This window comes from Streptomyces sp. NPDC026246, assembly GCF_055567995.1.
Map to the genome: position 1 here is coordinate 1 of NZ_JBVHPJ010000009.1, position 56367 is coordinate 56367.

The following is a 56367-nucleotide window of genomic DNA, read 5'->3' on the forward strand; positions in this document are numbered from 1 at the left end:
AGGTAGGCCGCGGGGGACCGCGGACGCCTGCCCTCCGGTGGTGGGCCGGTGGGTGGCGTGGCGTGCGGTCCCCGCTTCGTCCTGCCGGGCGGGTGTACCGGGCGGGTGTCTCGGGGGGCGGGCCCGGATCCGTGGCGAGATTCCGTCCGGTCGGCGAGGTGTGCTCGGGGGGTGGGCCGCTGGGGACCGCGGACGCCTGCCCTCCGGTGGTGGGCCGGTGGGTGGCGTGGCGTGCGGTCCCCGCGGCGTCCTGCCGGGCGGGTGTACCGGGCGGGCCTACCAGGCGAAGGCCTCCGGGGACGGACCCGGACCCGGGAAGATCTCGTCCAGCCCGGCCAGCAGTTCCTCCGACAGCTCCAGCTCGACCGCGCGGATCGCGGAGGCGAGCTGCTCGGCGGTCCGCGGGCCGACGATCGGGCCGGTCACGCCCGGCCGGGTGAGCAGCCAGGCCAGGGCGGCCTCACCGGGCTCTACACCGTGCTTGTCGAGCAGGTCCTCGTAGGCCTGGATGCGGGCCCGCTGCGCGGGGTCGGCGAGCGCGTCGGCGGCGCGGCCCGAGGCGCGGCGGCCGCCCTGGACCTCCTTCTTCAGCACACCGCCCAGCAGCCCGCCGTGCAGCGGTGACCAGGGGATGACCCCGAGGCCGTAGTCCTGCGCGGCCGGGACGACCTCCATCTCGGCGCGCCGCTCGGCGAGGTTGTACAGGCACTGCTCGCTGACAAGGCCGATGGTCCCGCCGCGCCGGGCGGCGATCTCGTTGGCCTGGGCGATCTTGTAGCCGGGGAAGTTGGACGAGCCGACGTAGAGGATCTTGCCCTGCTGGATCAGGACGTCGATCGCCTGCCAGATCTCCTCGAACGGGGTGTCCCGGTCGACGTGGTGGAACTGGTAGAGGTCGATGTAGTCGGTTCGGAGCCGCTTGAGGCTGGCGTCCACGGCCCGGCGGATGTTGACGGCGGAGAGCTTGTCGTGGTTCGGCCAGGCGGGCCCGTCGGCGCCCATGTTGCCGTAGACCTTCGTGGCGAGGACGACCTTGTCGCGCCGTCCCCCGCCCTGGTCCAACCAGGTGCCGATGATGCTTTCGGTACGGCCCTTGTTCTCGCCCCAGCCGTACACGTTGGCGGTGTCGAAGAAGTTGATGCCGGCGTCGAGTGCCGCGTCCATGATGGCGTGGCTGTCGGCCTCGTCGGTCTGCGGACCGAAGTTCATGGTGCCGAGGACGAGCCGGCTGACCTTGAGTCCCGTGCGTCCGAGCTGCGTGTACTCCATGGTGCCCAAGCCAACGTCCTGGAGTGCGCTCCAGGCAAGCACCGCACGGAGCTACGGCTGGTACGGCCCGCCCAGGCCCCAGCCCTGGTGCATGGCCTCCGCGAAGGCGGCCGCGATCTTGTGCTCGCCGCTCGCGTTGAGGTGCGTGCCGTCGTAGGTGTCGGCGGAGACGTCGTACGAGGGCGGGGAGGAGGCCAGGAGGATGGGGGAGCCGGGCTCGTCGAGGTCGGCCGCCGTCTTGGCGAGGAGTTCGTTGAAGCGGGCGACCTCGGTGGCGAAGGCCGCGTCCGTCCGCGCCCGGATGTTCGGGGTGACCGGCAGCCACACCATCCGCACCCGCCGGTTGGCCGCCCGTGCCTCGCGGACGAAGGCCCGGACGTTCTCGGAGGTCTGCTCGGCGTTCGTGTAGAAGCCGAGGTCGATGAGGCCGAGGGAGACCAGCAGGACGTCCGCGCGGCCGGCCCGCACCGCCTCGCCGATCAGGGGCGCCATGTGCAGCCAGCCCTCGCCCCAGCCGGCCAGGTGGGCGCGCGGGAAGCCGGGCTCGGCGTACGCGTGCGAGGTCGGGGCGCCGGCGAGCTTGTCGTGGAGTGTCTCGCGGGGGCCGACGAGGGTGAACGGGCCGCCGTGGGAGCGGCACAGGTGCTGCCACATGCGGTAGCGCCACGTGTGTTCGCCCGCGCTCCCGATCGTCATGGAGTCACCGACGGGCATGAACCTGAGCATCCGCTCATCATGGACGATCGGCCCGCCCGGCGGGATGTGAGTCGGGCCACGCGCTCCGGCCCCGGAACCCTCTCCGGCCGCCCCGGCTTCCGGTCCCGGGCCGCTGAACGGCCGGGCGGGATGGCAGGCTTGGGGCATGCGCAGATCTCTCGCCCTCGTCGCCGCGGCCCTCGTCACGGGCGCGCTCGCCGCGCCCGCCTCCGCCGCCGGCGGGGACGGGAACGAGAAGTTCACGATCAAGGATCCGCGCATCACCGAGTCCAGCGGCCTGGCCGCCTCGCACCGGCACCCCGGCATCTACTGGACGCACAACGACAGCGACGACGGGGCGTACCTGTACGCCGTGGACGGCTCCACGGGCGAGACGGTGGCGACGATCACGATGTCCGGCGTGGGCAGCCCGCGCGACGTGGAGGCCGTCTCCCTCGGGCCGGACGGCCAGATCTACGTGGGCGACATCGGCGACAACCTCGGCGGCACCTGGCCGTACGTCTGGATCTATCGGCTGCCCGAGCCGAAGGAGCTGAAGGACCGGACGATCCGGGCCACGCAGTTCGTCGTGAAGTACTCCGATGGTCCGCGCGACGCCGAGTCCCTGGTCGTGCACCCGAAGACCGGCCGGGTCTACATCGTCGACAAGAACGAGAAGGGCGGCCACCTCTACGAGGGCCCGGCCCGGCTCTCCGCCTCCGGGTCCAACACCTTCCGCCCCGTCGCCGCCGTCCCGGACCTGGAGGCCACCGACGCCACGCTGTCCCCGGACGGCGAACACCTCGTCGTGCGCAGCTACTTCGGGTCGATCGCGTACGACTGGAACGGCGGGCGGATCAAGCGCAAGGAGCGGCTCGGGGTGCCGTTCCTCGGGCAGGGGGAGTCGGTCACCTACACCGCCGACGGCACGAAGCTCATGTACGGGGCCGAGGGCGCCGACAGCCCGGTGGAACCGCAGGACGCACCTGGGGGCGGGGGCTCCGGCTCCCCCTCGGACAAGGGGGGTTCCGCCGCGTCCGACGGCGGTGAGGGGCTGAACGGCACCCTCAGGACGGGCGCGATCGCCGCGGGCGCGGCCCTGGTCGTGGTGCTCGCCCTGCGGAAACTGAGGCGCCGCTCCTAGGAGTCGTGCCGGAGCCGAGCCGGTGACGGACGAGGGCGCCCCGCGCGTGCGGGGCGCCCTCGCTCACGTACGCGCGGCGGTCAGAGCTTGTCGATCACGTAGTCGACGCACTTGGTGAGCGCCTCGACGTCCGCCGGGTCGATCGCCGGGAACATCGCGACCCGCAGCTGGTTGCGGCCGAGCTTGCGGTACGGCTCGGTGTCGACGATGCCGTTGGCGCGCAGCACCTTGGCGACGGCGGCGGCGTCGACCTCGTCGGTGAAGTCGATCGTGCCGATGACCTGCGAGCGCTTGGCCGGGTCGGTGACGAACGGGTTCGCGAACTTCACGTCCTCGGCCCAGCCGTACAGCGTCCGCGCCGAGGTGGCCGTGCGGCGCACCGCCCAGTCCAGGCCGCCCTGGCCGTTGATCCACTCCAGCTGCTGGTTCAGCAGGAAGAGCGTGGACAGCGCCGGGGTGTTGTACGTCTGGTTCTTGCGGGAGTTGTCGATCGCCGTGGGAAGGCTGAAGAACTCCGGGACGTGGCGGCCGGAGGCGTGGATCCGCTCGGCGCGCTCGATCGCGGCCGGGGAGAACACGCCGATCCACAGGCCGCCGTCGGAGGCGAAGGACTTCTGCGGGGCGAAGTAGTAGACGTCCGTCTCGCTGACGTCGACGGGCAGGCCGCCGGCGCCGGAGGTGGCGTCCACGAGCACCAGGGCGCCCTCGTCGGCGCCCGCCACGCGCTTGATGGGCATGGCGACACCGGTGGAGGTCTCGTTGTGGGTGAACGCGTAGACGTCCACGCCGGCCCGGGCGACCGCCTCGGGGTGCGTGCCCGGGTCGGCGGAGATGACGTCCGGCTCGGCCAGCCAGGGGGCGAGCTTGGCGGCCTTGGCGAACTTGGAGGAGAACTCGCCGAAGCTGAGGTGCTGCGACGTGTTCTCGATCAGGCCGTGCGTCGCGATGTCCCAGAACGCGGTGGAGCCGCCGTTGCCGAGGACCACCTCGTAGCCGTCGGGGAGCTGGAACAGCTCGCTGATGCCCTCGCGGACCTGGCCGACCAGGTTCTTGACGGGGGCCTGGCGGTGGGAGGTGCCCAAGAGGGAGGTGCCGGTTGCGGCGAGGGCGTCCAGCGCCTCCGTCCGCACCTTGGAGGGTCCCGCGCCGAAACGTCCGTCCGCGGGCTTGATGTCAGAGGGAATCTGGATCTCAGCCACGGAGGGGAGCGTAGCCGTTTCCCCAAACGCGGGCGAAACGTCGTCCGTCGGGTGAGACGGCCGGGGGGCAACTTCCGGGGGTGCTGCCCCGCCTGCCGCCGGTCGCCTGCCGCACGTCGCCTGCCGGGTGCCGTCCCGCCGGGTGACCGGTGCTCGCGCCCCCGCCCGCAACCCGCCCCCCGCCGGACGGCGGGCCGTGCATGCTGGAGGAATGAAGGATCTTCTGCGCGGTGTCGATCCGGCGGCCGTGGAGGGCGGGTTGCGGGCGGCCGTCCGGGGCGAGGTCGCCTTCGGCGCCGGGGCCAGGGCGCTGGTGACCATGGACGCCTCCAACTACCGGCGGGTGCCGCTGGGGGTGGTGGCCCCGGTGGACGCCGAGGACGTGGCCGCCGCGCTGGCGGTCTGCCGGGAGCACGGGGTGCCCGTCGTCGCCCGGGGCGGGGGAACGTCGATCGCCGGGCAGGCCACCGGGACCGGTGTCGTCCTGGACTTCACCCGGCACATGAACCGGCTGGTCGCCCTGGACCCCGAGGGGCGCACGGCCGTCGTGCAGCCGGGGCTGGTCCTGGACCGGCTCCAGGAGGCGGCCGCCCCGCACGGGCTGCGCTTCGGCCCCGACCCCTCCACGCACAGCCGCTGCACGCTCGGCGGCATGATCGGCAACAACTCGTGCGGCTCCCACTCGGTGGCGTGGGGGACGACCGCCGACAGCGTGGCGGAGCTGGACGTCCTCACCGCGCGCGGGGAGCGGCTGCGGCTCGGGCGGCAGTGGGCCGGCGCACCGGAGGGCCTGCGCGCCCTGGCGGAGGGGGAACTGGCCCTGCTGCGCACCGGTTTCCCGGATCTGCCCCGCCGTATCTCCGGGTACGCGCTGGACGCCCTGCTGCCCGAGAGGGGCGCCGGCGTGGCCCGCTCCTTCTGCGGCAGCGAGGGCACCCTGGGCGTCCTCACCGAGGCGGTGGTGCGGCTGGTCGAGGCGCCACGCGCGCGTGCGCTGGCGGTGCTGGCGTACGCCGACGAGAGCGCGGCGGCCGAGGCGGCCGCCGGGCTGCTGCCGTACCGCCCGCTGACGGTCGAGGGCATGGCGGCGGACCTGGTGCCGTCGGCGGCGGAGCTGCCGCGGGGCGGGGCCTGGCTGTTCGTGGAGACCGGCGGGGAGTCGGAGGCGGAGGCACGCGCGCGTGCGCGGACGATCGTGCGGGCGGCCGACGTCCTGGACGCGCTGGTCGTCACCGACCCGGCCGGGCAGCGGGCGCTGTGGCGGATCCGGGAGGACGCGAGCGGCACGGCGACCCGGATGCCGGACGGCACCGAGGCCTGGCCCGGCTGGGAGGACTGCGCCGTGCCGCCCGAACGGCTGGGCGCCTACCTGCGGGACTTCCGGGCGCTGATGGCGGCGCACGGCCTGCGCGGCACTCCCTACGGGCACTTCGGGGACGGCTGCATCCACGTCCGCATCGACTTCGACCTGCTCACCCGGCCCGGAGTCGCCCGTTTCCGCCGCTTCTCGGAGGGACTCGCGGAGCTGGTGGTGGCGCACGGCGGGTCGCTGTCCGGCGAGCACGGCGACGGGCAGGCGCGCGCCGAGCTGCTGCCGGCGATGTACGGGTCGCGGATGGTCGGCCTGTTCGAGCGGGTGAAGGGGGTGTGGGACCCCGACGACCTGCTGAACCCGGGGATGCTGGTGCGGCCCGCGCCCCTGGACTCCGGCCTGCGCTTCGCCGTCCTGCCCCGCGAGCCCGTCGACGTCGCCTTCGGCTACCCGGCGGACGGCGGTGACTTCACGGCCGCGGTGCGCCGCTGCGTGGGCGTCGCCAAGTGCCGTACGGAGTCGGTGTCCGGCCCGGCCGTGATGTGCCCGTCCTTCCGGGTGACCGGCGCGGAGGAGCACTCCACGCGCGGGCGGGCCCGGCTGCTGCACGAGATGCTCGCCGGTGAGGTGGTCACCGGCGGCTGGCGTTCGCCCGAGGTGCGCGAGGCGCTCGACCTGTGCCTGTCCTGCAAGGGCTGCCGTTCGGACTGCCCGGTCGGCGTCGACATGGCCACGTACAAGGCGGAGTTCCTGCACCACCACTACGCGGGGCGCCGGCGCCCCGCCGCGCACCACTCGATGGGCCGGCTGCCGTTGTGGCTGCGGGTGGTGTCACGCACCCGCACGGCCCGGCTGGTCAACGCGCTCGCCGGGATCCGGCCGCTCGCCCGGGCGGCCAGACGGCTGGGCGGGATCGCACCCGAGCGGCCGCTGCCGCGGCTGGCCCGGCGGACGTTCAGCGGCTGGTGGGAGCGGCGGCGTCCGCACCGCCCCGCCGGGCACGGGGACCTCGTCCTGCTGTGGCCCGACACCTTCACCGAGCACCTCTCACCCGCCGTGGGGCAGGCCGCCGTACGGGTGCTGGAGGCGGCCGGGCTGCGGGTGGCGCTGCCGCCGACCGTCCACCTGGCGCGACCCCCGGTGGGCGACGGCCGGACGGTCGCCCTCGACCCGCTGTCGCTGCTGCGCGGGCGGGGCCGGGTGTGCTGCGGGCTGACGTACGTCTCCACGGGGCAGCTGGACCGCGCCCGTGCCGTCCTGCGCCGCACGCTCGACCTGATGGAACCGGTACTGGAGACGGACGCGCCGGTCGTGGTCCTGGAGCCGAGCTGCGCCGCCGCCCTGCGCGCCGACCTCCCGGAGCTGCTGCACGACGACCCGCGCGCCGCCCGCCTCGCCGCCCGGGTCCTCACCTTCGCCGAGACGCTGGAGCGGCACGCCCCCGGCTGGAACCCGCCGCGCGTCGACCGCCCGGTGACGGGGCAGACCCACTGCCACCAGCACGCGGTCCTGGGTGACGCCGCCGACCGCCGGCTGCGCCGAAAGGCCGGACTCACCGGGGAACCGAGCGGCGGCTGCTGCGGGCTCGCCGGCGACTTCGGCTTCACCCGCGGTCACTACGACGTCTCGGCGGCCGTCGCGGAGGAACAGCTCCTGCCCGCGGTGCGGGAGGCCCCGGACGGCGCGGTGGTCCTGGCGGACGGCTTCTCCTGCCGCACCCAGCTGCAGCACCTGGCCGGCGTCCGGGGCAGGCACCTGGCCGAGGTGCTGGCGCAGGCGCTGGACGAGGACGGAGCGCCACAGGGGGAGCGGGCAGGGGAGTGAGGCGGCGGGGGTCTGTGGGGCGTTCGGGCCACGGGAGGGTGGACCCGAGTGTCTGAGCCGGGGGAGGGCCCGGGCCGCTCCTACGCTCGCGGGACCAGTCACTGCCCGTCGAGGGCCGCTGCTCGAAGGAGCCCGCGCATGAGCGTCCGCGTCCAGCCGATCACCCGCGACGAGCACCTCGCGTTCGTCGCGGGCCGCCCCTCCGCCAGCCACACCCAGATGCCGTCCTGGGGTGAGGTGAAGCCCGACTGGGAGGCGGAGAGCCTCGGCTGGTTCGACGGCGCCGGACAGCTCGTCGGTGCGGGCCTGGTGCTGTTGCGGCCCCTGCCCGGTCCGCGGCTGCCCGGCCTGCCGCGCCACTTCGCCTACCTGCCCGAGGGCCCCCTCCTGGACTGGCACGAACCGGGCCTGGAACGCCTGCTGGAGCCGATGCTGACGTACCTGAAGCGCCGGGGCGCCTTCGCCGTGCGCATGGGCCCCCCGGTCGTGGTGCGCCGCTGGAGCGCGGAGACGGTCAAGGCGGCCATCACCGACCCGGCCGCCCGGCGGCTGCGCGACGTACGGGCCACGTCGTACGAGACCCGGGCCGGACGGGTCGCGGACGTCCTGCGGCACATGGGCTGGCGGCAGACCCCGGCCGGCGAGGACGGCTTCGCCGCGGGCCAGCCCCGCCACGTCTTCCAGGTGCCGTTCGCCGGGCGGTCGCTGGAGGAGATCCACGACGGCCTCAACCAGCAGTGGCGGCGCAACATCAAGAAGGCGGACAAGGCCGGGGTGAAGGTCGTCCGCGGTGACCTGTCGGACCTGCCGGTCTTCCACGAGCTGTACACCGAGACCGCCGAACGGGACGGCTTCCTGCCGCGCCCGCTGCCCTACTTCGAGCGCATGTGGAACGCGCTCACCGCCGAACACCCCGACCGCATGCGGCTCTACCTCGCGTACCACGACGGGGAGGTGCTCGCCGCGGCCACCATGCTGACCGTCGGCGACCACGTCTGGTACTCCTACGGCGCCTCCACCGCCCGCCGCCGCGAGGTCCAGCCCAGCAGCGCCGTCCAGTGGCGCATGATGAGCGACGCGCACGAACTCGGCGCCGCCGTCTACGACCTGCGCGGCATCACCGACACCCTGGAGGAGTCCAGCCCGCTGCTGGGGCTGCTCCGCTTCAAGGTGGGCACCGGCGGCGAGGCCGTCGAGTACCTCGGCGAGTGGGACCACCCCCTCAACCGGCTGCTCTACAAGGCGTTCAGCCTGTATCTCGCCCGCCGCTGACGTCTCACAGCACAAGACAGAGGCAAAAAGGGTTCACGCACCTGACCCAGTCCATTACCCTGGACTGGACAGTGCATCGGGTTGTACGTTGAGTGCATCAGGGTGTACGCACCGCACACGAGCAGCACCCCGGCCCCCGCCCCCTCGAGCACAGGACCCGCCCGTGACCACCCCGGAGACCACCGCCCCACCCCAGTCCACGACCGGTGCCGCCGGCTCCCCGCCGGCCGGCCAGGGCCGCTTCGGCTCGCTCGGCCCCGTGGGCCTGGTGCTCGCGGGCGGGGTCTCCGTGCAGTTCGGCGCGGCGGTCGCCGTGACGCTGATGCCGAGGGCCGGGGCCCTCGGGGTGGTGGCACTGCGGCTGCTGGTGGCGGCGGTCGTCCTGCTGGTGGTCTGCCGGCCGCGGCTGCGCGGCCACTCCCGTGCCGACTGGGGCACGGTCGTCGTCTTCGGCGTCACCATGGCCGCGATGAACGGCCTCTTCTACCAGGCCGTCGACCGCATCCCGCTGGGCCCCGCCGTGACCCTGGAGGTCCTCGGTCCGCTCGCCCTGTCGGTCGTGGCCTCCCGCCGCGTGATCAATCTCGTCTGGGCGGCCCTCGCGCTCGCCGGCGTCTTCCTCCTCGGCGGGGGCGGCTTCAGCAGCCTCGACCCCACAGGTGCGGCCTTCGCCTTGGGCGCGGGTGCCATGTGGGCCGCCTACATAGTCTTCAGCGCCCGCACGGGCCGCCGCTTCCCCCAGGCCGACGGACTCGCCCTGGCCATGGCGGTCGGAGCGGTGCTGTTCCTGCCGCTCGGTCTCGCCGAGTCCGGTACGAAGCTGTTCGACCCGGTGACCCTGGGCCTGGGCGCGGCGGTCGCCCTGCTCTCCTCCGTCCTGCCCTACACCCTGGAGTTGCTGGCCCTGCGCCGCCTGCCCGCCTCCACCTTCGCGATCCTGATGAGCCTCGAACCGGCACTCGCCGCCGCGGCCGGCTTCCTCATCCTCGACCAGGCCCTCGCCGCCACCGAGGCCGCCGCGATCGCCCTCGTGATCGCCGCGAGCATGGGCGCGGTCCGCACCCAGGTGGGCCGCGGCCGCAAGAAGAGGGCGGCGCTGGAGAGCACGGCACTGGAGGGCTAGGCCCGCCCTCCCTCCCTCCGTCCGTCCGTCCGGCGTCCCGGTCGGCGGGCCCGCAGGGGTGGCATGCCCGACAGGGCCCGGCGCCCGGTGTGCCGGGCCGGGCAGATTTTCATGCAAGCACGCTTGATTGTTTCTCGCGCCGCTGCCATGCTCCTCAGCACGCCGCACCACCCCGCACACCGCCGTGCCCCGAGGGAGCGCCCGTGTCCGATCCGACGTCGGTGATCGACGCCCTGCGCGAGGAGAGCGAGGAGCTGGACGCGCTCGTCGCCGGGCTGAGCGCCCGGCGCTGGTCGCTCGCGACGCCCGCCCCCGGCTGGACCGTGGCCCACCAGATCGCCCACCTGGCCTGGACCGACCACTCGGCCCTGCTCGCGGTCACGGACCCCGGCGCCTTCCACACCCTGGTCGAGAAGGCGCTCACGGCCCCCGGCTCCTTCGTCGACGAGGGCGCCGAGGAAGGCGCCTCGCTCCCGCCCGCCGAGCTGCTCACCCGCTGGCGGGAGGGCCGCACGGCACTGGAGCAGGCCCTGCGGGCGGCCCCGGCCAAGACGCGGTTCCCCTGGTACGGCCCACCCATGTCGGCCGCCTCCATGGCGACGGCCCGGCTCATGGAGACCTGGGCCCACGGGCAGGACGTTGCCGACACCCTCGGTGTGGTGCGCCCACCCACAGACCGGCTGCGGCATGTGGCCTGGCTCGGGGTGCGGACCCGGGACTTCGCCTACGGCGCGCACGGACTGACCCCGCCCGCGGCACCCTTCCGCGTCGAACTCCTCGCGCCGTCGGGCGAGGTGTGGGCGTACGGCCCCGAGGACGCCCCGCAGCGCGTCACCGGACCCGCCGTCGACTTCTGCCTGCTGGTCACCCAGCGCGCCCACCGGGCCGCCCTGGCCCTGCGCGCCGACGGCCCCGACGCCGACCGCTGGCTGGACATCGCGCAGGCGTTCGCGGGACCACCGGGGGGCGGACGCCCGGCGCAGGAGGCCGGAGCGTGACGGGCGCCGGCACCGCAGCGCACCGGCGCGCCGGGCAGGGGGCGGCGCCATGACGGTCCTGCGCATCGGCAACGCCTCCGGGTTCTACGGCGACCGCTTCGACGCCGTGCGCGAGATGCTCACCGGCGGTGAACTGGACGTCCTCACCGGCGACTACCTCGCCGAGCTGACCATGCTGATCCTCGGCCGGGACCGGCTGAGGGACCCGGCCGCGGGATACGCCCGCACGTTCCTGAGGCAGTTGGAGGAGTGCCTCGGACTGGCCCTGGAACGGGGCGTCCGGATCGTCGCCAACGCGGGCGGTCTCAACCCGGCCGGGCTCGCCGACGATGTACGGGCCCTGGCGGACCGGCTGGGTCTGCCTGTGCGTGTCGCACATGTGGAGGGCGACGACCTCACCGCGGCCCACCCCGGGAGCCTCGCCGCCCACGCCTACCTCGGCGGCTTCGGCATCGCGGCCTGCCTGCGGGAGGGCGCCGACGTCGTGGTCACCGGGCGGGTCACGGACGCGGCCCTGGTCACCGGGCCCGCCGCCGCCCACTTCGGCTGGCGGCCCGGCGCGTACGACCGGCTCGCCGGCGCCGTGGTCGCCGGGCACGTGCTGGAGTGCGGCGCCCAGGCCACCGGCGGCAACTACGCCTTCTTCCGGGACGGCGACGTCCGCCGCCCCGGCTTCCCGCTCGCCGAACTCCACGAGGACGGCGGCTGCGTCATCACCAAGCACCCCGGCACCGGCGGCTTCGTCGACGTCGGCACCGTCACGGCCCAGCTGCTCTACGAGACGGCCGGCGCCCGGTACGCGGGGCCGGACGTCACCGCCCGGCTGGACACGGTCCGGCTCACGCCCGACGGGCCCGACCGGGTGCGGATCGAGGGCGTGCGCGGGGAGGCGCCGCCGCCCACCCTCAAGGTGGGGCGCAACCGGCTCGGCGGCTTCCGCAACGAGGTCGTCTTCGTGCTCACCGGACTGGACGTCGAGGCCAAGGCCGCCCTGGTCCTCGAGCAGCTGGAACCCGCCCTCGGCAAGGTCGCCGAGGCGCGCTGGGAACTCGCCCGCACCGACCGGCCCGACGCCGGCACGGAGGAGACGGCCAGCGCCCTGCTGCGGCTCGTCGTCCGGGACCCGGACCAGCAGGCCGTGGGGCGTGCCCTCAGCGGGGCCGCGGTGGAGCTGGCCCTGGCCAGCTACCCCGGCTTCCATGTGCTGGCCCCACCCTCCAAGGGCTCGCCCTATGGGGTGTTCGAGGATGTGTACGTCCCCCATGGGGCCGTCGACCATGTGGCCGTCCTCCATGACGGGCGCCGGATCAGCGTGCCGCCCCCGGAGGACACCCGGGCCCTCGAACCCGTACCGGAACCCGCGCTGCCCGAGCCGCTGCCGCCCGGGCCGCGCCGCCGGGCCCCGCTGGGGCTGCTCGCCGGGGCCCGCAGCGGAGACAAGGGCGGCAACGCCAACGTCGGCGTGTGGGTCCGCAGCGACGAGGCCTGGCGCTGGCTCGCGCACGAACTGACCACCGACCGGTTCCGGGAGCTGATCCCCGAGAGCCGCGAACTGACCGTCCGACGGCACGTGCTGCCGGCCCTGCGCGCCCTGAACTTCGTCGTCGAGGGGATCCTCGGCGCCGGCGTCGCCGCGCAGCACCGCTTCGACCCGCAGGCCAAGGCCCTCGGCGAATGGCTGCGCTCCCGCCACCTGGACATACCGGAGGCCCTGCTGTGACCGTCCTGACCTCCGCGCTCGACCCCCACGGGCCGGACTTCCGGGCCAACCGCGAGGCGATGCTCGACAAGCTCGCCGCTCTGGACGCCGAGCACGCCAAGGCCCTCGCGGGCGGCGGCGAGAAGTACGTCGCACGGCACCGGGCGCGCGGCAAGCTCCTCGCCCGCGAGCGCGTCGAACTGCTCCTGGACCCGGACACGCCCTTCCTGGAGCTGTCCCCGCTGGCGGCCTGGGGCAGCGACCACACCGTCGGTGCCTCCCTGGTCACCGGCATCGGCGTCGTCGAGGGCGTCGAGTGCCTCATCACCGCCAACGACCCGACCGTGCGCGGCGGGGCGAGCAACCCCTGGTCGCTGAGGAAGGCCCTGCGCGCCAACGACATCGCCCTGGCCAACCGGCTGCCCGTGATCAGCCTGGTGGAGTCCGGCGGCGCCGACCTGCCGTCCCAGAAGGAGATCTTCATCCCCGGCGGCGCCATCTTCCGCGACCTCACACGGCTGTCCGCCGCCGGCATCCCGACCGTCGCGGTCGTCTTCGGCAACTCCACCGCGGGCGGCGCCTACGTCCCCGGCATGTCCGACCACGTGATCATGGTCGAGGAGCGCGCGAAGGTGTTCCTCGGCGGCCCGCCCCTGGTGAAGATGGCGACCGGCGAGGAGAGCGACGACGAGTCCCTCGGCGGTGCCGCCATGCACGCGCGCGTGTCGGGCCTGGCCGACCACTTCGCCGTCGACGAGCCCGACGCCCTGCGCCAGGCCCGGCGCGTGGTCGCGCGCCTCAACCACCGCAAGGCGTACGGCGATCCGGGCCCGGCCGAACCGCCCGCCCACGACGCCGAGGAACTCCTCGGCATCGTCCCCGGCGACCTGAAGAGCCCCTTCGACCCGCGCGAGGTCATCGCCCGCATCGTCGACGCCTCCGACTTCGACGAGTTCAAGCCGCTGTACGGCACCAGCCTGACCACCGGCTGGGCCGCCCTGCACGGCTACCCGCTCGGCATCCTCGCCAACGCCCGGGGCGTGCTGTTCAGCGAGGAGTCGCAGAAGGCCGCCCAGTTCATCCAGCTCGCCAACCAGCGCGACATCCCCCTGCTCTTCCTGCACAACACCACCGGCTACATGGTCGGCAAGGAGTACGAGCAGGGCGGCATCATCAAGCACGGCGCCATGATGATCAACGCCGTCAGCAACTCGAAGGTCCCCCACCTGTCCGTGCTGATGGGCGCCTCCTACGGCGCCGGGCACTACGGCATGTGCGGCCGCGCCTACGACCCGCGCTTCCTGTTCGCCTGGCCCAGCGCCAAGTCGGCCGTCATGGGCCCGCAGCAGCTCGCGGGCGTCCTGTCGATCGTCGCCCGCCAGTCCGCCGCCGCCAAGGGACGGCCCTACGACGAGGAGGCCGACGCCGCGCTGCGCGCCATGGTCGAGCAGCAGATCGAGTCCGAGTCGCTGCCGATGTTCCTGTCCGGGCGGCTCTACGACGACGGCGTCATCGACCCGCGCGACACCCGCACCGTCCTCGGCCTGTGCCTCTCCGCGATCCACACCGCGCCCTACGAGGGCGCACGCGGCGGCTTCGGCGTCTTCCGGATGTGAGGAACCCCCAGTGATCACTTCTGTGCTCGTCGCCAACCGGGGCGAGATCGCCTGCCGTGTCTTCCGCACCTGCCGCGACCTGGGCATCCGCACGGTCGCCGTGCACTCGGACGCCGACGCGCGGGCCCTGCACACGCGCGTGGCCGACACGAGCGTACGGCTGCCGGGGGAGACACCCGCCGACACCTATCTGCGCGGCGACCTGATCGTGAAGGCGGCCCTCGCGGCCGGCGCCGACGCCGTGCACCCCGGCTACGGCTTCCTCTCCGAGAACGCCGCCTTCGCCCGGGCCGTGCGGGAGGCGGGCCTGATCTGGATCGGGCCGCCCCCCGAGGCCATCGAGGCCATGGCGTCCAAGACCCGCGCCAAGCAGCTCATGGGCATCGCACCGCTCACCGACGTCGCCGAGGACGACCTGCCCGTACTGGTCAAGGCCGCGGCGGGCGGCGGGGGCCGCGGCATGCGCGTCGTACGGCACCTCGCGGACCTGGACGCCGAACTCGCCGCCGCCCGGGCCGAAGCGGCCGCCGCCTTCGGCGACGGGGAGGTGTTCGTCGAGCCGTACCTCGAGAACGGCCGGCACGTCGAGGTGCAGATCCTCGCCGACACCCACGGCACCGTCCACGCGCTCGGCACCCGCGACTGCTCCCTCCAGCGCCGCCACCAGAAGGTCGTCGAGGAGGCCCCCGCCCCGGGCCTGTCCGACGCGCTCCGCCAGGAACTCGCCGACCTCGCCGTACGGGCCGCCCGAGCCGTCGACTACGCGGGAGCCGGCACGGTCGAGTTCCTCGTCGCGGGCGAACGCGCCCACTTCCTGGAGATGAACACCCGTCTCCAGGTCGAACACCCCGTCACCGAGGCCGTGTTCGGCATCGACCTGGTCGCCGAGCAGATCCGCGTCGCCGAGGGCCGTCCCCTGGCGGCCGATCCGCCCCGCGCTTCCGGCCACGCCGTCGAGGCCCGCCTGTACGCCGAGGACCCGGCGCGCGACTGGTCCCCGCAGACGGGCCGCCTGCACCGGCTCGCCGTGCCGGAGGGCGTCCGCCTGGACACCGGATACACCGACGGCGACGACATCGGCGTCCACTACGACCCGATGATCGCCAAGGTCGTGGCGCACGCCCCCACTCGCCCCGAGGCCCTGCGCCGGCTCGCCTCCGCCCTCGAACGCGCGGTGATCCACGGCCCCGTCACCAACCGCGACCTCCTGGTCGGCTCCCTGCGCCACCCCGAGTTCACCGCCGCCCGCATGGACACCGGCTTCTACGACCGCCACCTCACGGCCCTGACCGAACCGGCCCCGGACCCTTACGCCCCCCTGGCCGCCGCCCTCGCCGACGCCCACGGCCGCTCCCGCATCGGCGGCTGGCGCAACGTCCCCTCCCAGCCGCAGACCAAGCGCTACCTGATGGCCGGCGAGGAGCACGAGGTGCGCTACCGGTACGGCAGGCGGGGCCCGGAGGCGGACGGGGTGCGCGTGGTGCACGCCGACGCGAGACTGGTGATCCTCGAAGTGGACGGCGTGCGACGCCGGTTCGAGGTCTCCCGCCACGGCGACCGGGTGTACGTCGGCGCCACCGCCCTGACCGCCCTGCCCCGCTTCCCCGACCCCACCGCCCGGCACGCCCCGGGCTCCCTCCTGGCGCCCATGCCGGGCACGGTCGTCCGGGTCGCCGACGGCCTCACGGCCGGGACACCCGTGCAGGCCGGCGAACCCCTGCTCTGGCTGGAGGCGATGAAGATGCAGCACAAGATCACCGCCCCGGTGACGGGAACGCTGGCCGACCTGTGCGTCGCACCAGGGCAACAGGTCGAGCCGGGCGCTCTGCTGGCTGTGGTGAAGGAAGCCGGTTAGGGGCGCGGGGCTGTATCGATATGCGGCTCCGCCGCGTGAGCGCGACAAGCCACATCCGGCCCGCACCGAAAGGACTCCCCATGGACACCGAAGACCACAAGGCGCTCCGAGAAGCCGTCGCCGCCCTCGGCAAGCGCCACGGCCCCGGAGGCGAACCCGACCGACTCTGGTCCGACGCAGGCAAACTCGGCTACCTCGGAGTCAACCTCCCCGAGGAGTACGGAGGCGGCGGGAGAGGAATCTCCGAACTCTCCATCGTCCTGGAAGAACTGGGCGCCGCCGGCTGCCCCCTCCTCATGCTGGTGGTCTCACCCGCCATCTGCGGCACGGTCATCGCCCGCTTCGGCACCGACGCCCAGAAGCGGGAGTGGCTGCCCGGCCTGTCCGACGGCACCCGCCGCATGGCCTTCGGCATCACCGAACCCGACGCCGGCTCCAACAGCCACCGCATCACCACCACCGCACGCCGCGACCGGGACACCGGCGGCTGGATCCTCACCGGCCGCAAGGTCTTCATCTCCGGCGTCGACATCGCCGACGCCACCCTGATCGTCGGCCGCACCGAGGACGCCCGCACCGGCCGCCTCAAGCCCTGCCTGTTCATCGTGGAGCGCGACACCCCCGGCTTCACCCGCCGCCCCATCGATATGGAACTCCACGCGGCGGAGAAGCAGTTCGAACTCGTCCTGGACGACGTACGCCTGCCCGCCGACGCCCTCGTCGGTGGGGGCCCCTCCCACGCCTTCGGCAGTGGGGGAGAGGACACGGGCCTGCTCCAGCTGTTCGCCGGCCTCAACCCCGAACGCATCATGACGGCCGCCTTCGCGATCGGCATGGGCCGCCACGCCCTCGACACGGCCGTCCGCTACGCCCGCGACCGCACCGTCTGGAACGCGCCCATCGGCGCCCACCAGGCCATCGCCCACCCCCTCGCCCAGGCGCACATCGACCTCGAACTGGCCCGCCTGATGATGCAGAAGGCCGCCCACCTCTACGACACCGGCGACGACATCGGCGCCGGAGAGGCCGCCAACATGGCCAAGTACGCCGCCGGGGAAGCCTGCGTCAAGGCCGTCGACCAGGCCGTCCACACCCTCGGCGGCAACGGCCTCACCCGCGAGTACGGCCTGGCCCGGCTGATAACGGCCGCGCGCGTGGCTCGTATCGCACCGGTGAGCCGGGAGATGATTCTCAACTACGTCTCCCACCAGACCCTGGGCCTGCCCAAGTCGTACTGAGACGGCCCGCGCCGCGAGGAGGAACCCGCCATGTTCCGCAGCGAGTACGCAGACGTCCCGCCCGTCGACCAGCCCATCCACGACGCCGTCCTGGCCCGGGCCGCCGAGTTCGGCGCCACCCCCGCCCTGATCGACGGCACCGACGGCACCACCCTCACGTACGAGCAGGTGGACCGGTTCCACCGGCGCGTCGCCGCCGCCCTCGCCGAGACCGGGGTCCGCAAGGGCGACGTCCTCGCCCTGCACAGCCCCAACACCATCGCCTTCCCGACCGCCTTCTACGCCGCCACCCGCGCCGGCGCCACCGTCACCACCGTGCACCCGCTCGCCACCGCCGAGGAGTTCGCCAAACAGCTCACGGACTGCGCCGCCCGCTGGATCATCACCGTCTCACCGCTGCTCGGCACCGCCCGGCGCGCCGCCGAACTCGCGGGCGGCGTACGGGAGATCTTCGTGTGCGACAGCGCCACCGGCCACCGCTCCCTGATCGACATGCTGGCCTCCACGGCCCCCGAACCGCACGTCCCCATCGACCCCGGCGAGGACGTCGCCGCCCTGCCCTACTCCTCCGGCACCACCGGCACACCCAAGGGCGTCATGCTCACCCACCGGCAGATCGCCACCAACCTCGCCCAGCTCCACCCCGCGATCCCCGCCGGCCCCGGCGAACGCGTCCTCGCCGTCCTGCCGTTCTTCCACATCTACGGCCTCACCGCCCTGATGAACGCCCCCCTGCGGCAAGGCGCCACGGTCGTCGTCCTGCCCCGCTTCGACCTCGAACAGTTCCTCGCGGCCATCCAGAACCACCGCATCACCGCGCTCTACGTCGCCCCGCCCATCGTCCTGGCCCTGGCCAAACACCCGGCCGTCGCCCAGTACGACCTGTCGTCGCTGCGCTACATCATCAGCGCCGCCGCCCCCCTGGACGCCCGCCTGGCCGCCGCCTGCTCCGCCCGCCTCGGCCTGCCGCCCGTCGGCCAGGCCTACGGCATGACCGAACTCTCGCCCGGCACCCACGTCGTCCCCCTGGACGCCATGCGCGACGCCCCGCCCGGCACCGTCGGCAAGCTCGTCGCCGGCACCGAGATGCGCATCGTCTCCCTCGACGACCCCGCTAAGGACCTCCCCGCCGGCGCATCCGGCGAGATCCTCATCCGCGGACCACAGATCATGAAGGGCTACCTCGACCGCCCCGACGCCACCGCCGCCATGATCGACCCCGACGGCTGGCTGCACACCGGCGACGTCGGCCACGTCGACGACGAGGGCTGGCTGTTCGTCGTCGACCGCGTCAAGGAACTCATCAAGTACAAAGGCTTCCAGGTGGCCCCCGCCGAACTCGAAGCCCTCCTCCTCACCCACCCGGGCGTCGCCGACGCCGCCGTCATCGGCACCTACGACGACGACGGCAACGAGACCCCGCACGCCTACGTCGTCCGCCAGCCCACCGCCGCCCTCACCGAGGCGGACATCATGCTGTACGTCGCCGAACGCGTCGCCCCCTACAAGCGGGTCCGCCGCGTCACCTTCACCGCCGGCATCCCCCGCGCCGCCTCCGGCAAGATCCTGCGACGACAGCTCAGGGAGCGCACATGAGCCTCGTGACCCGCACACGCACCCGCGCCGTGGACACCCTCACCCTCGACTCACCGGCCAACCGCAACGCCCTGTCCGCCGCCCTCGTCACCGAACTGGCCGACGCCCTCACCGACGCCGGCGAGGACGACGCCGTCCGCGCCGTCGTCCTCACCCACACCGGCAACACCTTCAGCGCCGGCGCCGACCTGAAGGACCCCCCGCGCCCCGAGGCCCTCGTCGCCCTCCTGCGCCAGATCGTCGAACTGCCCACACCCGTGATCGCCCGCGTCACCGGACACGTCCGCGCGGGCGGCCTCGGCCTCCTGGCCGCCTGCGACATCGCCGTCGCCGCCACCACCGCCACCTTCGCCTTCACCGAGGTCCGCATCGGCGTCGCCCCCGCCGTCATCTCCCTGCCGCTCCTGCCCCGCGCCGACCCGCGCGCCCTGGCCCGCCACTACCTCACCGGCGAACCCTTCGACGCCGCCGAAGCGACCGCGGCCGGCCTGCTCACCACCCACGCCGACGACGTCGACACGGCCCTCACCCCCATGCTCGACGGCCTGCGCAGATCCGCCCCCGACGCCCTGACCGAGACGAAACGGCTGCTCACGGCTAGGGTGCTGGAAGCCTTCGACCGGGACGCGGAACACCTCACCGCGCTCTCGGCCCGGCTGTTCTCCTCCGCACCGGCACGCGAGGGGATGACGGCCTTCCTCGAACGACGGGATCCGGCATGGGTGGTGTGAGCGCGGTCGACCGTGCGGAGAGAGTCCCCAAGCAGGACCGCAGCCGGGCCACCCGGCAGCGGCTCCTGGAGGCCGCCGTGGCCTGCCTCGCCGAACACGGCTGGGCCGGATCCACCGTCTCCGTGGTCGCCGAACGCGCCGGCGTCTCCCGCGGCGCCGCCCAGCACCACTTCCCCACCCGCGAGGACCTCTTCACGGCCGCCGTCGAGTACGTCGCCGAGGAACGCTCCACCGCCCTGCGCGCCCTCTTCCCCGACGGCGCGACGGGCGACCGCCGCGCCGTCGTCGCCGCCCTGGTCGACCTCTACACCGGCCCCCTGTTCCGCGCGGCCCTCCACCTGTGGGTCGCCGCCTCCAACGAGGACCAGCTGCGCCCGCGCGTCACCGAACTCGAATCCCGGGTCGGCCGCGAGACCCACCGCATAGCCGTCGACCTCCTCCGCGCCGACGAAACCGTCCCCGGAGTCCGCGAGACCGTCCAGGGCCTGCTCGACATGGCCCGGGGCCTCGGCCTCGCCAACCTCCTCACCGACGACGCCCCCCGCCGGGAACGCGTGGTCACCCAATGGGCCGGCGTCCTGGAGGAGGCGCTGGGCTGAGCGGGGCCGACAGCACGCACCCCCACCCTCACGGGCTCAGGCGTTCCACCCGCCAGCTGCCGTCCGGCTGCCCCACGTAGCGCAGGCGGTCGTGCAGGCGGTTCTCGCGCCCCTGCCAGAACTCCACCGTCTGCGGCGCCACCCGGAAACCGCCCCAGCGCGGGGGCACCGGCACCTGCTCGCCCTCCGGGTAGCGCGCGGCCAGCTCCGCGTACGCCGCGTCGATGTCCGCCCGCGTGGAGACCACCGACGACTGGGCGCTGGCCCACGCCCCCAGCTGGGAACCGTGCGGCCGGCTCCGGAAGTACGCCGCCGTCTCGTCCCGCCCGGTCCGCCGCGCCACCCCCGACACGATCACCTGCCGCGCCATCGGATGCCAGGGGAACAGCAGCGAGACGTACGGGTTCTGCGCCAGGTCACGCGCCTTGCGGGAGTCGTAGTTCGTGTAGAAGACGAAACCCTGCTCGTCGAAGTGCTTCAGCAGGACCGTGCGGGAACCGGGCCGCCCCTCGGCGTCGGCCGTCGAGACCACCATCGCGTTCGGCTCGAACAGCCCGCCCTCGGTCGCGGCCTGCCGGAACCAGCGCGCGAACTGCTCCACGGGGTTCGCGGCCAGCTCGCTCTCGGCGAGCCCGTCGGCCCGGTACTGCTTGCGCATCGAGGCCAGATCGAAAGGGGCGGCGTCACGGTCGGTCACCCGGTCATCTTGCCGTACGGACGGTGTCCTTCGTCACTGCATGGCACTCAGTGCCGCGACCCCTCCCCAATCGTGACACCCGGGGATATCGTTTCCGTGCCGTTGCGGTTGGATGACCGCCGACCGCACGGGGCATCACAGGGGGACCGGCCGGGACCGCGAGTCGCCGCACACGGACCGCGTATCCCTCGGACGGTCAACCGCCCGCCAGCCGACCGACTCGGTGTGTTCGGCCCACCCCGCAGCGCACCATCTGTCACTCACACACCAGGAGCCGCCTGATGTCCGACTTCGTACCCGGGCTCGAAGGAGTCGTCGCGTTCGAGACGGAGATCGCCGAACCGGACAAGGAGGGCGGCGCCCTCCGCTACCGGGGCGTCGACATCGAGGACCTCGTCGGCCACGTCTCCTTCGGCAACGTCTGGGGCCTGCTCGTCGACGGAGCCTTCAACCCCGGCCTGCCGCCCGCGGAACCCTTCCCCATCCCCGTCCACTCCGGGGACATCCGCGTCGACGTCCAGTCCGCGCTGGCCATGCTCGCCCCCGTCTGGGGCCTCAAACCCCTCCTCGACATCGACGCCGAGCAGGCCCGGGCGGACCTCGCCCGCGCCGCCGTCATGGCCCTGTCCTACGTCGCCCAGTCCGCGCGCGGCCAGGGCCTGCCCATGGTCCCGCAGCGCGAGATCGACAAGGCCCAGTCCGTCGTCGAACGCTTCATGATCCGCTGGCGCGGCGAGCCCGACCCCAAGCACGTCGCGGCCGTCGACGCCTACTGGACCAGCGCCGCCGAACACGGCATGAACGCCTCCACCTTCACCGCCCGGGTCATCGCCTCCACCGGCGCCGACGTCGCCGCCGCCCTGTCCGGCGCCGTGGGCGCCATGTCCGGCCCCCTCCACGGCGGCGCCCCCTCCCGCGTCCTCGGCATGATCGAGGAGATCGAACGCACCGGCGACGCCGAGGCCTACGTCAAGAACGCCCTCGACAAGGGCGAACGCCTCATGGGCTTCGGCCACCGCGTCTACCGCGCCGAGGACCCCCGCGCCCGCGTCCTGCGCCGCACCGCCCGCGAACTGGGCGCCCCCCGCTTCGAGGTCGCCGAGGCCCTGGAGAAGGCGGCCCTGGCCGAACTCCACGCCCGCCGCCCCGACCGCGTCCTCGCCACCAACGTCGAGTTCTGGGCGGCCATCGTCCTGGACTTCGCCGAGGTCCCGGCGCACATGTTCACGTCGATGTTCACCTGCGCCCGCACGGCCGGCTGGTCCGCCCACATCCTGGAGCAGAAGCGCACCGGCCGCCTGGTCCGCCCCTCGGCCCGCTACGTCGGCCCGGGCAGCCGCAACCCCCGCGAGATCGAGGGCTACGGCGACATCGCCCACTGACCCCGGCCCGTCTCCCTCCTACGGCCCCATCCGCTCCCCGGGTGGGGCCGCACCCGTGCCGCCCCCCGCCAGCAGGTCGAGCTCCTCACCGACAGCGGCCCGCAGCGCGTCGTGCCGCTCCCCGAGCGCGTACCGCTCCTCGTGCCACATCCGCCGCGGATAGAGCCACACGGGCCGCCGTACGAGGGCCGCCGGCTCCCAGTCGTAGCGCGGCCACACATGGGCGTGCAGGAACGGGTCGGTGTTCCCCAGGATCTCCAGATTCACCCGCCGGAACCCCGGCTCCAGCCGCCGGCAGGCCCGCTCGACGGCCTCCCCGAGCCGGTCCATGCCCTCCAGGAACGCCAGGCGCCTGCCGCGCGGCAGCTCCGACAGCCGCTGCACCGCGGGATCGTCGGTCAGCAGCACCGAGTAGCCCGGCAGGAACTGCACGTCCCCGATCACCGCGAACCCCGCCTCCAGCCTGCGCAGCACCGTGGGGTTCCCACCCCGCAGAGCACTGCCGACCCGATCGGAACGCCACGCACCGGTCACGATCACACCCCCCGAGAACGCCGGGAACACCGAGAACGCAGACGACCCGCGAGTCTGGTTCCTCCAGCGGAGGAGCCGGCCGGACGTACCGGCGACTCGCGGGTCGGGTGACTGCCTGAGATTGGGCCGGCTGCGCGCTTCGATCACACGCTGGTCCGGCACCGCACTGAGTGTGGTGACGAGCCGCTAGCCCGCAGCCACCTCACGCGTCCGGGATTCATACATTCTCCGGATCACCTCCTTTCGGTGTGAGCCACACACTAGGAACCGCTCGGCCACCGATCAACCCATTTTCCGAGAGATTGACCCGACCGCTTCGCACCGCATGCCCCATGTGTATCCGTCGCCCCGTTGCAGGAGGCGAAGGCGCAGGTGGGAGACGTCGATCGGTCCTGCGGACGTACTGACCCTGTGTTGCCCCCTGGCTCGGACCGAGACCCTCCCGCTCCAGGTCCCGGCCCGGGTGCCGGTGGGCAGGACCGCCCGTACGAGGTCACCCGTGGCGTACCCGAAGTGTTGTTTGGCGCGCGTCCGCAGCAGACGCGGGAAACCGTGTCTGTCCGGCGTCGTACGGGCGTAGGAGCCGCGCCCGGTAGCCGAGGCCGTGAGCGTCTGCCGCGGAACCCTCACGATCCGATCGCCGGACGCGTGATCCAGGGGTCCCACACAGAGCGCGTCCAGGGTGTGCGTCTTGTCCAGGCCCATGGCGACGCGGTTGGCGCTGGTGAGCCTGCCGGTCCACGTCCGGACGGGTCTACCGAGGGTGACCAGGGCAGTGGCGAGCTGCCGCTGGGTGGCGTTCATGGCGGCGGCGTCATCCAGCGGTGCACCGAGCTGGGGGAGGAGCAGCGCGAGACGGTCGGGACGGTGCGCCAGGAAAAGCCGCACAGGCAGCGCGCCCTTGGCCCGGTTGCACGGAACGCAGGCCGCGACCAGGTTGGACCACCGGTGTGAGCCCCCTCGGCTACGGGGCCGGACGTGTTCGACGTTCAGCGGCACACCGGACGTACCGCAGTAGGCGCAAGCCCCGCTCCACGCCGCCCGCAGGCGGCCGCGCACCGTGTTCCCTGCCTGGGGACCGCGCCCATGCCCGGGGTCGTGTGGAGAGCCGCTGGTGCTGAGCGCGCGGGTGTCGAACGCGGCGCGCTCCATGTGGATCTCCCTGATGGGCGCCCAGTCGCACAGCCGACCGGCCAGCGAGAAAGTCGTCTCGACCCGGTGGCGCAGCGAGGGGGGCAGCAGGCCCGCCCGTCGAGCGCGGTTGCCCGACCGGGGCGAGCGGTACCGGAGATTGGCCCTGCGTCTGCGGCGCCGGTATCCCGCGCGCTGCCTCATGCTTGCGCGGATCCGGTCACCCCGGTGCCGTAGCTCGACGGCCAGCAGACCGCGCCGGACGGTGACGTTGCCGCCGTGATCACCCCGCTCCGTCTTCTCGTCGGTGAGTGCGAGGCCGGTGCCCTTGGAACCGGGGTCGACGCGCAGCTGCACTCCTTCGACCACCGACGCGTCACGGGTGCGATCCCGCAGACGGATCACGAAGGGAACGTGGCGCACGACGGCCGCCCGCCCTCTGTGCAGCAGTTCACGCGCGCGAGCGGGGTGGCAGGGCATGAGCGGTCGGCCCTCCCGGGACAACACGAGGACCCTGCTCGCACCGGCGCCGCCCGGGTAGGGTCGCGCGACGTGGTCCGCAGGGGGAGCGTCACCGCTCCCGGTCTCTGCCGCACGCGCTGCCGGAACAGCGCTCTCGGCGTGACGCCGGCGGACTGCGGTGCCGCGTCCGCCGGTCTCCCCTCGCCCAGGTTCCCTGCCGGTGCCCCGCCCGCCGGCGGGGAGTCCGTGAGCCGTTTCGTCCCTGCTCCCGGGGGTGTCTGCTCTCACGGATTCCAGAGCAGGCTGCTGAGGAAGCACAGCCTGGTGGGTCGGCTCGCCCACAGGAAACGTAGTCATCGGTCGCACCTGCCTGATCCGCCGGATCGTGATGACTGGGGCTGGTCACCCGCGGCCGCACGGCCTGGGAGCGAGTGACCTCCCTTCTCGAGTACGCCACCGAACGTAGCCGCCCAGGCTGCTCGGACGGGCCCGGGAAGCCGTGAAATCGCCCGTTGGTGCGAAGGAAGGGCTTTCGTCGTCTTCGTGGCCGGTCCTCTGCTACTCGTACGCGGCGCTTCCCGGGGCGCCGGGCCGCCGTACGCCATGGACGCATGGCTCATCCCCGCCCTAGCGTTCGGGACATGACGCAGCGGTGGGCGATCGGCAGTGGGTCCGTGTTCGAGGAGCGGATCGGGTATGCCCGGGCCGTGGTGGACGGGGACCGGGTGCATGTGTCGGGGACGACCGGGTTCGACTACGCGGACATGACGATCTCGGACGACGTCGTCGAGCAGGCGGAGCAGTGTCTGCGGAACATCGGGGCGGCCCTCGCGGAGGCCGGGGCCTGCTTCGCGGACGTCGTGCGGGTGCGGTACCTGCTGCCCGTCCGGGAGGACTTCGAGCCCTGCTGGCCGGTGCTGCGCAGGTACTTCGGGGAGGTGCGGCCGGCGGCGACGATGCTCGTGTGCGGGCTGGCCGATCCGCGGATGCGGATCGAGATCGAGGTGGAGGCCCGGCGCGGCAGCGGCTGCGGGGTCCCGCCGTCGATCGGCTGACGGCCGAGGCGGTCCGCGGGGGCGGTGCCCGGGGCGTTGACGTGGGGATTGCCGCCGTACAACGATTCCCTCAATGTTGTGGGAACTCGATGTGCGCCCGGTCACGTTCCAGTTGAATGATTGCAAGGAGCGAACCGACGTGCCGTGCGTGCGGACGCAGCCTGCAGGGGGTCCAGGTGAGTGCTTCCCGGCGTAGTGGGACCACCGACGAGCTGGGGCCCGACGAGCCCGGGCGGGACGGTTCGGACGGGTCCGATCTGCTCGCCGCGCTGCTGGACGGGATGGACGCGGCGCTGTGCGCGTTCGACGCCGACGGGGTCGTGACGCACTGGAACCGCGAGGCCGAGCGGATCCTCGGCTGGAGCGCGGAGGAGGCCGTCGGGCGGCGTGGGCTGGCCGGCTGGGCGGTGCGCAGCGCGGACGCCGAGGAGGTCGAGAGCCGGCTGCTGTCGGTCATGCACGCGCCGGGGCGGCAGGTGCACGAGTTCGCGCTGCTGACGAAGGACGGCGGCCGGGTGCTGGTGCGCACGCAGTCGGCGGCGGTGCGGGGGCCGGACGGGAAGCCGGCGGGGGTGTACTGCGCGTTCAGCGAGGTGCACACGCAGATCGACCTGGAGCGGTCGATCGCGCTGAGCGAGGCGCTGTTCGAGGACGCCGGCTGGGGTGTGGTGCTGGTCGACGCCGATCTGCGGCCGGCCGTGGTGAACGCGCACGCGGCCCGGGCGCTGGGCAGGGGCCGTACGTCGGTGCTGGGCCGGCCGCTCGGGGAGCTGCTGGCGCAGGGTGTGGAGGAGCTGGAGAGCGCGCTGCAGCACGTGCTGGCCCAGGGGGCGCCGCCCGAGCCGGCCGAGGTGTGGGTGAGTGTGCGGTCGCCGGAGGGCGAGCGGCGGCGGTGCTGGCGCAGCGGTTTCCTGCGGCTGGCGTCGCCGTTGGCGGAGGAGCCGGTGCCGTTGGGTGTGGGCTGGCTGTTCCAGGACGTGACGGAGTCCAAGCAGGCGGAGCAGGAGGCGTCGCTGCTGAGGTTCCGCGCGCAGCAGCTGCACCGGGCGTCGCGGGCTGCGGCGGAGTGCGAGGACCCGGGGGAGGCGGCCACGGTGCATCTGGACTTCGCCCTGGCCGGGTTCGCCGACCACGCGTTGATCGACCGGGTCGCGGACGACGGGTCGTCGGCCGGTGCGCGGAGCGGCGTGCAGGACGAGGGGCCGGTGCGGCTGGTGCGGGTGGCGGCCACGCCCTCCGGGGCGCCGGGTCCGAGCAGGCTCTCCGGCCGTGCGGGGATGCCCGTGCGGTATGCCGAGGGGCATCCGGCGTTGCAGTGTGTGGAGCGGATGGGTGCGCTGCGCGCGAGTGCGGGGGCCGTGGGGCCGGAGGAGGCGCGGGCGTGGGCGGTGTCCCGGCAGTGGCCGCCGGACGCGGTGCACGCGCTGTGCGCGGTGCTGCGCAGCCGGGGGCGGACGCTGGGGGTGGTGACGTTCCTGCGGGGCGCGGGCCGCAGCGCCTTCGAGCGTGCGGACGCGATGTACGCGGAGGATGTGGCGGTACGGATCGCCACGGCCCTGGACCTGGCGGAACTGACGGGCCGGGGCTGAGCCGGCCCCTGCCCCGAAGCCCGGGCCGGGCCTCACGGCTCAGTGGCGGTAGAAGATCCGGTCGGCGTACTGCTCCATGACGCGGGCGTTCCAGTCGTGGCCCCCGTCGACGTTGCCGGAGCGGAGCAGCGGGGGTTCGATGCCGCGGTCGGCGAGGGCGGTGGCGGTGGTGGCCATGACGGCCTGGAGGAGGGCCGAGGTGACGACCGTGGAGGCGGGGGCGAAGGGCGCGGGGATGGCGTCGTGGGTGAGTTCGGCGTCCCCGACGGGGATCCGCGAGTCGAGGACCAGGTCGCAGTGGTCCTTGAGGTACGTGCCCGAGCTGTGCCGGGAGGTGGTCTGGGAGGCGTAGGCCACCGAGGTCACGCCGATGACCGTCACGCCGAGGGTGCGGGCGTGCTGGGCCATCTCGACGGGGAGGGCGTTGCGGCCGGACAGCGAGATGATCAGCAGGGCGTCGCCCGCGCGGAGCGGGGAGCTGTCGAGGACGGCGGTGGCGAGGCCGTCGACGCGTTCGAGGGCGGAGCCGAGCGGAGCGGGCATGACGTCGACGCCGACGGCGCCCGGCACGACGAGCAGGTTCATCAGGGCGAGGCCGCCGGCGCGGTAGACGAGGTCCTGTGCGGCGAGGGAGGAGTGCCCGGCGCCGAAGGCGAAGAGCCGGCCGCCGCTCGCGACGGTGTCGGCGAGGAGGGTTCCTGCGGCGGTGATGCCGTCGGCCTCCTCGTCGCGGATCGTGCGCAGCAGGTCGATCGCGGCGTCGAGGAACTGGTCGGCCGGCGCGCGGTCGCTCATGAAGGGTCCCTTCCGGCTGGCCCGTCGGTTGTGTCGCGCATCACGGTGCGGTCTGGACCAGTGCGGTGTCAATACGGCCGGGTGCGGGGTGCGGGGTGCGGGGTGCCGAGGGCCCGGCGCGGGTCGTGGTGGGCGGCCGAGCGGTGGGAGCGGGGCCGTACCCTGCCGAGGGGGTGGGTAACCGCGTGTAACCCCTGGCTTCTTCCGGCTTTGCCTCCCGCGGCACGGTTGTCGGTGGTATCCGGCAGAATTGGAGGCAGGGCCAGCGCACACGCCGGTGAGCTGTCCAGCCTCCGGCAGATCTCATTCGAGGGGCACGTATGTCCGGACTGATCGACACCACGGAGATGTATCTCCGCACCATCCTCGAGCTGGAGGAAGAGGGTGTGGTCCCCATGCGCGCCCGTATCGCCGAGCGGCTCGACCAGAGCGGGCCGACGGTGAGCCAGACCGTGGCGCGGATGGAGCGGGACGGTCTGGTGTCCGTGGCGAGCGACCGGCATCTGGAGCTCACGGACGAGGGGCGCCGGCTGGCCACGCGCGTGATGCGCAAGCACCGCCTGGCCGAGTGCCTGCTCGTGGACGTGATCGGTCTGGAGTGGGAGCAGGTCCACGCGGAGGCGTGCCGCTGGGAGCACGTGATGAGCGAGGCGGTGGAGCGCCGCGTGCTGGAGCTGCTGCGGCACCCGACGGAGTCGCCGTACGGCAACCCCATCCCGGGCCTGGAGGAGCTGGGCGAGAAGGACGGCGCGGATCCGTTCCTGGACGAGGGCATGGTGTCGCTGGCCAGCCTGGACCCGGGCGCGGAGGGCAAGACGGTCGTGGTGCGGCGGATCGGTGAGCCGATCCAGACGGACGCGCAGCTGATGTACACGCTGCGGCGGGCGGGCGTGCAGCCCGGCTCGGTGGTGAGCGTGACGGAGTCGGCGGGCGGGGTGCTGGTCGGCAGCGGTGGTGAGGCGGCCGAGCTGGAGTCGGACGTGGCCTCGCACGTGTTCGTGGCGAAGCCCTGAGCGGTCGCGGGCCGGCCCGGGCCCACTGAGCGGCGGGCCCCCGGGGGATGCCCGCGGCTCACCCCGACCGCGCTGGCGGCACCCGTGGCGGCCCCGGCGTGGGGTCGGAGCACAGGCGTGGTGGCATGGCCACGGCGGCTCCGCCAGATCGGCGTGGTCCATGACCACGGCGGCTCGGTACGCCGGGCGTGGGGGCCCGGCCCGGTCCCCTACGCCGGGCGTGGTCGCCCGGCCCGGTCCCCACGCGCTGGGTGGCTGCCCCTCCGTCGCCCCTGGGGGCGCCGTGGCGTGGCGCGATCTTTGCCCGTTCTCGTCCGTAGTCCGTCGAAGGGCAGCGCTCGCCCGCTTCCCGTGCGACGCTGTGGCGTGAGGCATATGACCTGAGGGCTCTTGGCCGCGGTCTGACAGCGATGTCGCCCGGCCGGGGAGGGGGCGGGAGGATGTGCCGGCGGAACGTGGAGAGCCCCGGCGCCGTGCGGCGCCGGGGCTTGTCCTCCCCTGGTCTGACCCGGAGCCCCGAGCTCTCAGGGTCATTCCCTCGGACCGTTTTTCCCCGAGCGGTCCGCCCCCCGCTGAAGATCTCCCCTGGAAGACGGCGATCAATCCCCGGGGACGGTCACTCGATTGAGGGGTGTTGGCCGCCGGACGGCCATTCTCGAAAGCGCATTCGATAGTCTGCGGACGGCGCGCGGCACGGGTGCAGGGGCAGTGGCGTGGGGCGCCGTGCGGGGCAGAAGGCACAGCAGGCAGAACACGGTTCACAGGATCGAACCGGCCGATCGGGCCGGGGTCCGAGCGAGGCTTGGGGGGTGCCAGGACATGGCGCGACGCATCGACGTGACCGGGACGGGTGGCGTACGCCTCGCGGCCTGGGAGTTCGGCGACCCGCCCAAGCCGGATCCGGCCGGCGCGGCCCCGGACGCGCAGGGCGCGCATCCCGTCCAGGACGGTTCCCCGGGCGTGCTGTTACTGCACGGTCTGATGGGCCGTGCCTCGCACTGGGCGGCCACCGCCCGCTGGCTCTCCGAGCGTCACCGCGCGGTCGCCCTCGACCAGCGTGGCCACGGCCGCAGCGACAAGCCCCCGCAGGGGTCGTTCACCCGCGACGCCTACGTCGACGACGCCGAGGCCGCCCTGGAGCAGCTCGGGCTCGCCCCGGTCGTCCTGATCGGCCACGCCATGGGCGCGCTGACCGCCTGGCAGCTCGCCGCCCGGCGTCCCGACCTGGTCCGCGGCCTGATCATCTGCGACATGCGGGCCTCCGCGCTCGGCGCCGCCTCCCAGCGGGAGTGGGACCAGTGGTTCCAGTCCTGGCCGCTGCCGTTCGCCACCCTCGCCGACGTCCGCAAGTGGTTCGGCGAGGACGACCCCTGGGTGGAGCGGCCCAACCCGGCCCGGGGCGAGTTCTACGCCGAGGTGATGGCCGAGTCCCCGGACGGCTGGCGCCCGGTCTTCGACCCCGAGCAGATGCTCCGCTCCCGCGAGACGTGGGTGTACGACGCGCACTGGGAGGAGCTGGCGCAGGTGCGGTGCCCGGCGCTGGTGGTGCGGGGTCTGGACGGCGAGCTGGGCCGCGCGGAGGCCCAGGAGATGGTCCGGGTCCTGCCCCGCGGCCAGTACGCGGAGGTCGCCGACGCCGGCCACCTGGTCCACTACGACCAGCCGGAGGCCTGGCGGGCCGCGATCGAGCCGTTCCTGGACTCGCTCACCACGCCCTGAAGCGCCCCCGCCGGGACCTCAGCCGCCGGCCGCGCCTCACCCCTTGCTGACCGCCGTCAGGATCTCCGGCAGGCGCCGGGCCGTGCGCGGAGCGGCCAGGCGCAGCCCCGCCGCCGTGAGCGCGGCCCCGTACGCCGTGCCGGCCGGCAGCAGCAGCCAGGCGTAGGCGTCGCCGTCGGCGCTGATGTTCAGCCAGATCATGAGCGCGATGACCGGGGCGCACAGCAGGGCGGCGGCCACCATCCCGCCGAAGATGGAGATCCAGGCGAGCCCGGTCTGCCCGGGGGCGACGTTCTTGTACCCCTCCTGCGGGATGGAGTACGGGAAGCGGGCGGAGGTCCACGCCCCGGTGGCGAGCATCGCGCCGAGCAGCGCGAAGGACAGCCCGAGCGCTTCGGGCAGCCGCCGCCAGTCGCCGAGCATGGCCGTGGTCAGGACCGTCACGAGGGTGGCGTACGGCAGGGTGATCAGCAGCAGCGCGTAGGCGCGGGCGCGCAGTTCGACGAGGGCGTCGCGGGTCGAGGAGATCGTCATGGCGACGATCCAGAACGCGGAGGTGTCCTGCCCGAACTGGTTGTACATCTGGATGCCGAGCATCCCGGCGGCGAAGCACGCGAAGTACACCGAGCCGGTGCCCTGCCAGGCGTTGAACACCGGCACGATCAGCCCGATGGCCAACGAGGTCACCCAGGCGGCCTTGGTCTTCGGGTCGCGCCACACGTACCGGAGGCTGCGCTCCATGACGGTGCCCGTGCGGCCCGCCGGCAGCAGCCGGGCCAGGCCGGTGGAGGTCCGCTCGCGGGCGGCGGAGTCGGCGGCCGGCAGGGTCGATCCGTCCGGCGAGGTCATCAGCCGGGTCAGATGCCGCGACCAGAGAGCGAGCAGCGCGGCCAGCGCACCGGCGGTCAGCGCCAGTTGTGCGCCGGCGCGCCCGTAGGCGCCCTCGCTGACGGCGTGCACGGCGCCGATCGCCGAGGCGGGCGGCACCCACTGCAGCACGTCCGCCGCGGGGGTGAGCTCGCCGAGCCCCGAGGCGCCGATGCGCTGCGCACCGAAGTTGACCACCTGGGCCCCGACGGCGATGACGAGCCCGCTGAGCACCGCCAGGTCGCGTCCCTTGCGGCTGGTCAGCAGCCGGACGTTGGCGGCGGCGACGGCCCGGGCCAGCGCCACGCACATCAGCAGCGCCAGCACGACGGCCGCCACGCCGGCCACGAGGGCCGCAGCGCCCCGGGCCACGGCGACCACGGAACCGGCCAGCAGGCACAGCGTGAACAGCGGGCCGATGCCCACCAGGGAGGAGGTGAGCAGCGCCCGCATCAGGGGCCGGGGCCGCAGCGGCAGCATCACCAGCCGGGTCGGGTCGAGGGTCTCGTCGCCGCTGGGGAAGAACAGCGGCATCACCGCCCAGCCCAGTCCCAGCACCGCCACCGCCAGCACGACCACCGCGTCGGCGTGCGCGTGCCCGCGCAGCGCGATCAGGCCGACCAGCTGCAGGGCGGCGAAGAGCAGGGCGACGACGGCCGAGGTGATGTAGGCGGCCTTGCGCCCGCCGGACTGGCGCAGTCCGTTGCGCAGCAGGGACAGCTTCAGCCGGACGAAGACGGGAGTGATCGCGGGGCTGCTCACCGGGACCCGCCGCCCAGCCAGTCGAGGTCCGAGCCGGCGTCCCGGCTCTGCGCGCCGACCAGTTCGAGGAAGGCCCGCTGCAACGACGGTGCCTCGCCGCGTACTTCGGCGAGTGTGCCGGTGGCGCGGATCCGCCCGGCGGCCATCACCGCGACCCAGTCGCACAGCGACTCGACGAGCTCCATGACGTGGGAGGAGAACACCACGGTGGCGCCGGAGGCCGTGTACCGCTCCAGGACGCCGCGGATGGTCTGGGCGGAGACGGGGTCGACGCCCTCGAACGGCTCGTCGAGGAAGAGCACTTCGGGATTGTGGAGGAGAGCGGTGGCGAGGCCGATCTTCTTGCGCATGCCGGTCGAGTAGTCGACGACCAGCTTGTGCTGCGCCCCGGCCAGGTCGAGCACGTCCAGGAGCTGGGTGGCCCGCTTGTCGACCTCGGCCCCGGGCAGCCCCCGCAACCGCCCGGTGTAGGCCAGCAGTTCGCGTCCGGACAGCCGCTCGAACAGCCGCAGTCCTTCCGGCAGTACGCCGATGCGGGCCTTGACCTCGACCGGGTCGCGCCACACGTCGTGCCCGACGATCTCGACGCTCCCCTGGTCGGGCCTGAGCAGCCCGGTGACCATCGACAAGGTGGTGGTCTTCCCGGCCCCGTTCGGTCCGACGAGCCCGATGAACTTGCCCGCGGGCAGCTCCAGATCGATCCCGGCGACAGCGACCTGCTGCCCGAACCGCTTCCAGAGCCCCTGCACCCGTACAGCACTGGATCCCACCACGTCTCCCTCCGTCACCCTGCACCCTACGGTGGAGAAGTGCCCCAGGGGGCGCGGGGAACTGCGCGGTCGACCACGGCGAACCCGAAGCCGCCGAGGAACACAGACCACGCAGGACGGAAGGGGCCCTCAGCGATCCCTGCCGCACGCATAGGCCAACGGCGACACCAACTCCTCCGCGTCCGGCAGCCACCGGTTCGCGGGCGTGGGCCGGCAGGCCCACTGCACGGCCCCCCGCGACCCGAACCGGGTGGGCGGTGCGGCCACGTACGCCCCCTCGCCCAGCACGGTCAGGTCCAGCGACGACACCGACCACCCGAGCCCCCGCACCAGGTCGGGCAGTTTCGCGGCGGCCCCCGGCAGCACGAAGAACTCCATCCGCCGGTCCGGCGTGAGCGTCACCGGCCCCAGCGTCAGCTCCATCCGCTCCATCCGTGCCAGCGCCAGGAACCCGGCCGTCTCGGGCACGGAGATCGCGTCGAACGTCCGGCCCGTCGGCAGCAGGATCGACGCGGTCGGCTGCTTCTGCCACATCCGTCGCGCCACGGTCGCGCTCCCCGTCGCCTGCGTCGCCCAGTCGGGGCGCGCCGGGTGCGACCCGGGTGCCGGGCACGCCGCGTCACCGCAGGAGCAGCGCTGGCTTCCGTCGGCTGCTTCCAGCCAGGTGCCCGGGAACACGTCCCAGTGGCGTTCCTCGGCGTAGCGGACAGCGGTCTCCAGCAGCGAGTCCCCGCGCTGCTTCGGGATCTGGGCGGCTTCGGTGCCGGCGATCGTCTCTTCCACGATGAACACAACTCCGGTCGTCACCAGGGGTTACGCCCACCCGTGTGCGCGGGGAGGGGCATCGCGTCCGTGGCCGGGGCGCATGGGTGCATGTCCGGGGGCGCGCGTGAGGATCGGCGGCCCGAGGTGGGTAGCCAGGAGTGGGGCCGGCGCAGGCCGTAACCCCGGCAATCCTCACATGCCTCGCATTTTCGCCTGGTCGGCGGGGCATTGATCTTCACGGCCGGATCTCTTCGCCGGGGTGCGAGGGACCCCGGCCGCGGAAGACACGTCAACTCGGTGCGAGGGCAGGGCACCGCAGCCAAGGGGGTACGCCATGGCCGCAAGGCCGCTCGTCGCCCGGCAGCCGAACGAACGGCTCCAGGCGCTCATCCAGGAAGCCGGATGCTCCAACGCCGGCCTCGCCCGCCGGGTCAACATGTGCGGTGCCGAGCACGGACTCGACCTGCGCTACGACAAGACCTCGGTGGCGCGCTGGCTGCGCGGGCAGCAACCGCGGGGCCGCGCACCGGCGATCATCGCCGAGGCGCTGGGCCGCAAGCTCGGCCGTACGGTCACGATCGACGAGATCGGCATGGCCAACGGCAAGAACCTCGCCTCGGGCGTGGGCCTGCAGTTCTCGCCGACGGTGCTGGGGGCCGTGGAGCAGGTCTGCGAACTGTGGCGCAGCGACGTGGGGCGGCGGGACTTCCTGGCCGGCTCCTCCGTCGCCGCCTCCGCGCTGGTCGAGCCCAGCCGGGACTGGCTGATCTCCGCGCCGGACGCGCAGGTGTCGCGCGCGGCGGGGCCGCGGGTGGGGCAGTCCGACGTGCAGGCCGTGCGGGCGATGACGCAGGCACTGGTGGACCTGGACCACCAGTACGGCAGCGGGCACGTGCGGCCGGTCGTCGTGCACTACCTCAACAGCGTGGTCTCCGGGCTGCTCGCCGGGTCGTACCGGGAGGCCGTGGGCCGCGACCTGTTCGCCGCGGTGGCCCGGCTGACCGAGCTCGCCGGGTACATGGCCGTCGACACGGGCCAACCGGGCCTGGCCCAGCGCTACTACATCCAGGCGCTGCGGCTCGCGCAGGCCGCCGGGGACCGCGGTTACGGCGGTTACGTCCTGGCCGCCTCCATGAGCCATCTCGCCGCACAGCTCGGGAACCCGCGCGAGATCGCGCAGTTGGCGCGGGCGGCGCAGGAGGGGGCGCGGGGGCGCGTGACCCCGCGGGCGGAATCGATGTTCCACGCCGCGGAGGCGCGCGGACACGCCCTCCTGGGCGACGCACGCGCCGCCCACTCCTGCGCGGGGCGCGCGGTGAGCGCCCTGGAGGCGGCCGATCCGGCGACCGGTGACGACCCGGTGTGGATCGCGCACTTCGACGAGGCCTACCTTGCCGACGAGTTGGCGCACTGCCACCGGGACCTGGGCGAGGCCGAGGCGGCGGCCCGCTGCGCGCAGGAGTCGCTCACCGGGCACCCCGAGACGCGGGCCCGCCGCCGGGCCATCGGCTATGTGCTGCTCGCCACGGCCCAGGTGCAGCAGCGCGAGATCGAGGAGGCGTGCAGCACGGGCATGAAGGCCGTCGAACTGCTGGAGGATTTGCGGTCCAACCGGGGCGCCGAGTACCTGGAGGACTTCCAGCAACGGCTGGAGCCGTACCGGGACGAGGCGGTGGTACGGGAGTTCGGGGCACGCCTCGATCTGCAGGCGGCCGCGTGAACACCTGCTCCACCGGGGCGTGAACGTACGGGTGACGCTGGTTTGACGCGGGGGAGGTGACGTGCAAGGCGGGCCGTGAGCCGTGCCGCTCCCGCCCGCGCAGGGCGGGAGGTCACGTCCCGTGCTGCGTGGCACCGGGCTCCGGGGACCCGGTAGCGTGACCCGACGATTCACAAGGTCCCCCATTAGTAGGAGTCCCGGTGACGCAGAGTGGACAGGGCGAGGAGCCCTCGGCGCGCCCCGCGCGCGAAGGCATCGTGCTGCCCTCGGACGGTGGCGAACCGCTGCTGCCGGGCATGACGGGCGGACCGGCCGGAGCGCCGTCCGGTCACCGTGACGCCTCGTCGGGCGCCCCCGCGGGCGGCCAGACGTGGGGGGATCCCTGGGGGCCCGGCGAGCAGGCGCCGCCCCCGCCGCCGGACCAGGGCTGGCAGTCCCCGCAGGCGCAGCAGTGGACGGGCCCGGAGCCGCAGCAGGGGTGGCACGGCGGGCAGCCGTCCGGCGCCCAGGCACCGGGAGCGCTCCCGCCGGAGAACGCGCCGCACCCGTACGGCGCCCAGCAGCCCGCCGGGCCGTACGGCACCGACCCGTACGACACGCACGGCGGGGCCCCGCTGCCCGGGCAGGACACCGGCCGCGCCGAGGGATACGGCCCGCTGCCGCCCGCCGCCGACGTCTACGGCGGCCCCGCGGGGCCGGCCCCGCAGGCGTACGGGACCACGGGCGGGTACGGGAGCGGCGGGGCGCCGCTGCCGCCCGCCGGGCACCACGCACCGGCGCCCGACGAGGGCGCGACGCAGTACCTGCCGCCCGTGCCGGCCGACGGGTCCGCCGCGGCGACCCAGTACCTGCCGCCCGTGCCCCCGGCCGCCGACGAGGCGGCGACCCAGTACATACCGCCGGTGACGCCGGGGGCGCTGCCGCCCGAGCGACCCGCGGCGCAGGACCCCGAGGCCACCCGGTACCTGGGCACCGGACCGCTGGCCGGGGGGACACCGCAGTCCACCGGCCCGGACGCCGAGGCGACGCGGTACATCCCGCCCGTGCCCGGCGGCGCGGACACCCGGCCGCCCGCCGACTTCGGGCACCTCTTCCGCACCGACGGCGGCCAGGAGCCGTCCGGCGCCACGCAGCAGATGCCCCGGATCGAGGCGTCCTCGCCGCCCCCGCACGGCGGTGGGCAGTCCTCCCGTACGGCGGCGGCCCCGAGCCGTTCGCGCGGCGGCTCACGCGTCCCCGTCATCGCCGCCGTGGGCATCGGCATCGCCGTCCTCGGCATCGGCGCGGGCGCGCTGCTCGCCGGCGGCGGGGACGGGGACGACGACGCCGGTGACGGCAAGACCGTGGCCGCGTCCGCGTCCGCGCCCGCCCAGGAGGAGTCCGCCTCGCCGTCCGCCGACCCGGTCCGGGCGCAGGCGGTCGAGCTGGACAAGCTGCTCGCCGACAGTGGAAACAGCCGCAGCACCGTGATCAACGCGGTCGCGGACGTCAAACGCTGCGACAACCTCGCGCAGGCCGCCAAGGACCTGCGGGAGGCCGCCAAGCAGCGCAACCAGCTCGTCACCCGGCTCGGCGGCGTCGAGGTCGGCCGGCTGCCGGACCACGCCGCGCTGACCACCGCCCTGACCAAGGCCTGGCAGGCCTCCGCCTCGGCCGACGACCACTACGCGGCCTGGGCCGACCAGACCGCCGGCAAGAAGGGCTGCAAGAAGGGCCAGGCCAGGGTCACCGGCCAGACCGCGGCCGGCAACCGGGCCAGCGGCGTCGCGAGCGCCCAGAAGACCGAGGCGGCCAGACTGTGGAACGCCATCGCCCGGAAGTACGGCCTGACCGAGCGCGGGCCGACCCAGCTGTGAGCGGCGCCGCTCAGTAAGCGGCGCCGCTCAGTAGGCCACGTCGGCGTCCTGGAGCGTCCGGGTGGTGTCGACGAAGCCCTTGCGCGCCGCCACCAGCCGCCCCTCCCGCACGACCTGGAGGGTCACGTTCGCGTTGACCAGGCGGGGGAAGCCGACGCCGGCGAGCTTGTCCTGGAACTGCCAGCGCAGCGTCGGCGTGAGCCCGCCCGTGCCGATCCTCAGCCCGTCGTCGAGGGCCTCGGTGAGGGTGTCGGCGCTCACCCGGCCGCCGCCCAGCGACTCCACGGCCTCGCGCAGGACGGTGTAGGCGATGTACGTCGTCTGCACCCCGGCGTCGGCGGGGTCGACGCGGTTGTCGCCGAAGGCCTCCTCCCGGATCACCCGCTTCATCCCGTCCCAGCGCGCATCGGTCACCACCGGGTACCAGCCCGTGATGTAGGACCCCTCGTAGGGGCCCGAGGCGCCGCCGGTCGCGTCGATCACGGTCTGGTCGACGCTGCCGAGCACCGTGGCCGTGCGGACGTCCGGGTAGGCCTCGCGGGCGCGGCGGAAGGAGTCCATGAAGGTGCCGTTGCGGTCGCCGAGCGCCGGGACCACGCACCCCTGCTCGTCCGGATCGGCGGTCGTGGTGCGCAGCGCCCGCGCGGCCTGCCCGTCGTACTCGGTGGCGTCCTCGGCCGCCCGCTGGTCCCGGGAGTTCTCGTGGCCGCCCGTCTTCAGGCCGGAGTCGAGCAGCGGCGGCAGCTGGTCGCCGGCGATGGTGTCGGGCCGGACCAGTGCGACCGGACCGCAGCGGGCGAGCTCCCGGCCGAGACCGGCGAGCAGCGCGGGCTGGCCTCCGTTGACGGGGTAGGACAGGGGGCTGGTGAACTCGGCGTTGGTGATGCCGTAGCCGCCGATGTAGGGGATGCCGGCGCCCTCCAGCGACGGGAAGAAGGAGTCGGCGTGCTGGCTGTACGATCCGACCACCGCGACGGCGTTCGCCTTGACGGCCCGGCGCGCGCACTTCGCGGCGGCCACGCTGTCGTTGTGGTCGTTGCAGGTCAGGACGTTGAGCTTGCGGCCGTTGAGCCCGCCCCGGTCGTTGATCCAACGGGCGTACGCCTCGGCGAAGGCGGGCATACCGGGCTTGTTGGTGGCCCGGGTGTCCTGCGGCGCCCAGGTCATGACGGTGATGGTGTCGTCCCCGGCTCCCCCCGTGGTGCCGGGGACGACACCGCAGCCGGCGAGGAGCACCGCGCACGCGGCCGCCGCGCCCGCCGTGGCCAGGCCGCTTCTGGCGTGGCGGGTGAGGAGGCCGGGGAGGAATGGACTGCGGGTGCGTCGCCTGCCGGTCATGGGTCCGCACGATTCCGTCACACGACCAACCCGTGAGTGACCCGTGCTCAACGGACGGTGACGGACAGGTGAACAGCGGGGGTTGGTGTGACCGATGTGGAGGGGAACGTACGATCGATGACCGTGCAAGCTTCGGAGAACTCTTCCCGTCGTGGCCGTCGCTCCTCCACCATGGGCGGCATGCCTGTCAACGACATGCCGTGGTGGCGCTGGCGCAGCAATGTGCGCTCGGCGCTGCACATGCTCTCCGATCCCGCCTTCCAGCGGGACGTCTGGCTGGCCGGCGTGGAGGGCTACGGCGACGTGACCGACGCGGTGTACCGGCTGGTGGAGGACACCTGGCTGGACCACTGGTCGGCGGAGAAGTACGTCGGCACGATCTTCCGCGACGCGCAGGAGGCGGCGCTGGTCGACACGGCCGTGCTGCGGGTGCTGCGGATCATGCACCAGGTGGGACCGGACGCCCCGGTCGCCGCGTACCTGGAGCACGAGGCATGGCCGGAGGCGGTCGGGGCGGCCCGGGAAGCCCATGTGCGGCTCGCGGCGAGTGACGGCGAGGAGCCCGACTTCCCGCCGCGCAGCCTGGAGGTCCTGCACCTCATGACGAGGTCCGCCTAGGGCTCTCGGGAGCGGGTGGGACGGCCGGTGGCGCCGCGGCGGCCCGGCGGGTCGTCGCCGCTGGTCCGAGGAGCGGGACGATTGCCGGTGCCGCCATCCCTTGTGGGAACCTGTTCCGCATGAACGAGCAGTCCTCCAGCGCCCCGGTCCCGCCCGACCAGTACGTCCTCACCCTCTCCTGCCCGGACAGGAAGGGCATCGTGCACGCCGTGTCGAGCTACCTGTTCATGACCGGGTGCAACATCGAGGACAGCCAGCAGTTCGGCGACCACGACACGGGACTGTTCTTCATGCGGGTCCACTTCTCGGCGGACGCGCCCGTCACCGTGGACAAGCTGCGCGCCAGCTTCGCCGCGATCGGCGACTCGTTCCAGATGGACTGGCAGATCCACCGGGCCGAGGACCGGATGCGGGTGGTGCTGATGGTCAGCAGGTTCGGGCACTGCCTGAACGACCTGCTGTTCCGGGCCCGGATCGGGGCCCTGCCCGTCGACATCGCGGGTGTGGTGTCCAACCACACCGACTTCGCCGAGCTGGTGGCCTCCTACAACATCCCCTTCCACCACATCCCGGTGACGAGGGACAACAAGCCCGAGGCCGAGGCGCGGCTGCTGGAGATCGTGCGGGCGGAGGGCGTGGAACTGGTCGTGCTCGCCCGGTACATGCAGGTCCTCTCGGACGACCTGTGCAAGCAGCTGAGCGGGCGGATCATCAACATCCACCACTCGTTCCTGCCGAGCTTCAAGGGCGCGAAGCCGTACCACCAGGCGCACGCCCGGGGCGTGAAGCTGATCGGGGCGACGGCGCACTATGTGACGGCCGACCTCGACGAGGGCCCGATCATCGAGCAGGAGGTCGAGCGGGTCGGGCACGACGTCACGCCGGACCAGCTGGTGGCGATCGGGCGGGACGTGGAGTGCCAGGCGCTGGCGCGGGCGGTGAAGTGGCACGCCGAGCGGAGGATCCTGCTCAACGGCCGACGGACCGTGGTGTTCGCCTGAGGGCCCGGCTGCCCCGGCGCGCGGGCGGGTGCCCGCCGCCGGACGCTACATCCTGCTCAGTGACGCCGCCGCGAACAGCACGTCCCTGATCGCCTGCCTGTCTCCCACCTGGCCGGCCGCCGCCTCCTGCGGGGGCACGTGGCCGGCGGCCAGGCGGCAGAACTCGACGCCGTCCAGGGCCACATGGGCCACCTCGTGCTCGGCGGATCCCTTGGCCGCGGGGGAGTCGAGGGGAATCAGCCACTCGCCCCCGCCCGAACCCTCGATCTCCAGGCGGAGACTGCGGCCCGGCTCGCCCGCCGCGACCAGGTGCCGGTGCGGAGCCGGAGCGGCGAGACCGGTGCGGCGGCGGTGGGCCAGAGCCGTCGGCAGCATGCGCGCGGCGAGGTCGATCATGCGGTGCAGATGGCGCGGCGCGGGCGGGTCGTAGGGGTAGTCCACCGCGTCCGCGATGTCCTCGGCGTGCACCCAGCACTCGAAGGCCCGGTCGAGCATCGCGTCGTGCAGGGGAAGTTCGAACTCCCCGTAGGAGATCGGCATCCGGCCCGCGCCGCCGCCCGTGAAGGACACCGTGCGGACCAGGTGGTGGCTCTGCTCGCGCCAGGGGCCGCGCACGGCGCGCGTGGGCGGGAAGTGGGAGGCGCGCCAGTACGCCTCCGTGCGGGCCGACGGGGTCGGGCGCTGCGCGGGGACCTCGCCCAGCGGGTCGTCCAGGCCGAGCGCGACCGCCACCATGCCGTCGACGCTGAGCAGGTGCGCGATCACCCCGGCGACGGTGGTGCGGCGGCTCGTCGACTCGTCGGAGCGGAACCAGCGCAGCCGCACGGGGGCGTGCCACTCGGCGTCGCCGAAGTCCTGCAACAGGGCGTCCAGGCGCGCGGTCTCGGCGTCGTAGGCGGCGGCCCACTCGGGCACGGGGATGCGGGGCGGGCGGCGCTCCAGGCAGGTCTGCAGGACACGGGTGCGCAGGCCCGGGTCGAGGTCGAGGCTGTCCGGGCGCTGCAGCAGCCCGACCGCCTCGCGCAGCCGCCGCGCCTCGTCCGCGCACCCGCCGCAGGCACCGAGGTGTTCCTCGACGGCCGTCGCCTCGTCGGCCGAGCACGCGGCCAGCGCCCACGCGCCCAGCAGGGACTTCAGCACGGCGTGCTCGAACACGGGGCGGGGCGGCGGGAGGAGGGCCTCGCCGGGGTCCGCCGGTGCGGGCAGGGGCGCGTCGCCGTCCTCGACGGACGCCCGGGGCAGCGGTATCCGGGGCTGCCGGGCCGGGTCCTGTCCGGTTTCGGGCCCGGTGTCCCGGTCGTCGTGCCCGTGGCCGTCCTCCCCGTCAGGGCCGTCCTGGCCGTCGTACGCCTCGAAGCGGTCCGGGCCGTTCACACCGCACCCCCGTATCCGGGCGGTGCGCCCGGGGCCTGTGTGTCATGGGCCGTGGACAGCAGTTGCAGGCCCAGGCGCAGGCGGCGGCGGGCCTCGTCCTCGGTGATGCCGAGGTCGGCCGCGGTCTGACGGTAGTCCCGGCGCTGGAAGTAGGCCCGTTCCAGGGCCGAGCGCAGCGGGACCGGCATGGACTGGACGATGTAGTCGGCCCGGGCGGCGACCGAGGCGCTGCGCACCCTGAGCTCCAGTTCCTCCGCGCTGCCCGCGCCGTCGCGGGCCAGGGCGGCGGTCTCGGTGGCGCGCAGCCGCTGCAGCGCGAGCCGGTGGGTCAGGGTCGCCACCCAGGTGCGCAGCGGGCCCTTGCGGGGGTCGTAGGAGTCGGGGTGCTCCCAGACGTGCACGAAGACCTCGCGGGTGATGCCGTCGGCGGCGCGTTCGTCGCCCAGGACGCGGTGGGCGAGGCCGTGCACGAGGGAGGCGAAGCGGTCGTACAGCTCCCCCAGGGCGGCGGCCTCCCCGCGGGCCAGCCGCTGCTGCATCTTGCGGTCCCAGCGAGGCGGTACGTCCTTTTCGGCCATGCGGCTCCGTCACCCCCTGCTCGTCCTTCGCGTCCGTTCCCCGTCCAGCCTGTGCCCGACGTCTCCTCGAATGTAGTCGGCACGTACGGTGGCGCACGCCCCTTTGTGCCAATGTGCGCCCCCTGGCGAGCCGCAGGTGGTAGAGGACCACCGGCGCGTGCACCGTGTGTGGTCGGCCTCGCGCCTACCCACCCCCCTCCGGGCAGACCGGTCGAAGGGGATCGAACAGGATCGAAGTCGACTGGATCCGGCCTCTTCCCCGAGGGATCAGTTTTGCGGCCCGCGTTTCAGGGAACGGCCGCTGGGCAGCCGCGCAGCAAGGAAGCGTAGGGACTGCTTCCGTTCGGGCGAGCGAGGGGCGTGGTGGTGACCTTCAAAGTGACCGACGGTGAGCAGGGCGAATGGTCCGTGCTCCTGGTGTCGGGCGAACTGGACCTGGTGACGTCACCGGTGCTGCGGCAGCGTGTGCACGACGTAGTGGCCGAAGGGCACCACTGTCTTGTCCTCGACCTGTCCGAGGTGTTCTTCTGCGACTCCAGCGGCGTCGGCGTGCTGATCGCCGTCCGCCGGCTGATCCGCTCCTGCCAGGGCCGGCTGCGCCTCGTGCTGCCCGCCCGCGGTGCGGCGGACGGCTCCCACGTCAACCGCGTCCTCGGGGCGCTGGGCGTGCGCAGGCTCTTCGACGTCTACGCCGACCTGGACGCGGCCCTCGGCGACGAGGGCGAGCCCCTCTCCGCCTGAGCGGCGGCGTCGCACCGGACCGACTGTCGCGGTCCGGCCACACATCCGTTCCGGATCGCCCCCGGTCCGGGCACAAGTGACGCTTTCCCGCGCCCGGACAGTCCCCTCCGTCGTACGCTCCGACCCAGACGTACCCCACCCGACGTAAGGCGGCCAGAAACAGACATGGTCAGCAGCGAGTACGAGCGCAGGATCGCCGACCGGTTCGCCGGCTTCGACCAGGACGGCAACGGCTACATCGACCGCGAGGACTTCTACGGGGCGGCCAAGGCGCTCCTCGGCGAGTTCGCCGTGGCGGCCCGCTCCGACAAGGGGCAGGCGCTGTACGGCGGCGCGGAGGCCTTCTGGCAGGGCATGGCCGGGATCGCGGACCGCGACGGCGACCAGCGCATCACGCGTGAGGAGTTCGTCAACGGCGCGGTCAAGCGCCTGCGCGACAACCCCGACCGATTCGCCGAGATCGCCCGGCCGTTCCTGCACGCGGCCCTGGCCGTCGCCGGCACCGACGGTGACGGCACGGCGACGGTCGACGAAGCCGCCCGGGTGCTGAAGTGCCTCGGCGTTCCCGAGGACCTGGCCGGCCGCGCGGCCGGAGCGCTGGACACGGACGACGACGGCAAGGTCGGGGAGGCCGAGGTCGTGCCTGCCTTCGCCCGCTACTTCACCGTGCCCGAGTAGGTGCTGCGCCTTCCGCGGGGCGTTCCCCGCGGAAGGTCGTCCCCCGGCTTCCGGCAGAACTGACGGCGTGAGAAGCCGTGTTCGACGCCCGCCGGGCAACACGCCCGGCCGCGCGAGCAGTTCAGCCCTCGCGCCGACGCGCTCCCGGCGGTGGTGGGCCCGTGCGCGGTGCCGCCCGGCCGCGTCCCGTGACGGGGTGCGTGACGCCCCCGCGGTGGCTGCCGCCCACCCGCCGGACCGGCCCCGCCCTCCCGCGCCCCGCTCCGGCGCACCCGTCGTGCGCGGCACTCGCCGCCGTCACCGCTCGCCGCGCGCCATGGTCCTCACCTGGCAGTCCGAGCCGCGGCGCCTTCCCGGCCGCATACGGGTTCGAACGCCTCGCAGGCGCACGGTGACACACGGTGACGGCCCGTCCGGATGCCGTCCGGCGCCGAAGGAGCCCGACCGGCCGCCTGACTGCACTGTCGGGCACGCCGGCCCCGGAGTGTGTCGCGGATCGTGGCACTGCGTGATCACGGAGCGTTGATACCGCTCTGTGTCCTCCCGCTTGTCCCGTCACCCCTCGGAGTCGACGGCCCCTCCGGTACCTTGGGTGAGATGCGAGTGGCTCTGAGCGCGGTGGGACCCGGTGGCGCCGCATGTTCGACTGCCCCTGAGGAGCGTCGCACAGTATGCCGCAGGGGTACTCCTTCGCGCTGGAATATGCCCGAAGCGCTTGTTGGGGTGACTGTACGTCAACCATGCTGTCCCACAAGGGATTCACATTCCGTGATCCATGTCCCGGCCGTTGTTCTGGCCATGCAGAAAATGGCTACGATCGTGGCCCTCGTGAGGCGCGAGCCTAAGTGTCCGCCGGTTCGGATGGTGTGAGCGGTGCAGGTGCTTCAAGTGCAGCTGGAGATCCGGCCCGACCCCGCAGAAGTGGGGCGGGCGCGACGGTGGGCCCGCTCGCGCCTGGCCGGGTCGGGCATACAGGCCGATGAGCCGCTCGCCGAGACGCTGATCCTGCTCGTCTCCGAGCTCGTCACCAATGCCGTGCTGCACACCGGCCGCCCCGCCCTGCTGCTGCTCTCCCTGCCGCCCGTGGTGACGGACGAGGCCACCGTCCGGCTCGAGGTCGCCGACCGCAGCGGCCGGGCCCCCGTGCCCCGGTGTGCGGGTGACGAGGCGACCGGCGGCCGGGGCCTGGCCCTCGTCGACGGGCTCGCGGACCGCTGGGGCTGGAGTGTCGAGGCCGGCGGCAAGCGCATCTGGTGCGAGGTGGACCGTTGCGCCGCGGCTCGCGACGTCACGGCCTCGTGCCCGGGTGGCGCGATGGTGTACGGCGGCGCCGGCGAGGCCGCCTTCGACGGGCTGGCGGCGTACGAGGCCGTGTAGGTCCCGGGTCCCGCCCCCGCCGGGCGGCCGGCCGGTGGACGGCGCCTGGTGCCGGGGCACATGCCGCGCGGTCGTGCGGCGGAGCGGGGGCACGGGCGCATGCCGAGCCGGCCGGTTTCCCCAGGACGCACGAGGGTGCGCCGGGCCGTGCTTCCGTGCGCGCCCGCAGTGAAAGCCGCACAAGGGGCATATCGCCGATCGGCAGTTGACTGCTCGTGACCGGCTGATCACGCTGGTGGGCATCGATTCGCCGTGAGGGGACGGCGAGGGCCCCGGTGGTGGCGGTCCTCGGCGAGCGCGAGTCGTGAATTCGGCGTCGGTTTCCGTCAGGTCCTGGAAGCCGGGGGTGGGAGCGCCGGAGTCGGGGGTGGCGCGCGCTGCCGTGCTCGGGGCGAGCAGCGCGGCGCCGCCACCTCCACAGGGGGGCAGCGCGGAGTCGCCACCTCCACAGAGGGCGGTGCGGCGCCGGCACCTCCACAGGGGGCGGTGCCGTCCCTCCGAAAAGTTGTCCACAGGCTGTGGACGGCGGGCGGGGTCCGTGCGTGACGGTGGCGGGGTCCGGGCCGGCCGCCGCCGGTGCTCAGGTCGCGGGGGCGGCGGGCGCCGGGTTCTGGGCGCGGAAGGTGCGGCGGTAGGCGGTCGGGGTGACGCCGAGCGCCGCCTGGAGGTGCTGGCGCATCGACTGGGCCGTGCCGAAGCCGGCCTCCCGGGCCACCTGGTCGACGGAGCGGTCGGTGGACTCCAGGAGGTGGCGGGCCCGTTCCACCCGCTGCTGGGTGAGCCACTGACCGGGGCTGACGCCGGTCTCCTCACGGAAGCGGCGGGTGAAGGTGCGCACCGACATGGACTCCTGCGCGGCCATGTCGCGCAGCTGGATCGGCTCGTGGAGACGGCCCAGGGCCCAGGCCCGCGCGGTGGTGGTGGACGCCTGCTGCGGATCGGGCACCGGCCGCTCGATGTACTGCGCCTGTCCGCCGTCGCGGTGCGGCGGCACGACCGTGCGGCGGGCCACCTCGTTGGCGACGGCGGCGCCGTGGTCGCGGCGCACCATGTGCAGGCACAGGTCGATGCCGGCCGCGACGCCCGCCGAGGTCAGCACGTCGCCGTCGTCGATGAACAGCACGTCCGCATCCACCTCCACCTGCGGGAACAGCCGCTGCAGATGGTCGGCGTCGGCCCAGTGGGTGGTGGCGCGGCGCCCGTCGAGGTAGCCGGCGGCGGCCAGGACGTGGGCGCCGTTGCAGATCGAGGCCAGCCGGGTGCCCGGCCGGATCCGGGCCAGCGCGGCGGCGAGCTCCTCGGTCAGCACGCCCTCGTCGTAGACCGGGCCCAGCGCGTACGACGCCGGGACGATCACCGTGTCGGCCGTGGCCAGGGCCTCCGGGCCGTGCGGGACGTGGACGGCGAAGTCGGCGTCGGTCTCGACCGGGCCGGGCGGCCGGACCGAGCAGGTCACGACCTCGTACAGATGCCGTCCGCGGTCGTCCCGGGGGCGGCCGAAGATGCGGTGGGGGATGCCCAGTTCGAAGGGGAGCAGCCCGTCGAGCGCGAGGACGACGACACGGTGGGGGCGGAAGCCGGGCTCCGCCTGGGGTCCGGGTGCTGCACTGGACGGCGTCATGGCCCGATCCTAGCGAATGCTGTCCCTCGGGCCACTCGCTGCGGGGCGGCGGGGGCCCGAAGCTCTATGACGTGAGCCAGACAACCGAAGCAGCGGCCGTCGAGCAGCCGCCGAAGCCCCGCCGTCACCGCGTGCACCGCGCCTGGTTCGTCGCCGCCGTCACCTTCGTGACGATCATCGGTGCCGCCGCCTTCCGTTCCGTGCCGGGTCTGCTGATCGACCCGCTGCACGCGGAGTTCGACTGGTCGCGCGGCACGATCGGCGCCGCCGTCTCCGTCAATCTCGCGCTCTACGGTCTGACGGCCCCCTTCGCGGCGGCCCTGATGGACCGGTTCGGCATCCGCCGGGTCGTCGCGGTCGCCCTCACGCTGATCGCGCTGGGCTCCGGCCTGACCGTGTGGATGACGGCGGCCTGGCAACTGATGCTGTGCTGGGGCCTGCTGGTCGGCCTCGGGTCGGGCTCCATGGCGCTGGCCTTCGCGGCGACCGTCACCAACCGCTGGTTCACCACCCGCCGCGGTCTCGTCAGCGGCATCCTCACCGCCGCGTCCGCCTCCGGGCAGCTGATCTTCCTGCCGTTGCTGTCGTGGATCATCGACCGCCACGACTGGCGGCCGGCGGCCGTGACGGTGGCCCTCGCCGCGCTGGCGGTCGTGCCGTTCGTGTGGCTGCTGCTGCACGACCACCCGGCCGACGTGGACCACAAGCCGTACGGGTCGGTGGAGTTCGTCCCCAAGCCGGCGCCCGTCGCCGGGGCCGCCCGGCGGGCCGTGACCGTGCTGTTCTCGGCCGCGCGCACCGGCCCGTTCTGGCTGCTCGCCGGTACCTTCGCGATCTGCGGTGCCTCCACCAACGGCCTGATCCAGACCCACTTCATCCCCGCCGCCCACGACCACCACATGCCCGTGACGGCCGCCGCCTCCCTGCTCGCGGTCATCGGCGTCTTCGACGTCGTCGGCACGATCGCCTCCGGCTGGTTCACGGACCGCTTCGAGCCGCGCCGCCTGCTGGCCGTCTACTACGCCCTGCGCGGCGTGTCCCTGATGTTCCTGCCGCTCCTGCTGGGGCCGAGCGTCCACCCGCCGATGGTGTTCTTCATCGTCTTCTACGGCCTCGACTGGGTCGCCACCGTCCCGCCCACCCTCGCCCTGTGCCGCGAGCGGTACGGCGAGGACAGCGCCATCGTCTTCGGCTGGGTCCTCGCCTCCCACCAGGTCGGCGCGGCCCTGGTCGCCTTCCTGGGCGGGGTCGCGCGCGACGCGTTCGGCTCGTACGACGTGGTCTGGTACGCCTCGGGGGCGCTGTGCGCGGCGGCGGCGCTGATGGCGCTGGTGATCCGCCGCGGCACGCCGACGGCCCTGCCGGCGGCGGTCTGAGGAACCCCCGGCCGCGGGACGCGGTGACGGCTCACCGCCCGGGACCGGCGGGCCGGCTGCTCGCCTCCTCGGACCGGCTGCAGTAGGGCGTGTTCGAGGGGTTCCGGGTCCTCGGGCGGTTCCGGGTCGGTGTCGTCGGCGGTCGACCGGCTGCTCCCTCGCGCGGGTCGTCCCGGGTGGCGTGTCAGTTCGGGAGGCGGGCGGCCCGGCCCGCCTCGTTCCGCGCGACGGCCTTCGCGATGCGCACCGCGTCGATCGCCATCTCGCGGAGGTTGCCGCTGATCGGGTTGGTGAAGCCGGTGAAGTAGAGGCCGGGTGCGGTCCTCGGGGCGCGGGGACCGTGCGCGACCGGTCTGCCGCGGGCGTCCAGCACGTCGAGGTGCCCGACCAGGTCCTCCAGGGCGCGGACGTACCCCGTGGCGGCGATCACGGTGTCCGGGGCGATCCGCGAGCCGTCGGCCAGCAGCACGCCGCCGTCCTCCTCGAAGCCGTCCACGGCGGCGACGATCTCGACCCTGCCCTTGCGCACCGCGTCGATCAGCCCGACGTCCTGCACCGGGATCGCCCCCTGCTTGACGCGGCTGTACAGGCCCGTGTCGGGGCGCGGCAGGCCGTGGGCCGACAGGTCGGGCACGGCCACCTTGGCCTGCATCCGGCTGATCCGGTCGACGAGACCGACCGGCAGGCGGCGGACCAGGACGCCGCTGTACTGGGCGGCCCACCCGGCGGTCGACCGGCGCACGATGTGCGGAACGGTGCGCACGGCCAGCCTGACCCGGGCGGCACCGCTCTCCACCAGGTCCACGGCGATCTCGGCCCCGGTGTTGCCGACGCCGACCACGAGGACGTCCCGGCCGGCGTAGGGCTTGCCGTTGCGGTACTGCCCGGCGTGCAGGAACTCCCCGGGCCAGGACGCGCGGCCCGGCCAGGAGGGCACGCGCGGGGTGTGGTTGAAGCCGGTCGCGACGACCACCGCGGCGCCGGTCAGCTCACGGCCGCCGGTGGCGTGCAGCAGCCAGCCCGTGCCGTCGGGGGCGCGTTCGATGCGGGAGACCTCCACGCCGGTGACGATCTCCAGGCGGTGGTGCTCGGCGTACTTCTCCAGGTAGCGCACCACGTCGTCGCGGGACACCCAGCGGCCGAACCGGCGGGGCATCGGCAGGCCGGGCAGGGCGGACAGCCGGCGGGTGGTGTGCAGGTGCAGCCGGTCGTAGTGGCGGCGCCAGGACGCTCCGACCCGGTCGGACTTCTCCAGGACGACGGCCCGCACGCCCCGGGCGCGCAGCGCGTACGCGGCGGCGAGCCCGCCGGGGCCGCCTCCGACGACGTAGACGGGGCGGTCGGGCGGCGCGGGCTGCGCGGAGGAGTGGGTGGGGGGTGAGGAGTCGGCCATGAGCGCGAGCGTAATCACGGACCCGCTTGATGGGTCTCGGTCAAGACCGGAATTGGTTTCGGATTGATCACGCCTGTGGGGGGAGCGGGTGGGGCCGATGGCGCATCCGGCCCGGTTGTGGCGGCCGGGTGACCGATTCCAAGGACCTCTGCGGTTCGGTCGCGGTGGGGAACCCGGTCGTGAGGCCCTCTCCACGTCACGGGGCGGGTGCCCGCGGGTCCCACGCGCTTGAATGGTCCCATGGCCCCCACACGTGACCACGCACTGCCCGAACTGAGCGGCCACGGCCTGCACTTGCGCCCCTGGGACCCGGGTTCCGGCTCCGACGTGGACCTCTGGCTGCGCGGGCTGCGGGACCCGGAGTTCCGGAGGTGGAACACGCCGCTGCGGCCGGTCACGGACCGCAGGAGCGCCCGGGAGTCCCTGCTGGCGCGCGAGCAGAGCGCGGCGGAGGGCACCTCGCTGTCGTTCCGGATCGCGGACGCGCACAGCGGTACCGTGCTCGGCCACATCGGCGTCAACGAGATCAAGTACCACCTGCGGTTCGCCCGCGTCGGCTACTGGGTCCTGCCCGAGGCCCGCGGCCGGGGCGTCGCGACCCGGGCCCTGCTGCTCGCGGCGCGCTGGGCGTTCACGGAACTGCGGTTGCACCGACTCGAGTTGGACCATGCCGTCGGCCACGAGGCGTCGTGCCGGATCGCCGAGCGTTGTGGATTCGCCTACGAGGGAACCCTGCGCGGGGCGATCTTCGAGGAGGGCCGGCACGACGCGTTCCGGGACGCCCATCTGCATGCCCGGCTGGCCACGGACCCCGACCCGGGGGCAGCGGGGAAAGCAGACGGAACGCGACCGGACGGTGACGTGTGACGCGGGTCACCGGCGCCGGCCGATGAGCGCCGGGCGGGCCGCCGGTCGTATCCGGTGACCGCACACGAAGGGACACCCGAGATGACCGCACCCGTGAAGGGCCCGGCGAGCTACTTCCCCGCCATCGAGAAGAAGTACGGCCGGCCGGTGGCCGCATGGCAGCAGCTCATCCGCTCCTCCGAGCTGACCCGGCACATGGAACTGGTCGGCTGGCTGAAGACCGAACACGGCCTGGGGCACGGCCACGCCAACGCGCTGGTGGCCCACACCCTCGCCGAGGACGCGAAGAAGCAGGGCTGAGCCGGGCGGAAATACGCGGGCGCCGCGAGGCGGCCCGGCGGCACCATGAGGCATGGACACCCACACGGACACCGCCGCCGGGGCCGGCACCTGGCACACCACCCGGGACCTGGAGGACTTCCTCGCCCGCGCCGGGGAGTTCCTGCGCTCGCAGCCCGCGCTGCACACCGTCCCGCTGACGGTCACGGAGACGCTGCGCACACGGGGACCGGACGTGTACGGGGCGGGTGCACCGGAGTTCGGGCTGCTGGAGCGCGACGGGCAGGTCCGGGCGGCCTTCTTCCGCACCCCGCCGCACTGGCTGAACGTCACCGGCCTCGCCCCCGAGGACGCCGAGGCCCTCGCCGCCCGGCTGGCCCGCCTCGGGCAGCGCCTGCCCGGGGTGAACGCCGACCGCGACACCGCCGAGGCCTTCGCGGGGGCGTGGCAGCGGCACACGGGTGTCACGGCCCGGCTCCGCCAGCGCCAGCGGCTCTACCGCCTCGGCACTCCGGCCGTGCCGGACCCCGCGCCGCCCGGTGCGCCCCGCGTCGCCGGCGAGGCCGACCGCGAGCTGCTCATGCGCTGGCACGACGAGTTCGCCGCGGCCGTCGGGCTGGGCACCGTGCGCGGAGCCGCCGAGTGGGCGGACGCCCGGATCAGCGAGGGTGGCGTCACCCTCTGGGAGACCCCGGACGGGACGCCCGTCGCCATGGCCGGGGTCACGCCCCGGGTCGCCGGGCAGGTGCGGGTCGCGACCGTCTACACCCCCGCCCCCCTGCGCGGCCGGGGCTACGCCGGTGCCGTGACCAGCGAGGTCGGCCGGACCGCCCTGGCCTCGGGCGCGGCCGAGGTGGTTCTCTTCACGGACCTGGCCAACCCGACCAGCAACGGGCTCTACCAGCGGCTCGGCTACCGCCCGGTCGCGGACTTCGCGGTGTACGACTTCACCTGACGGCGACGCGCGGTCGTGTGCCGCGGGCCTGTCACGGCCAGAGCAGCTCGCGCGCCCAGGACTCCCGCCGTCCCTCCGGGTCCTCGCGCCGGTAGCGCAGGCGGACGTGCCGGCGCCGCTCGTCCCCCTGGAAGAACTCGACCTCCTCCGGGCGCAGCCGGTAGAGGGTCCAGGACGGGACGGGGGCCGCCGGGTCCGCGGCGGCCCGCTCCCACGCCGCTTCCGAGGCCCCGGCCAGCTCGTCCAGGGACGGCAGGACCTCGCTCTGGTGCCCGGTCAGCGCCGCCGCCAGCGCCCCCGTGGAACGGGCGTGGAGGTCGCCCTGGGCGTCCTCGGACGGCGCCGCCGACACGGGCCCGCGCACCCGGACCTGCCGGCCGAGCACCGGCCAGTAGAAGCCGAGCGCGGCATACGGCCGGGCGGCGAGCTGGCGGCCCTTGCGGCTGCCGTCGTGCGAGGCGAACGACCAGCCGTCGGCGTCCGCGCCGTGCAGCATCACGATCCGCACGTCGGGCAGGCCCGAGGCGTCCGAGGTCGCCAGGGACATGGTGTGCGGCTCGGTCTGGCCGGCCGACACCGCCGCAGCGAACCACTCGGCGAACAGCGGCAGCGGGGTGGCGGGCGCGGTGTCCGGGTCGAAGGGTGCAAGCGCGGTGACCTGCGGATCCCAGACCCGCAGGGTCCGCAGCAGCTCGTGGAGATCGGATGCCATCCCCCGATTCTCACCCGGCGGGCCCCGGCGGGCCCGCCGAGGCCCGACCGCTTCCTCGAAGCCGGTGGAGGCCGGTGTCAGACCTGGCCGAGGTCCGAGGAGACCCAGCGCTCCGGCCGCATCCGCACGACCACCTGTTCCCCGTGGTTCTTCCAGGCGAAGTCCACGTAGCCGTCGACCTTGTCGGCCGGCAGGTAGCGGGCCGAGATCTCCCGCAGCTGTTCGCGCGTCGCGGGGGCCGTGCCGAGCACCGGCCCCTCCACCGACACGTACCGGATGGTGGGCTCCAGCCGGTCCACCAGCAGGGAGAACCGGCCCGCGGCGCCGATCAGTTCGTTCTTGCGCGAGTCCAGGCCGGTCATGATCCAGACCTCTCCGCCGGGTTCGTACCCGTACCAGATCGGCACGGTGAGCGGGGCACGGTCCGGGCCCGCGTCGACCGCCAGCGCGGCGACGTGCGGCTCGGCCAGGAACTGTTCGCGCTCTTCGCGGGTCAGGGCCATCGCGGTCTCCTTCGGGCAGGAAGCTCGGTAACCGGGGCAACGCCCGTGCGGGGAGCGGCTGTTCCCGGAGACGACGGCGGGCGGCGGTCCACCGGAGTGAACCGCCGCCCGCCAGACAGGACGTGACAGGTGTGCGTGCCGTCGCCGGCTACTTCGTCGGCTTGCGGCCCGTGACCCCCAGGTACACCAGCAGGGAGAGGTTGGGCTTCAGGTCGGCCTGCTTCACGCCGGGGGAGAAGCCCTTCTGGTGGGACGCCACGGCCGCGAGCATCGCGACCAGCGAACCGGCCATGGCCGCCGGGTTCACGTCCTTGTCGACGCGGCCCTTGGACTGCAACTCCGTGACGGCACCCGCGAGAGAGGCGTTGACCGAGTTGAGGATCTTCGCGCGGAGCTTGGAGAAGCGCTTGTCGCCCTCGGCGGCACCCAGGTCCACCACCCGGAGGATCGCGTCGTTCTGCCGCCAGAACTCCAGGAACCCGTCGACGAGTTCCTGCGCCGTCTGCCAGCCGGCCTTCCCCGCCCAGGAGCGGCCCTCCAGCAGCTCGGTCAACGAGGCGCTCTCGGCGGCCATTTGCTCGGCGATCTCCAGGACCGCGCCCTCGACGTCCGGGAAGTACTGGTAGAACGTCGCGGGCGAAGTGCCCGCCTTGCGTGCGACATCGATGACTTTGACGTCCCGGTAAGGGGAGGAGCTGAGCATCTCGCTGAGGCAGTCGAGCAGCTTCTGCCGGGTCGCCTGCCCACGCCGGCCGGCCACGCGGCCGTCGACGGTACGCACTTGTCCTGTCATGCCGTCAGCTTACCGACGCGTGATCGGGGCGCTATTCGGCCGACTGCAAATGGGGTGCGCGACGATTCGGAGGCCGGTGTGCCTGGTCTGCGGGCTGCGGCCGACCCGGTTACGTTGGCGACATGGCCGAAAACAGGGCATCGGTGTACGCGGAGGGCGTCCCCTGCTGGGTGGACGCGCAGCTCCCCGACGTCGAGGCGGGCAAGCGGTTCTACGGGGACCTCTTCGGATGGACCTTCGAGGACTGGTTCGGCCCGTTCGCGCGGGCGCTGAAGGGCGGCGAGCCCGTGGCCGGGCTGGTCCGCAAGATGGACGGCCGGCTGCCCTCCGTGTGGACGGTGTACTTCGCCACTCCCGACGCGGCGGCCCTGGCCCGGCGGGTGCGGGAGGCGGGCGGGCAGGTCGTCTCGGCGCCGGTGCCGGCCGGTGACCTCGGTGTCGCGGCGCTGGTCACCGACCCGGAGGGTGCCGTCTTCGCCCTGTGGCAGCCCGGTGAGCACCCCGGCTTCGGCGCGCGGCACGAGCCCGGGACGTTCGCCTGGACCGAGCTGTACACCCGGGACACCGAGGCGGCCAACGCCTTCTACGGCGACCTCTTCCACGAGGCCCTGTTCGGGCCGGACGCCGAACCGGACGTCGGTCGCGCGCCCGTCACCGACGTCTTCCCGGCCGAGATGCCGCCCCACTTCCTCGTGCACTTCGCCGTCGAGGACGTGCCGGCCGCACTGGAGGACGTGACCCGCCTCGGCGGACGCGTCCAGGCCCCGCCCTTCCGCACCTCCTACGGCACCGTCGCCGTCGTGACCGACGACCAGGGGGCGTCGTTCGCTCTGCTGCACCGCTGACCCGGCAGCGATTGGTCCGCATTTGATGGCGTACGTTCGGACACATCCCAATGGTCACCGGGTTCGCCACCGCGGCCCGGGCCAGGAAGAATCGGGGTGCGTGCCGCCATGGCGGTGCGGTGGTGAGACGCTGCACGGGGTCGCGTGGAAGATGTGGCTTGGCGCGGCTCGTACGGGGAGGTGGCAGGCAGAGTGGTGGATCAGCTGACGCAGCACGATCCGCGGCGGATCGGGCCGTTCGAGGTGCTGGGACGGCTGGGTGCCGGCGGCATGGGGCTGGTCTATCTCGCGCGCTCGGCGTCGGGCCGGCGCGTGGCGATCAAGACCGTCCGGACGGAGCTGGCCGAGGACCAGCTGTTCCGGGTCCGCTTCACCCGCGAGGTGGAGGCCGCCCGGGCGGTCTCCGGCTTCTACACGGCCGCCGTCGTGGACGCCGATCCCCGTGCCGCCGTGCCCTGGCTGGCCACCGCGTACGTCCCGGCGCCCTCCCTCGAGGAGATAGTGAACGACTGCGGGCCGCTGCCGGCCCAGGCGGTGCGCTGGCTGGCCGCGGGTGTGGCCGAGGCGCTGCAGTCGATCCACGGGGCCGGGCTGGTGCACCGCGACCTCAAGCCCTCGAACGTCCTCGTCGTCGAGGACGGCCCCCGCGTGATCGACTTCGGTATCGCGTCCGGCGTGTCGAACACCCGTCTGACGATGACCAACGTCGCCGTCGGCACCCCCGCCTACATGTCACCCGAGCAGGCCAAGGACTCCCGCAGCGTCACCGGCGCCAGCGATGTGTTCTCGCTCGGCTCGATGCTGGTCTTCGCCGCCACCGGGCACCCGCCCTTCCACGGGGCCAACCCGGTCGAGACGGTCTTCATGCTGCTGCGCGAGGGGCCGGACCTGGAAGGGCTCCCCGACGAGCTGCGTCCGCTCATCGAGTCCTGTATGCAGATGGACCCCACGGCCCGCCCCAACCCCGCCGACCTGCAGGCCCAGCTCGCCCCGCACCTGTTCGGCTCCGGCTCCGACGACAGCGGCACGGCCTCCGCGTGGCTGCCCGAGCGGGCCGTCGGCCTGATCGAGTCCCGGCGCAACGGCCGCCCGGCCGGCAGGCCCGCCGCCGGCCGCGGCGGCGGACGCCCGGCCCCGGGCCCCGCGCCCATCCCGCCGCCGCCGTCGCACGACCCGGTCGTGCCGTCCCCCGCGCCGGTGCCCGCCCCCGTCGGCGCCCCGGACACCGGCCCCGTCCGGCTCGCCGGCGCCCAGGTGCCCATCGGCCCGGGCCCGCGCGTCGCCGACGTCCGCGCCGCGGCCGTGCAGGCGCCCCCTCCGGAGGCGGCCCTCGCCGCCTCCTGGTCCAAGCCCCGCCCCGGCGTCAACGGCACGGACCCGGCCGTGGGTCCCGCCGTCGCCGCGCCTCCGGCCCCGGCGGCACCGCCCGAGCAGGCCGGCGGCTGGCGGCCCTGGCGCTTCCGCATGTCCAACGACGTCTGGGGCACCCCCTCCGTCGCGGGCGACCTCGTCTACGTCACTTCCTTCGAGGTGCACGCCCTGGACGTGGCCACGGGCCGCCGCCGCTTCAAGACCCGCGACGTCGCCTGGTCCATGGCGGTCGCCGACCACCGCATCCACGCCTCCGACGGCCCCACGCTGTTCGCCCTGGACGCCCGTGAGGGCGCCGACCTGTGGCGGCTGCAGACCGACGCTTGGGTCTACTCCTTGAAGGCCGAGCGCGGCACCGTCGTCACCGGCACCCGCGGCGGCGGCGTCCAGGGCTGGGAGGCCTCCACCGGGCAGAAGCTGTGGGAGACCACCGGCTGCCAGAGCGACTTCGAGTCCCCCGAGGCCGGACCCGCCCTGCACGACGGCACGGTCTACGTCTGGCAGGACGCCCGGCTGCGCGCCCTGGACGCCCGCACCGGCGACGAGCGCTGGTCGTACCCGATCGGCGACGCGGCCTCCTGCGGCGGCGTCCCGGTGCGGATCGCCCCGGGCACCGACGGGTACGTGTACGTGAGCGCCGGCACCCGCGTCCTCGCCCT

The 56367-nt window shown here is 73.8% G+C and carries 48 protein-coding genes (1 of these 48 only partly in view); 30 read left to right on the forward strand and 18 right to left on the reverse strand.

All coding sequences use genetic code 11. The annotated features are described in order from the left end of the window. Positions 1-276: 276 nt before the first annotated feature. Together ACZ4M5_RS22535 and ACZ4M5_RS22540 are read right to left on the reverse strand one after the other, a co-directional pair. Positions 277-1269 (reverse strand): aldo/keto reductase, encoded by a 993-nt coding sequence (locus ACZ4M5_RS22535; RefSeq protein ID WP_467739872.1) that lies wholly within the window; start codon positions 1267-1269, stop codon positions 277-279. 51 nt (positions 1270-1320) lie between these two features. Then, the gene (locus tag ACZ4M5_RS22540; RefSeq protein ID WP_467739497.1) at positions 1321-1995 is read right to left on the reverse strand and encodes an SGNH/GDSL hydrolase family protein; all 675 of its coding nucleotides are present in this window, start codon (positions 1993-1995) and stop codon (positions 1321-1323) included. A gap of 136 nt (positions 1996-2131) precedes the next feature. Here ACZ4M5_RS22540 and ACZ4M5_RS22545 point away from each other — a divergent pair, with 136 nt between their 5' ends. After that, positions 2132-3109 (forward strand): WD40 repeat domain-containing protein, encoded by a 978-nt coding sequence (locus ACZ4M5_RS22545; protein ID WP_467739499.1) that lies wholly within the window; start codon positions 2132-2134, stop codon positions 3107-3109. Positions 3110-3189: 80 nt separating this feature from the next. Here ACZ4M5_RS22545 and serC read toward each other — a convergent pair whose 3' ends face one another. Beyond that, entirely contained in the window at positions 3190-4308 is a 1119-nt protein-coding gene (gene serC, locus ACZ4M5_RS22550; protein WP_467739501.1) for a phosphoserine transaminase, read from the reverse strand. 211 nt (positions 4309-4519) lie between these two features. Here serC and ACZ4M5_RS22555 point away from each other — a divergent pair, with 211 nt between their 5' ends. From ACZ4M5_RS22555 to ACZ4M5_RS22605, 11 genes are all read left to right on the forward strand, one after another. Next, on the forward strand, positions 4520-7444 hold the full coding sequence (locus ACZ4M5_RS22555) for an FAD-binding and (Fe-S)-binding domain-containing protein (protein ID WP_467739503.1): 2925 nt from the start codon (positions 4520-4522) through the stop codon (positions 7442-7444). Between the two features lie 138 nt (positions 7445-7582). Next, positions 7583-8716, forward strand: a complete 1134-nt coding sequence (locus ACZ4M5_RS22560; RefSeq protein ID WP_467739505.1) for a lipid II:glycine glycyltransferase FemX — start codon at positions 7583-7585, stop codon at positions 8714-8716. A 163-nt stretch (positions 8717-8879) separates the two neighbouring features. Further along, positions 8880-9839 carry an EamA family transporter gene (locus ACZ4M5_RS22565; RefSeq protein ID WP_467739507.1) on the forward strand — a complete coding sequence of 320 codons (960 nt, stop codon included), beginning with the start codon at positions 8880-8882 and terminating at the stop codon, positions 9837-9839. Positions 9840-10042: 203 nt separating this feature from the next. Next, positions 10043-10837, forward strand: a complete 795-nt coding sequence (locus ACZ4M5_RS22570) for a TIGR03084 family metal-binding protein (RefSeq protein ID WP_467739509.1) — start codon at positions 10043-10045, stop codon at positions 10835-10837. Positions 10838-10886: 49 nt separating this feature from the next. Then, complete coding sequence (locus ACZ4M5_RS22575; RefSeq protein WP_467739511.1) at positions 10887-12557, forward strand: acyclic terpene utilization AtuA family protein; 1671 nt, start codon at positions 10887-10889, stop codon at positions 12555-12557. Continuing rightward, positions 12554-14152: an acyl-CoA carboxylase subunit beta gene (locus ACZ4M5_RS22580; RefSeq protein ID WP_467739513.1), complete on the forward strand. Its 1599-nt coding sequence runs from the start codon at positions 12554-12556 to the stop codon at positions 14150-14152. The genes ACZ4M5_RS22575 and ACZ4M5_RS22580 overlap by 4 nt, the downstream gene beginning before the upstream one ends. Before the next feature lie 10 nt (positions 14153-14162). Continuing rightward, positions 14163-16007 carry an acetyl/propionyl/methylcrotonyl-CoA carboxylase subunit alpha gene (locus ACZ4M5_RS22585; RefSeq protein WP_467739515.1) on the forward strand — a complete coding sequence of 615 codons (1845 nt, stop codon included), beginning with the start codon at positions 14163-14165 and terminating at the stop codon, positions 16005-16007. 80 nt (positions 16008-16087) lie between these two features. Beyond that, positions 16088-17245 (forward strand): acyl-CoA dehydrogenase family protein, encoded by a 1158-nt coding sequence (locus tag ACZ4M5_RS22590; RefSeq protein WP_467739517.1) that lies wholly within the window; start codon positions 16088-16090, stop codon positions 17243-17245. Positions 17246-17275: 30 nt separating this feature from the next. Then, positions 17276-18841 (forward strand): 4-coumarate--CoA ligase family protein, encoded by a 1566-nt coding sequence (locus tag ACZ4M5_RS22595; RefSeq protein ID WP_467739519.1) that lies wholly within the window; start codon positions 17276-17278, stop codon positions 18839-18841. Beyond that, positions 18838-19572, forward strand: a complete 735-nt coding sequence (locus tag ACZ4M5_RS22600) for an enoyl-CoA hydratase family protein (protein ID WP_467739521.1) — start codon at positions 18838-18840, stop codon at positions 19570-19572. The genes ACZ4M5_RS22595 and ACZ4M5_RS22600 overlap by 4 nt, the downstream gene beginning before the upstream one ends. After that, positions 19560-20171, forward strand: coding sequence for a TetR/AcrR family transcriptional regulator (locus tag ACZ4M5_RS22605; protein WP_467739523.1), 612 nt, complete (start codon positions 19560-19562; stop codon positions 20169-20171). Before ACZ4M5_RS22600 ends, ACZ4M5_RS22605 begins: the two co-directional genes overlap by 13 nt. 28 nt (positions 20172-20199) lie before the next feature. On the opposite strand, the gene pdxH is transcribed toward ACZ4M5_RS22605, so the two are convergent. Next, positions 20200-20829 (reverse strand): pyridoxamine 5'-phosphate oxidase, encoded by a 630-nt coding sequence (gene pdxH, locus ACZ4M5_RS22610; protein WP_467739873.1) that lies wholly within the window; start codon positions 20827-20829, stop codon positions 20200-20202. A 320-nt stretch (positions 20830-21149) separates the two neighbouring features. Here pdxH and ACZ4M5_RS22615 point away from each other — a divergent pair, with 320 nt between their 5' ends. Then, positions 21150-22250 (forward strand): citrate synthase 2, encoded by a 1101-nt coding sequence (locus ACZ4M5_RS22615; protein WP_467739525.1) that lies wholly within the window; start codon positions 21150-21152, stop codon positions 22248-22250. An 18-nt stretch (positions 22251-22268) separates the two neighbouring features. Here ACZ4M5_RS22615 and ACZ4M5_RS22620 read toward each other — a convergent pair whose 3' ends face one another. After that, positions 22269-22784, reverse strand: a complete 516-nt coding sequence (locus ACZ4M5_RS22620) for a diadenosine tetraphosphate hydrolase (RefSeq protein WP_467739527.1) — start codon at positions 22782-22784, stop codon at positions 22269-22271. Positions 22785-23066: 282 nt separating this feature from the next. Then, complete coding sequence (iscB, locus tag ACZ4M5_RS22625) at positions 23067-24422, reverse strand: RNA-guided endonuclease IscB (protein ID WP_467739529.1); 1356 nt, start codon at positions 24420-24422, stop codon at positions 23067-23069. 596 nt (positions 24423-25018) lie between these two features. Between iscB and ACZ4M5_RS22630 the strand changes: the two genes are divergently transcribed. Together ACZ4M5_RS22630 and ACZ4M5_RS22635 are read left to right on the forward strand one after the other, a co-directional pair. Further along, positions 25019-25432: a RidA family protein gene (locus ACZ4M5_RS22630; RefSeq protein WP_467739531.1), complete on the forward strand. Its 414-nt coding sequence runs from the start codon at positions 25019-25021 to the stop codon at positions 25430-25432. Positions 25433-25548: 116 nt separating this feature from the next. Further along, positions 25549-27021: a PAS domain-containing protein gene (locus ACZ4M5_RS22635; RefSeq protein ID WP_467739533.1), complete on the forward strand. Its 1473-nt coding sequence runs from the start codon at positions 25549-25551 to the stop codon at positions 27019-27021. 39 nt (positions 27022-27060) lie between these two features. Here the strand turns inward: ACZ4M5_RS22635 and ACZ4M5_RS22640 are convergent, their stop codons facing one another. Continuing rightward, a complete protein-coding gene (locus ACZ4M5_RS22640; protein WP_467739535.1) occupies positions 27061-27816 on the reverse strand; it encodes an SIS domain-containing protein in 756 nt (251 codons plus the stop codon). A gap of 320 nt (positions 27817-28136) precedes the next feature. Between ACZ4M5_RS22640 and ACZ4M5_RS22645 the strand changes: the two genes are divergently transcribed. Together ACZ4M5_RS22645 and ACZ4M5_RS22650 are read left to right on the forward strand one after the other, a co-directional pair. Beyond that, on the forward strand, positions 28137-28829 hold the full coding sequence (locus ACZ4M5_RS22645; protein ID WP_010035781.1) for a metal-dependent transcriptional regulator: 693 nt from the start codon (positions 28137-28139) through the stop codon (positions 28827-28829). Between the two features lie 819 nt (positions 28830-29648). Then, positions 29649-30548 (forward strand): alpha/beta fold hydrolase, encoded by a 900-nt coding sequence (locus tag ACZ4M5_RS22650; protein WP_467739537.1) that lies wholly within the window; start codon positions 29649-29651, stop codon positions 30546-30548. 36 nt (positions 30549-30584) lie between these two features. Here the strand turns inward: ACZ4M5_RS22650 and ACZ4M5_RS22655 are convergent, their stop codons facing one another. The 3 genes from ACZ4M5_RS22655 to ACZ4M5_RS22665 form a co-directional block, all read right to left on the reverse strand. Then, the gene (locus ACZ4M5_RS22655; RefSeq protein WP_467739539.1) at positions 30585-32177 is read right to left on the reverse strand and encodes a transporter; all 1593 of its coding nucleotides are present in this window, start codon (positions 32175-32177) and stop codon (positions 30585-30587) included. Then, positions 32174-32965, reverse strand: coding sequence for an ABC transporter ATP-binding protein (locus ACZ4M5_RS22660; RefSeq protein ID WP_467739541.1), 792 nt, complete (start codon positions 32963-32965; stop codon positions 32174-32176). The genes ACZ4M5_RS22655 and ACZ4M5_RS22660 overlap by 4 nt, the downstream gene beginning before the upstream one ends. Positions 32966-33076: 111 nt before the next feature. Next, positions 33077-33739 carry a bifunctional DNA primase/polymerase gene (locus ACZ4M5_RS22665; RefSeq protein ID WP_467739874.1) on the reverse strand — a complete coding sequence of 221 codons (663 nt, stop codon included), beginning with the start codon at positions 33737-33739 and terminating at the stop codon, positions 33077-33079. Positions 33740-34046: 307 nt separating this feature from the next. Between ACZ4M5_RS22665 and ACZ4M5_RS22670 the strand changes: the two genes are divergently transcribed. Together ACZ4M5_RS22670 and ACZ4M5_RS22675 are read left to right on the forward strand one after the other, a co-directional pair. Continuing rightward, positions 34047-35432 carry a transcriptional regulator gene (locus tag ACZ4M5_RS22670; protein ID WP_467739543.1) on the forward strand — a complete coding sequence of 462 codons (1386 nt, stop codon included), beginning with the start codon at positions 34047-34049 and terminating at the stop codon, positions 35430-35432. 200 nt (positions 35433-35632) lie between these two features. After that, the gene (locus tag ACZ4M5_RS22675; protein ID WP_467739545.1) at positions 35633-37288 is read left to right on the forward strand and encodes a hypothetical protein; all 1656 of its coding nucleotides are present in this window, start codon (positions 35633-35635) and stop codon (positions 37286-37288) included. A gap of 27 nt (positions 37289-37315) precedes the next feature. Here ACZ4M5_RS22675 and ACZ4M5_RS22680 read toward each other — a convergent pair whose 3' ends face one another. After that, positions 37316-38626, reverse strand: a complete 1311-nt coding sequence (locus ACZ4M5_RS22680; protein WP_467739547.1) for an ABC transporter substrate-binding protein — start codon at positions 38624-38626, stop codon at positions 37316-37318. Between the two features lie 117 nt (positions 38627-38743). Between ACZ4M5_RS22680 and ACZ4M5_RS22685 the strand changes: the two genes are divergently transcribed. Next, the gene (locus tag ACZ4M5_RS22685) at positions 38744-39244 is read left to right on the forward strand and encodes an SCO4402 family protein (RefSeq protein WP_398110973.1); all 501 of its coding nucleotides are present in this window, start codon (positions 38744-38746) and stop codon (positions 39242-39244) included. Between the two features lie 119 nt (positions 39245-39363). After that, positions 39364-40245 (forward strand): formyltetrahydrofolate deformylase, encoded by an 882-nt coding sequence (gene purU, locus ACZ4M5_RS22690; protein WP_467739549.1) that lies wholly within the window; start codon positions 39364-39366, stop codon positions 40243-40245. A 45-nt stretch (positions 40246-40290) separates the two neighbouring features. On the opposite strand, the gene ACZ4M5_RS22695 is transcribed toward purU, so the two are convergent. After that, complete coding sequence (locus ACZ4M5_RS22695) at positions 40291-41619, reverse strand: maleylpyruvate isomerase N-terminal domain-containing protein (protein ID WP_467739551.1); 1329 nt, start codon at positions 41617-41619, stop codon at positions 40291-40293. After that, entirely contained in the window at positions 41616-42197 is a 582-nt protein-coding gene (locus ACZ4M5_RS22700) for a sigma-70 family RNA polymerase sigma factor (protein ID WP_467739553.1), read from the reverse strand. Before ACZ4M5_RS22700 ends, ACZ4M5_RS22695 begins: the two co-directional genes overlap by 4 nt. Positions 42198-42557: 360 nt before the next feature. Here ACZ4M5_RS22700 and ACZ4M5_RS22705 point away from each other — a divergent pair, with 360 nt between their 5' ends. The 3 genes from ACZ4M5_RS22705 to ACZ4M5_RS22715 all read left to right on the forward strand — a co-directional run bounded on the left by ACZ4M5_RS22705 (position 42558) and on the right by ACZ4M5_RS22715 (position 44993). Then, positions 42558-42938, forward strand: a complete 381-nt coding sequence (locus ACZ4M5_RS22705; protein ID WP_467739555.1) for an STAS domain-containing protein — start codon at positions 42558-42560, stop codon at positions 42936-42938. Between the two features lie 165 nt (positions 42939-43103). After that, a complete protein-coding gene (locus tag ACZ4M5_RS22710; protein WP_467739557.1) occupies positions 43104-43616 on the forward strand; it encodes an EF-hand domain-containing protein in 513 nt (170 codons plus the stop codon). Between the two features lie 888 nt (positions 43617-44504). Further along, positions 44505-44993 carry an ATP-binding protein gene (locus ACZ4M5_RS22715; protein WP_467739875.1) on the forward strand — a complete coding sequence of 163 codons (489 nt, stop codon included), beginning with the start codon at positions 44505-44507 and terminating at the stop codon, positions 44991-44993. A 580-nt stretch (positions 44994-45573) separates the two neighbouring features. Here ACZ4M5_RS22715 and ACZ4M5_RS22720 read toward each other — a convergent pair. Continuing rightward, positions 45574-46614: a GlxA family transcriptional regulator gene (locus ACZ4M5_RS22720; protein ID WP_467739559.1), complete on the reverse strand. Its 1041-nt coding sequence runs from the start codon at positions 46612-46614 to the stop codon at positions 45574-45576. A 71-nt stretch (positions 46615-46685) separates the two neighbouring features. Here ACZ4M5_RS22720 and ACZ4M5_RS22725 point away from each other — a divergent pair, with 71 nt between their 5' ends. Continuing rightward, positions 46686-47990 (forward strand): MFS transporter, encoded by a 1305-nt coding sequence (locus ACZ4M5_RS22725; protein WP_467739561.1) that lies wholly within the window; start codon positions 46686-46688, stop codon positions 47988-47990. Positions 47991-48174: 184 nt separating this feature from the next. On the opposite strand, the gene ACZ4M5_RS22730 is transcribed toward ACZ4M5_RS22725, so the two are convergent. Then, positions 48175-49383, reverse strand: a complete 1209-nt coding sequence (locus ACZ4M5_RS22730; RefSeq protein WP_467739563.1) for a flavin-containing monooxygenase — start codon at positions 49381-49383, stop codon at positions 48175-48177. Between the two features lie 240 nt (positions 49384-49623). Between ACZ4M5_RS22730 and ACZ4M5_RS22735 the strand changes: the two genes are divergently transcribed. From ACZ4M5_RS22735 to ACZ4M5_RS22745, 3 genes are all read left to right on the forward strand, one after another. Beyond that, positions 49624-50250: a GNAT family N-acetyltransferase gene (locus ACZ4M5_RS22735; protein ID WP_467739565.1), complete on the forward strand. Its 627-nt coding sequence runs from the start codon at positions 49624-49626 to the stop codon at positions 50248-50250. An 81-nt stretch (positions 50251-50331) separates the two neighbouring features. Further along, on the forward strand, positions 50332-50550 hold the full coding sequence (locus ACZ4M5_RS22740) for a DUF4287 domain-containing protein (RefSeq protein WP_467739567.1): 219 nt from the start codon (positions 50332-50334) through the stop codon (positions 50548-50550). 52 nt (positions 50551-50602) lie between these two features. Then, entirely contained in the window at positions 50603-51484 is an 882-nt protein-coding gene (locus tag ACZ4M5_RS22745; RefSeq protein WP_467739569.1) for a GNAT family N-acetyltransferase, read from the forward strand. Positions 51485-51515: 31 nt separating this feature from the next. Here the strand turns inward: ACZ4M5_RS22745 and ACZ4M5_RS22750 are convergent, their stop codons facing one another. The 3 genes from ACZ4M5_RS22750 to ACZ4M5_RS22760 form a co-directional block, all read right to left on the reverse strand. Then, positions 51516-52196 carry a pyridoxine/pyridoxamine 5'-phosphate oxidase gene (locus ACZ4M5_RS22750; RefSeq protein ID WP_467739571.1) on the reverse strand — a complete coding sequence of 227 codons (681 nt, stop codon included), beginning with the start codon at positions 52194-52196 and terminating at the stop codon, positions 51516-51518. A 77-nt stretch (positions 52197-52273) separates the two neighbouring features. Continuing rightward, positions 52274-52699: a pyridoxamine 5'-phosphate oxidase family protein gene (locus ACZ4M5_RS22755; RefSeq protein WP_467739573.1), complete on the reverse strand. Its 426-nt coding sequence runs from the start codon at positions 52697-52699 to the stop codon at positions 52274-52276. 148 nt (positions 52700-52847) lie between these two features. Then, entirely contained in the window at positions 52848-53480 is a 633-nt protein-coding gene (locus tag ACZ4M5_RS22760; protein ID WP_467739876.1) for a TetR family transcriptional regulator, read from the reverse strand. 134 nt (positions 53481-53614) lie between these two features. Here ACZ4M5_RS22760 and kbpA point away from each other — a divergent pair, with 134 nt between their 5' ends. Further along, positions 53615-54337, forward strand: a complete 723-nt coding sequence (kbpA, locus tag ACZ4M5_RS22765; protein WP_467739575.1) for an AfsK-binding protein KbpA — start codon at positions 53615-53617, stop codon at positions 54335-54337. Positions 54338-54529: 192 nt separating this feature from the next. Then, positions 54530-56367 carry the 5' portion of a protein serine/threonine kinase AfsK gene (gene afsK, locus ACZ4M5_RS22770; protein ID WP_467739577.1) on the forward strand. The gene runs 538 nt beyond the window's last position, so only the first 1838 of its 2376 coding nucleotides appear in the window; it begins with the start codon at positions 54530-54532; its stop codon lies beyond the right edge, outside the window.

What these genes read in the sequence shown, in the direction of transcription:
- ACZ4M5_RS22535 (WP_467739872.1), bottom strand. Translation starts at nt 1,269, where the DNA reads ATGGAGTACACGCAGCTCGGACGCACGGGACTCAAGGTCAGCCGGCTC.
- ACZ4M5_RS22540 (WP_467739497.1), bottom strand. Translation starts at nt 1,995, where the DNA reads ATGCTCAGGTTCATGCCCGTCGGTGACTCCATGACGATCGGGAGCGCG.
- ACZ4M5_RS22545 (WP_467739499.1), top strand. Translation starts at nt 2,132, where the DNA reads ATGCGCAGATCTCTCGCCCTCGTCGCCGCGGCCCTCGTCACGGGCGCG.
- ACZ4M5_RS22555 (WP_467739503.1), top strand. Translation starts at nt 4,520, where the DNA reads ATGAAGGATCTTCTGCGCGGTGTCGATCCGGCGGCCGTGGAGGGCGGG.
- ACZ4M5_RS22560 (WP_467739505.1), top strand. Translation starts at nt 7,583, where the DNA reads ATGAGCGTCCGCGTCCAGCCGATCACCCGCGACGAGCACCTCGCGTTC.
- ACZ4M5_RS22575 (WP_467739511.1), top strand. Translation starts at nt 10,887, where the DNA reads ATGACGGTCCTGCGCATCGGCAACGCCTCCGGGTTCTACGGCGACCGC.
- ACZ4M5_RS22590 (WP_467739517.1), top strand. Translation starts at nt 16,088, where the DNA reads ATGGACACCGAAGACCACAAGGCGCTCCGAGAAGCCGTCGCCGCCCTC.
- ACZ4M5_RS22595 (WP_467739519.1), top strand. Translation starts at nt 17,276, where the DNA reads ATGTTCCGCAGCGAGTACGCAGACGTCCCGCCCGTCGACCAGCCCATC.
- ACZ4M5_RS22600 (WP_467739521.1), top strand. Translation starts at nt 18,838, where the DNA reads ATGAGCCTCGTGACCCGCACACGCACCCGCGCCGTGGACACCCTCACC.
- ACZ4M5_RS22605 (WP_467739523.1), top strand. Translation starts at nt 19,560, where the DNA reads ATGGGTGGTGTGAGCGCGGTCGACCGTGCGGAGAGAGTCCCCAAGCAG.
- pdxH (WP_467739873.1), bottom strand. Translation starts at nt 20,829, where the DNA reads ATGCGCAAGCAGTACCGGGCCGACGGGCTCGCCGAGAGCGAGCTGGCC.
- ACZ4M5_RS22615 (WP_467739525.1), top strand. Translation starts at nt 21,150, where the DNA reads ATGTCCGACTTCGTACCCGGGCTCGAAGGAGTCGTCGCGTTCGAGACG.
- ACZ4M5_RS22630 (WP_467739531.1), top strand. Translation starts at nt 25,019, where the DNA reads ATGACGCAGCGGTGGGCGATCGGCAGTGGGTCCGTGTTCGAGGAGCGG.
- ACZ4M5_RS22635 (WP_467739533.1), top strand. Translation starts at nt 25,549, where the DNA reads ATGATTGCAAGGAGCGAACCGACGTGCCGTGCGTGCGGACGCAGCCTG.
- ACZ4M5_RS22640 (WP_467739535.1), bottom strand. Translation starts at nt 27,816, where the DNA reads ATGAGCGACCGCGCGCCGGCCGACCAGTTCCTCGACGCCGCGATCGAC.
- ACZ4M5_RS22645 (WP_010035781.1), top strand. Translation starts at nt 28,137, where the DNA reads ATGTCCGGACTGATCGACACCACGGAGATGTATCTCCGCACCATCCTC.
- ACZ4M5_RS22650 (WP_467739537.1), top strand. Translation starts at nt 29,649, where the DNA reads ATGGCGCGACGCATCGACGTGACCGGGACGGGTGGCGTACGCCTCGCG.
- ACZ4M5_RS22670 (WP_467739543.1), top strand. Translation starts at nt 34,047, where the DNA reads ATGGCCGCAAGGCCGCTCGTCGCCCGGCAGCCGAACGAACGGCTCCAG.
- ACZ4M5_RS22680 (WP_467739547.1), bottom strand. Translation starts at nt 38,626, where the DNA reads ATGACCGGCAGGCGACGCACCCGCAGTCCATTCCTCCCCGGCCTCCTC.
- ACZ4M5_RS22685 (WP_398110973.1), top strand. Translation starts at nt 38,744, where the DNA reads ATGACCGTGCAAGCTTCGGAGAACTCTTCCCGTCGTGGCCGTCGCTCC.
- purU (WP_467739549.1), top strand. Translation starts at nt 39,364, where the DNA reads ATGAACGAGCAGTCCTCCAGCGCCCCGGTCCCGCCCGACCAGTACGTC.
- ACZ4M5_RS22700 (WP_467739553.1), bottom strand. Translation starts at nt 42,197, where the DNA reads ATGGCCGAAAAGGACGTACCGCCTCGCTGGGACCGCAAGATGCAGCAG.
- ACZ4M5_RS22710 (WP_467739557.1), top strand. Translation starts at nt 43,104, where the DNA reads ATGGTCAGCAGCGAGTACGAGCGCAGGATCGCCGACCGGTTCGCCGGC.
- ACZ4M5_RS22720 (WP_467739559.1), bottom strand. Translation starts at nt 46,614, where the DNA reads ATGACGCCGTCCAGTGCAGCACCCGGACCCCAGGCGGAGCCCGGCTTC.
- ACZ4M5_RS22730 (WP_467739563.1), bottom strand. Translation starts at nt 49,383, where the DNA reads ATGGCCGACTCCTCACCCCCCACCCACTCCTCCGCGCAGCCCGCGCCG.
- ACZ4M5_RS22735 (WP_467739565.1), top strand. Translation starts at nt 49,624, where the DNA reads ATGGCCCCCACACGTGACCACGCACTGCCCGAACTGAGCGGCCACGGC.
- ACZ4M5_RS22740 (WP_467739567.1), top strand. Translation starts at nt 50,332, where the DNA reads ATGACCGCACCCGTGAAGGGCCCGGCGAGCTACTTCCCCGCCATCGAG.
- ACZ4M5_RS22745 (WP_467739569.1), top strand. Translation starts at nt 50,603, where the DNA reads ATGGACACCCACACGGACACCGCCGCCGGGGCCGGCACCTGGCACACC.
- ACZ4M5_RS22750 (WP_467739571.1), bottom strand. Translation starts at nt 52,196, where the DNA reads ATGGCATCCGATCTCCACGAGCTGCTGCGGACCCTGCGGGTCTGGGAT.
- ACZ4M5_RS22755 (WP_467739573.1), bottom strand. Translation starts at nt 52,699, where the DNA reads ATGGCCCTGACCCGCGAAGAGCGCGAACAGTTCCTGGCCGAGCCGCAC.
- kbpA (WP_467739575.1), top strand. Translation starts at nt 53,615, where the DNA reads ATGGCCGAAAACAGGGCATCGGTGTACGCGGAGGGCGTCCCCTGCTGG.